The organism is Saccharopolyspora antiqui (genome assembly GCF_052246905.1).
GTDB lineage: Bacteria > Actinomycetota > Actinomycetes > Mycobacteriales > Pseudonocardiaceae > Saccharopolyspora.
This window is the reverse complement of sequence record NZ_JBQQBO010000008.1, coordinates 227,501-282,609: the sequence shown is the minus strand read 5'-3', so window position 1 is coordinate 282,609 and position 55,109 is coordinate 227,501. Positions and strand designations below refer to the sequence as shown.

At 69.5% G+C, this 55,109-nt stretch carries 57 protein-coding genes (1 of these 57 cut by a window edge); 25 read left to right on the top strand and 32 right to left on the bottom strand.

The annotated features are described in order from the left end of the window. Nucleotides 1-76: 76 nt before the first annotated feature. The 3 genes from ACTWQN_RS16250 to ACTWQN_RS16240 all read right to left on the bottom strand — a co-directional run bounded on the left by ACTWQN_RS16250 (nucleotide 77) and on the right by ACTWQN_RS16240 (nucleotide 3,058). A complete protein-coding gene (locus ACTWQN_RS16250; RefSeq protein WP_443204307.1) occupies nucleotides 77-799 on the bottom strand; it encodes an SDR family NAD(P)-dependent oxidoreductase in 723 nt (240 codons plus the stop codon). 6 nt (nucleotides 800-805) lie between these two features. Then, complete coding sequence (locus ACTWQN_RS16245) at nucleotides 806-2,080, bottom strand: MFS transporter (protein WP_443204306.1); 1,275 nt, start codon at nucleotides 2,078-2,080, stop codon at nucleotides 806-808. 192 nt (nucleotides 2,081-2,272) lie between these two features. Next, a complete protein-coding gene (locus tag ACTWQN_RS16240) occupies nucleotides 2,273-3,058 on the bottom strand; it encodes a hypothetical protein (RefSeq protein WP_443204305.1) in 786 nt (261 codons plus the stop codon). Nucleotides 3,059-3,449: 391 nt separating this feature from the next. Here ACTWQN_RS16240 and ACTWQN_RS16235 point away from each other — a divergent pair, with 391 nt between their 5' ends. Beyond that, nucleotides 3,450-4,433 carry an MsnO8 family LLM class oxidoreductase gene (locus tag ACTWQN_RS16235; protein WP_443204321.1) on the top strand — a complete coding sequence of 328 codons (984 nt, stop codon included), beginning with the start codon at nucleotides 3,450-3,452 and terminating at the stop codon, nucleotides 4,431-4,433. Nucleotides 4,434-4,530: 97 nt separating this feature from the next. On the opposite strand, the gene ACTWQN_RS16230 is transcribed toward ACTWQN_RS16235, so the two are convergent. From ACTWQN_RS16230 to ACTWQN_RS16175, 12 genes are all read right to left on the bottom strand, one after another. Then, nucleotides 4,531-6,522, bottom strand: a complete 1,992-nt coding sequence (locus ACTWQN_RS16230; protein WP_443204304.1) for an APC family permease — start codon at nucleotides 6,520-6,522, stop codon at nucleotides 4,531-4,533. Between the two features lie 150 nt (nucleotides 6,523-6,672). Then, entirely contained in the window at nucleotides 6,673-7,431 is a 759-nt protein-coding gene (gene ehuA, locus ACTWQN_RS16225) for an ectoine/hydroxyectoine ABC transporter ATP-binding protein EhuA (RefSeq protein WP_443204303.1), read from the bottom strand. A 13-nt stretch (nucleotides 7,432-7,444) separates the two neighbouring features. Beyond that, nucleotides 7,445-8,101 (bottom strand): ectoine/hydroxyectoine ABC transporter permease subunit EhuD, encoded by a 657-nt coding sequence (ehuD, locus tag ACTWQN_RS16220; protein WP_443204302.1) that lies wholly within the window; start codon nucleotides 8,099-8,101, stop codon nucleotides 7,445-7,447. Then, nucleotides 8,098-8,802 carry an ectoine/hydroxyectoine ABC transporter permease subunit EhuC gene (gene ehuC, locus ACTWQN_RS16215; RefSeq protein ID WP_443204301.1) on the bottom strand — a complete coding sequence of 235 codons (705 nt, stop codon included), beginning with the start codon at nucleotides 8,800-8,802 and terminating at the stop codon, nucleotides 8,098-8,100. Before ehuC ends, ehuD begins: the two co-directional genes overlap by 4 nt. Nucleotides 8,803-8,826: 24 nt before the next feature. Beyond that, nucleotides 8,827-9,711 (bottom strand): ectoine/hydroxyectoine ABC transporter substrate-binding protein EhuB, encoded by an 885-nt coding sequence (ehuB, locus tag ACTWQN_RS16210; protein WP_443204300.1) that lies wholly within the window; start codon nucleotides 9,709-9,711, stop codon nucleotides 8,827-8,829. A gap of 300 nt (nucleotides 9,712-10,011) precedes the next feature. After that, entirely contained in the window at nucleotides 10,012-11,103 is a 1,092-nt protein-coding gene (locus ACTWQN_RS16205) for an acetate/propionate family kinase (RefSeq protein ID WP_443204299.1), read from the bottom strand. After that, nucleotides 11,091-13,547: a phosphoketolase family protein gene (locus ACTWQN_RS16200; protein WP_443204298.1), complete on the bottom strand. Its 2,457-nt coding sequence runs from the start codon at nucleotides 13,545-13,547 to the stop codon at nucleotides 11,091-11,093. The genes ACTWQN_RS16205 and ACTWQN_RS16200 overlap by 13 nt, the downstream gene beginning before the upstream one ends. 206 nt (nucleotides 13,548-13,753) lie before the next feature. After that, on the bottom strand, nucleotides 13,754-14,803 hold the full coding sequence (locus tag ACTWQN_RS16195) for a Gfo/Idh/MocA family protein (protein ID WP_443204297.1): 1,050 nt from the start codon (nucleotides 14,801-14,803) through the stop codon (nucleotides 13,754-13,756). An 84-nt stretch (nucleotides 14,804-14,887) separates the two neighbouring features. Beyond that, on the bottom strand, nucleotides 14,888-15,583 hold the full coding sequence (locus tag ACTWQN_RS16190; protein ID WP_443204296.1) for a response regulator: 696 nt from the start codon (nucleotides 15,581-15,583) through the stop codon (nucleotides 14,888-14,890). Between the two features lie 40 nt (nucleotides 15,584-15,623). Continuing rightward, nucleotides 15,624-16,865, bottom strand: a complete 1,242-nt coding sequence (locus tag ACTWQN_RS16185) for a sensor histidine kinase (protein WP_443204295.1) — start codon at nucleotides 16,863-16,865, stop codon at nucleotides 15,624-15,626. Nucleotides 16,866-17,108: 243 nt separating this feature from the next. Next, nucleotides 17,109-17,738: an MBL fold metallo-hydrolase gene (locus tag ACTWQN_RS16180; RefSeq protein WP_443204294.1), complete on the bottom strand. Its 630-nt coding sequence runs from the start codon at nucleotides 17,736-17,738 to the stop codon at nucleotides 17,109-17,111. Further along, entirely contained in the window at nucleotides 17,735-18,817 is a 1,083-nt protein-coding gene (locus ACTWQN_RS16175; protein WP_443204293.1) for an S-(hydroxymethyl)mycothiol dehydrogenase, read from the bottom strand. Before ACTWQN_RS16175 ends, ACTWQN_RS16180 begins: the two co-directional genes overlap by 4 nt. 136 nt (nucleotides 18,818-18,953) lie before the next feature. Here ACTWQN_RS16175 and ACTWQN_RS16170 point away from each other — a divergent pair, with 136 nt between their 5' ends. Continuing rightward, nucleotides 18,954-19,760, top strand: coding sequence for an SAM-dependent methyltransferase (locus tag ACTWQN_RS16170; RefSeq protein ID WP_443204292.1), 807 nt, complete (start codon nucleotides 18,954-18,956; stop codon nucleotides 19,758-19,760). A 6-nt stretch (nucleotides 19,761-19,766) separates the two neighbouring features. Here ACTWQN_RS16170 and ACTWQN_RS16165 read toward each other — a convergent pair whose 3' ends face one another. Continuing rightward, nucleotides 19,767-20,936 (bottom strand): MFS transporter, encoded by a 1,170-nt coding sequence (locus ACTWQN_RS16165; RefSeq protein ID WP_443204291.1) that lies wholly within the window; start codon nucleotides 20,934-20,936, stop codon nucleotides 19,767-19,769. Nucleotides 20,937-21,082: 146 nt separating this feature from the next. Here ACTWQN_RS16165 and ACTWQN_RS16160 point away from each other — a divergent pair, with 146 nt between their 5' ends. Continuing rightward, nucleotides 21,083-22,582: an amidase gene (locus ACTWQN_RS16160; RefSeq protein ID WP_443204290.1), complete on the top strand. Its 1,500-nt coding sequence runs from the start codon at nucleotides 21,083-21,085 to the stop codon at nucleotides 22,580-22,582. 149 nt (nucleotides 22,583-22,731) lie between these two features. Here ACTWQN_RS16160 and ACTWQN_RS16155 read toward each other — a convergent pair whose 3' ends face one another. After that, entirely contained in the window at nucleotides 22,732-23,925 is a 1,194-nt protein-coding gene (locus ACTWQN_RS16155; protein ID WP_443204320.1) for an acyl-CoA dehydrogenase family protein, read from the bottom strand. Further along, nucleotides 23,925-25,103 carry a CaiB/BaiF CoA transferase family protein gene (locus tag ACTWQN_RS16150; protein WP_443204289.1) on the bottom strand — a complete coding sequence of 393 codons (1,179 nt, stop codon included), beginning with the start codon at nucleotides 25,101-25,103 and terminating at the stop codon, nucleotides 23,925-23,927. The genes ACTWQN_RS16155 and ACTWQN_RS16150 overlap by 1 nt, the downstream gene beginning before the upstream one ends. Nucleotides 25,104-25,257: 154 nt before the next feature. Between ACTWQN_RS16150 and ACTWQN_RS16145 the strand changes: the two genes are divergently transcribed. After that, nucleotides 25,258-25,905 (top strand): GntR family transcriptional regulator, encoded by a 648-nt coding sequence (locus ACTWQN_RS16145; RefSeq protein WP_443204288.1) that lies wholly within the window; start codon nucleotides 25,258-25,260, stop codon nucleotides 25,903-25,905. 6 nt (nucleotides 25,906-25,911) lie between these two features. On the opposite strand, the gene ACTWQN_RS16140 is transcribed toward ACTWQN_RS16145, so the two are convergent. Further along, nucleotides 25,912-26,490: a TetR/AcrR family transcriptional regulator gene (locus ACTWQN_RS16140; protein ID WP_443204287.1), complete on the bottom strand. Its 579-nt coding sequence runs from the start codon at nucleotides 26,488-26,490 to the stop codon at nucleotides 25,912-25,914. A 110-nt stretch (nucleotides 26,491-26,600) separates the two neighbouring features. Here ACTWQN_RS16140 and ACTWQN_RS16135 point away from each other — a divergent pair, with 110 nt between their 5' ends. Beyond that, nucleotides 26,601-27,647: an alcohol dehydrogenase family protein gene (locus ACTWQN_RS16135; RefSeq protein WP_443204286.1), complete on the top strand. Its 1,047-nt coding sequence runs from the start codon at nucleotides 26,601-26,603 to the stop codon at nucleotides 27,645-27,647. After that, a complete protein-coding gene (locus ACTWQN_RS16130) occupies nucleotides 27,644-28,492 on the top strand; it encodes an alpha/beta fold hydrolase (RefSeq protein WP_443204285.1) in 849 nt (282 codons plus the stop codon). The genes ACTWQN_RS16135 and ACTWQN_RS16130 overlap by 4 nt, the downstream gene beginning before the upstream one ends. 67 nt (nucleotides 28,493-28,559) lie before the next feature. On the opposite strand, the gene ACTWQN_RS16125 is transcribed toward ACTWQN_RS16130, so the two are convergent. Next, complete coding sequence (locus ACTWQN_RS16125) at nucleotides 28,560-29,411, bottom strand: 3-hydroxybutyryl-CoA dehydrogenase (RefSeq protein ID WP_443204284.1); 852 nt, start codon at nucleotides 29,409-29,411, stop codon at nucleotides 28,560-28,562. Between the two features lie 269 nt (nucleotides 29,412-29,680). Beyond that, on the bottom strand, nucleotides 29,681-30,481 hold the full coding sequence (locus ACTWQN_RS16120) for an Fpg/Nei family DNA glycosylase (RefSeq protein WP_443204283.1): 801 nt from the start codon (nucleotides 30,479-30,481) through the stop codon (nucleotides 29,681-29,683). Nucleotides 30,482-30,555: 74 nt separating this feature from the next. Here ACTWQN_RS16120 and ACTWQN_RS16115 point away from each other — a divergent pair, with 74 nt between their 5' ends. Beyond that, complete coding sequence (locus tag ACTWQN_RS16115) at nucleotides 30,556-30,909, top strand: hypothetical protein (RefSeq protein WP_443204282.1); 354 nt, start codon at nucleotides 30,556-30,558, stop codon at nucleotides 30,907-30,909. Nucleotides 30,910-31,018: 109 nt separating this feature from the next. Here ACTWQN_RS16115 and ACTWQN_RS16110 read toward each other — a convergent pair whose 3' ends face one another. Beyond that, nucleotides 31,019-31,957, bottom strand: a complete 939-nt coding sequence (locus ACTWQN_RS16110; protein ID WP_443204281.1) for a serine hydrolase — start codon at nucleotides 31,955-31,957, stop codon at nucleotides 31,019-31,021. 132 nt (nucleotides 31,958-32,089) lie between these two features. Here ACTWQN_RS16110 and ACTWQN_RS16105 point away from each other — a divergent pair, with 132 nt between their 5' ends. Further along, nucleotides 32,090-32,542 (top strand): peroxiredoxin, encoded by a 453-nt coding sequence (locus ACTWQN_RS16105; protein ID WP_443204280.1) that lies wholly within the window; start codon nucleotides 32,090-32,092, stop codon nucleotides 32,540-32,542. 89 nt (nucleotides 32,543-32,631) lie between these two features. On the opposite strand, the gene ACTWQN_RS16100 is transcribed toward ACTWQN_RS16105, so the two are convergent. From ACTWQN_RS16100 to ACTWQN_RS16090, 3 genes are read right to left on the bottom strand one after another with little or no spacing between them, the layout of a single operon-like run. Continuing rightward, nucleotides 32,632-33,636, bottom strand: a complete 1,005-nt coding sequence (locus ACTWQN_RS16100; protein ID WP_443204279.1) for a substrate-binding domain-containing protein — start codon at nucleotides 33,634-33,636, stop codon at nucleotides 32,632-32,634. Between the two features lie 30 nt (nucleotides 33,637-33,666). Then, entirely contained in the window at nucleotides 33,667-34,677 is a 1,011-nt protein-coding gene (locus ACTWQN_RS16095) for an ABC transporter permease (RefSeq protein ID WP_443204278.1), read from the bottom strand. Next, complete coding sequence (locus ACTWQN_RS16090; protein ID WP_443204277.1) at nucleotides 34,670-36,178, bottom strand: sugar ABC transporter ATP-binding protein; 1,509 nt, start codon at nucleotides 36,176-36,178, stop codon at nucleotides 34,670-34,672. Before ACTWQN_RS16090 ends, ACTWQN_RS16095 begins: the two co-directional genes overlap by 8 nt. Nucleotides 36,179-36,404: 226 nt before the next feature. Between ACTWQN_RS16090 and ACTWQN_RS16085 the strand changes: the two genes are divergently transcribed. Beyond that, nucleotides 36,405-38,015 (top strand): serine/threonine-protein kinase, encoded by a 1,611-nt coding sequence (locus ACTWQN_RS16085; RefSeq protein WP_443204276.1) that lies wholly within the window; start codon nucleotides 36,405-36,407, stop codon nucleotides 38,013-38,015. Nucleotides 38,016-38,075: 60 nt separating this feature from the next. On the opposite strand, the gene ACTWQN_RS16080 is transcribed toward ACTWQN_RS16085, so the two are convergent. Then, entirely contained in the window at nucleotides 38,076-39,131 is a 1,056-nt protein-coding gene (locus ACTWQN_RS16080) for a lactonase family protein (RefSeq protein ID WP_443204275.1), read from the bottom strand. A gap of 179 nt (nucleotides 39,132-39,310) precedes the next feature. Between ACTWQN_RS16080 and rocD the strand changes: the two genes are divergently transcribed. Beyond that, nucleotides 39,311-40,543 (top strand): ornithine--oxo-acid transaminase, encoded by a 1,233-nt coding sequence (gene rocD / locus ACTWQN_RS16075; protein ID WP_443204274.1) that lies wholly within the window; start codon nucleotides 39,311-39,313, stop codon nucleotides 40,541-40,543. 33 nt (nucleotides 40,544-40,576) lie between these two features. Here rocD and zapE read toward each other — a convergent pair whose 3' ends face one another. Next, entirely contained in the window at nucleotides 40,577-41,599 is a 1,023-nt protein-coding gene (gene zapE, locus ACTWQN_RS16070) for a cell division protein ZapE (RefSeq protein WP_443204273.1), read from the bottom strand. A 105-nt stretch (nucleotides 41,600-41,704) separates the two neighbouring features. Between zapE and ACTWQN_RS16065 the strand changes: the two genes are divergently transcribed. From ACTWQN_RS16065 to ACTWQN_RS16020, 10 genes are all read left to right on the top strand, one after another. Beyond that, entirely contained in the window at nucleotides 41,705-42,457 is a 753-nt protein-coding gene (locus tag ACTWQN_RS16065) for a pyrimidine reductase family protein (RefSeq protein WP_443204272.1), read from the top strand. Between the two features lie 402 nt (nucleotides 42,458-42,859). After that, complete coding sequence (locus ACTWQN_RS16060) at nucleotides 42,860-43,303, top strand: Asp23/Gls24 family envelope stress response protein (protein ID WP_443204319.1); 444 nt, start codon at nucleotides 42,860-42,862, stop codon at nucleotides 43,301-43,303. A 31-nt stretch (nucleotides 43,304-43,334) separates the two neighbouring features. Beyond that, the gene (locus ACTWQN_RS16055) at nucleotides 43,335-43,637 is read left to right on the top strand and encodes a hypothetical protein (RefSeq protein ID WP_443204271.1); all 303 of its coding nucleotides are present in this window, start codon (nucleotides 43,335-43,337) and stop codon (nucleotides 43,635-43,637) included. Continuing rightward, a complete protein-coding gene (locus ACTWQN_RS16050; RefSeq protein WP_443204270.1) occupies nucleotides 43,634-43,909 on the top strand; it encodes a hypothetical protein in 276 nt (91 codons plus the stop codon). The genes ACTWQN_RS16055 and ACTWQN_RS16050 overlap by 4 nt, the downstream gene beginning before the upstream one ends. A gap of 77 nt (nucleotides 43,910-43,986) precedes the next feature. Continuing rightward, complete coding sequence (locus ACTWQN_RS16045) at nucleotides 43,987-44,172, top strand: hypothetical protein (RefSeq protein WP_443204269.1); 186 nt, start codon at nucleotides 43,987-43,989, stop codon at nucleotides 44,170-44,172. Next, nucleotides 44,169-44,561, top strand: coding sequence for an Asp23/Gls24 family envelope stress response protein (locus ACTWQN_RS16040; RefSeq protein ID WP_443204268.1), 393 nt, complete (start codon nucleotides 44,169-44,171; stop codon nucleotides 44,559-44,561). Before ACTWQN_RS16045 ends, ACTWQN_RS16040 begins: the two co-directional genes overlap by 4 nt. A gap of 3 nt (nucleotides 44,562-44,564) precedes the next feature. Continuing rightward, on the top strand, nucleotides 44,565-45,101 hold the full coding sequence (locus ACTWQN_RS16035; protein WP_443204267.1) for a DUF6286 domain-containing protein: 537 nt from the start codon (nucleotides 44,565-44,567) through the stop codon (nucleotides 45,099-45,101). Beyond that, nucleotides 45,098-45,712 carry an alkaline shock response membrane anchor protein AmaP gene (amaP, locus tag ACTWQN_RS16030; protein ID WP_443204266.1) on the top strand — a complete coding sequence of 205 codons (615 nt, stop codon included), beginning with the start codon at nucleotides 45,098-45,100 and terminating at the stop codon, nucleotides 45,710-45,712. Before ACTWQN_RS16035 ends, amaP begins: the two co-directional genes overlap by 4 nt. 61 nt (nucleotides 45,713-45,773) lie before the next feature. Continuing rightward, complete coding sequence (locus tag ACTWQN_RS16025; RefSeq protein ID WP_443204265.1) at nucleotides 45,774-46,886, top strand: ATP-dependent DNA ligase; 1,113 nt, start codon at nucleotides 45,774-45,776, stop codon at nucleotides 46,884-46,886. Between the two features lie 11 nt (nucleotides 46,887-46,897). Next, complete coding sequence (locus ACTWQN_RS16020) at nucleotides 46,898-47,806, top strand: 2-dehydropantoate 2-reductase (RefSeq protein ID WP_443204264.1); 909 nt, start codon at nucleotides 46,898-46,900, stop codon at nucleotides 47,804-47,806. Between the two features lie 71 nt (nucleotides 47,807-47,877). Here the strand turns inward: ACTWQN_RS16020 and ACTWQN_RS16015 are convergent, their stop codons facing one another. Further along, a complete protein-coding gene (locus ACTWQN_RS16015; protein ID WP_443204263.1) occupies nucleotides 47,878-48,810 on the bottom strand; it encodes an EamA family transporter in 933 nt (310 codons plus the stop codon). Nucleotides 48,811-48,975: 165 nt separating this feature from the next. On the opposite strand from ACTWQN_RS16015, the gene ACTWQN_RS16010 reads away from it, so the two are divergent. Both ACTWQN_RS16010 and ACTWQN_RS16005 read left to right on the top strand, forming a co-directional pair. After that, nucleotides 48,976-50,532, top strand: coding sequence for an alpha/beta hydrolase (locus tag ACTWQN_RS16010; protein ID WP_443204262.1), 1,557 nt, complete (start codon nucleotides 48,976-48,978; stop codon nucleotides 50,530-50,532). 345 nt (nucleotides 50,533-50,877) lie between these two features. Then, nucleotides 50,878-51,420, top strand: coding sequence for an AAA family ATPase (locus tag ACTWQN_RS16005; protein WP_443204261.1), 543 nt, complete (start codon nucleotides 50,878-50,880; stop codon nucleotides 51,418-51,420). 4 nt (nucleotides 51,421-51,424) lie between these two features. On the opposite strand, the gene ACTWQN_RS16000 is transcribed toward ACTWQN_RS16005, so the two are convergent. Further along, nucleotides 51,425-52,198 carry a DUF4389 domain-containing protein gene (locus ACTWQN_RS16000; protein WP_443204260.1) on the bottom strand — a complete coding sequence of 258 codons (774 nt, stop codon included), beginning with the start codon at nucleotides 52,196-52,198 and terminating at the stop codon, nucleotides 51,425-51,427. A 199-nt stretch (nucleotides 52,199-52,397) separates the two neighbouring features. On the opposite strand from ACTWQN_RS16000, the gene ACTWQN_RS15995 reads away from it, so the two are divergent. The 3 genes from ACTWQN_RS15995 to ACTWQN_RS15985 all read left to right on the top strand — a co-directional run bounded on the left by ACTWQN_RS15995 (nucleotide 52,398) and on the right by ACTWQN_RS15985 (nucleotide 53,927). After that, the gene (locus ACTWQN_RS15995; RefSeq protein ID WP_443204259.1) at nucleotides 52,398-52,694 is read left to right on the top strand and encodes a hypothetical protein; all 297 of its coding nucleotides are present in this window, start codon (nucleotides 52,398-52,400) and stop codon (nucleotides 52,692-52,694) included. A 142-nt stretch (nucleotides 52,695-52,836) separates the two neighbouring features. Continuing rightward, nucleotides 52,837-53,256 carry a peptide-methionine (R)-S-oxide reductase MsrB gene (gene msrB / locus ACTWQN_RS15990; RefSeq protein WP_443204258.1) on the top strand — a complete coding sequence of 140 codons (420 nt, stop codon included), beginning with the start codon at nucleotides 52,837-52,839 and terminating at the stop codon, nucleotides 53,254-53,256. A gap of 281 nt (nucleotides 53,257-53,537) precedes the next feature. Next, a complete protein-coding gene (locus tag ACTWQN_RS15985; protein WP_443204257.1) occupies nucleotides 53,538-53,927 on the top strand; it encodes a hypothetical protein in 390 nt (129 codons plus the stop codon). 27 nt (nucleotides 53,928-53,954) lie between these two features. On the opposite strand, the gene ACTWQN_RS15980 is transcribed toward ACTWQN_RS15985, so the two are convergent. The 3 genes in view from ACTWQN_RS15980 to hemG are tightly spaced (at most 17 nt apart) and all read right to left on the bottom strand, a layout consistent with a single transcriptional unit that may run on beyond the window. Continuing rightward, nucleotides 53,955-54,146 (bottom strand): FitA-like ribbon-helix-helix domain-containing protein, encoded by a 192-nt coding sequence (locus tag ACTWQN_RS15980; protein ID WP_443204256.1) that lies wholly within the window; start codon nucleotides 54,144-54,146, stop codon nucleotides 53,955-53,957. A gap of 17 nt (nucleotides 54,147-54,163) precedes the next feature. After that, a complete protein-coding gene (hemQ, locus tag ACTWQN_RS15975; RefSeq protein WP_443204255.1) occupies nucleotides 54,164-54,859 on the bottom strand; it encodes a hydrogen peroxide-dependent heme synthase in 696 nt (231 codons plus the stop codon). A 4-nt stretch (nucleotides 54,860-54,863) separates the two neighbouring features. Continuing rightward, nucleotides 54,864-55,109, bottom strand: partial view of a protoporphyrinogen oxidase gene (gene hemG / locus ACTWQN_RS15970; protein ID WP_443204254.1) — the end only. The gene runs 1,191 nt beyond the window's last position; 246 of the gene's 1,437 nt are visible here — the last part of the coding sequence; its start codon lies off the right edge, out of view; it ends in the stop codon at nucleotides 54,864-54,866.

The following is a 55,109-nucleotide window of genomic DNA, read 5'->3' as shown; positions in this document are numbered from 1 at the left end:
GGGGGGCGGATTGCGCCCGAAACCGCCACGTTCGCCATCCACACCGCCGCGCAAAAACGAGTCCAGGCACAGGCTTTCAGACGGCAAGGTAGCCGCCGTCCACCGGGAGCACCGTCCCGGTGATGAATTCCGCCTCCTCGGAGGCCAGGAACAGCACCGCGCGCGCCACGTCCTGCGGTGTTCCCCACCGGCCCAGCGGGGTGCGGCCGAGGATGCGCGCGACGGCTTCCGGATCGGACTGCAGTTCTTCGGTGAGCGGGGTGCGGATCCAGCCGGGCGCGACCGCGTTGACCCGGATCCGGTCGGCCGCATAACCGGCCGCCAGCGACTTGGTCAACTGCACCACGCCACCCTTGCTGGCCGAATAGCCGGGCACCAGCGGACCGCCGAAGTAGCTGAGCATCGAGGCGGTGTTGACGATGCACCCGCCGGAACGGGCGAGCAGCTCGCGGGCCGCCGCGCAGGCCCGCATGGTGCCGGTGAGGTTGACGTCCACGACCCGCGCGAACGTCTCCGGCTCCAACTCCTCGCCCCGGCGGATGATGCCCGCGCAGTTCACCAGCACATCCAGCCGATCCAAACCGTCCACTATGGTCCGCAGACTGCCGGGGCGGGTCACGTCGGACTCGAACACCTCGATCGCTTCGTCGAGCTCCGCCGCCACCGCGCCCACCCCGGTGACCCGGACCTCGCCGCCGTGCTGGACGAAGGCGTTCGCGACCGCGGCACCGATTCCGCTGGTGCCGCCGACCACGAGCACCGACTTGCCGCCGAAGGCATCGGCGCGCAGGCTGGACAACTTCGATCAGTCCTTTCCGGAGTGCGCCGCAGCGAATTCCGCGGTGGATTCGGAAAACCCGACTGGCTTGCGAACCAGGAACGCGTAGCTGAGCGCGGCGACGATGGCGATGCCGCTGGCGGCGAGCAGGGCGATCACGAACGATCCGGTCTCGTCCACGATGATCCCGGTGATCAGCGGGGCGAACGCGCCGCCGAAGTAGCCGCCGAAGTTCTGCAGGCTGCCCAGCGATGCGGTGATGCGCTCGCTGCCCACCGTGGTCGCCAGCGACCAGGCGCCGGAACTGGCTGAGTTCATGAAGAACTGCGACGCCGAGATCGACACCAGCGCCAGCGTGGTGCTCGGGGTGAGCGCCACCGGAATGGTGCACAGACCGCCGATCAGCAACCCGGCGCAGATCGGCACCTTCCGCGCGAGCATGGTGGAAACCCCGCGGCGCACCAGCAGGTCGCCGACGGCGCCACCGGCCAGCATGCCGAGGGTGCCGGCCAGGTACGGCACGATCAGCGCGATCCCGGTGTCGGCCACGCTCAGGCCGCGCTCGCTTTCCAGGTACGCGGGCAGCCAGGTCAGGTACAGGTAGATCGAGTAGATCACCCCGGAGAAGCCGAGGATCATGCCCCACGTGGTGCGATGCCGCAGCAGACCGAGCCATTCCCGCAGCGACACCGGGTTCGTAGCGGGCTCCGGTTCTGCGGAGACCTGCTGCCGGTCGCGGTAGACGACGAACCACACCAGTGCGAGCACGACCCCGGCGACGCCTGCGACGATGAACATCGCGCGCCAGCCGTAGCTGAGCATCAGCCAGGTCAGCAGCGGTGGGGCGATGGCCGGGGCGAGGGTGGACGCGGCGTTGAACAGTCCGATCGGGGCGCCGCGGGATTCGCGCGGGAACCAGTTGGACACCACCTTGGCACCGCCGGGGAACGCGGGTGCTTCGCCCAGGCCGAGGAACAACCGGCCGAAGAGCATCTGCTTGAAGTTCGCCGCGATCCCGCAGAAGGCCTGCGCGGTCGACCACAGCAGCAGGCCACCGCCGAGCACCTTGCGCGGCCCGAAGCGGTCGAGCAGACCACCGGCGGGCAACTGGGCGAAGGCGTACGCCCAGGAGAACACCGACAGCAGCAGGCCCATCTCGGTCGGCCCGATGCCGAACTCGTCTTGGACGCTGTGGTTCGCGATGGCGAGCGTACTGCGGTCGATGTAGTTGACGATGCCGATGAGCAGCAGTAGGACGAGCAGCACGATCCGCATCGTGCGGATGCTGCGTGGTGGACTCATATCGGTTCCTCGGTGGGCTCGCGTGTTGACGACGTTGTCCACAAGCCAACGTGTGCGGACGATCGGAGCCGGGCCGGAATCATCCGCGAACGAGATCGTCCGGCGGCTCCTGGCGTAGACCATAAGTAGGCGTTTTCCCCAGGTGAAGCCCACTTTTCACATAACTCCCATCCGCCAGGCGGATGGTGGTGCTCAGCGCTCCCGCGTTTCCTCGCGGCGCAGCCGCTGCGCCAGCGCATCGCGTTCGCGCTGGGCGCGTTCTTGGCGCTGGCGCGCCGTTTTCGCGTCGCGGCGGAACTCGCGCAGCTCGTCCTCCGCCTGCGAGAGCTCGTCGCGCAGTTCCGCGCAGCGCTGCTCCGCCTCGTGCCGCGAGCGCTCGGCGAGCTCGACCGAGTCGGCGGCTTCGCCGAGTTGCTCGTCGGCGTGCCGCAATTGCTCGCGGAGCTCGCGCAGTCGTGCGCTGGGCTTGGGCCGCGTCGCGGTGCGGCGGATGGCTGCCGCGGCCAGTTCGTCGAGGCCGAATCCGCTGTACTGCAGGGGTTTGGCGAGCGTTGCGGCCTGTACCGCGCGGCCTGCTTCGGGGTCGGAGAGCGCCGCGGTCAGGGTTTGTTCGACCTGTTGGCGGGTGGATTCGGTGAGGGGGTGGCCGTGCCGCTCGGCGAGTTCGGCGGCGCGGTCGGTGAGCTGGCGCAGCAGCCGGGTTCGTTCGACGGCCAGGGCACGCAGGTCGTCGCCGCGCAGGTCGCGCTGCGCCGAGCGCAGCCGTTCGCCGAGTTCCAGGAGCGCGTTGAGGTGTTCCTGAGCCGCGAGCAGGTTCACCGCCCAGGCCGCGGCGGTCGGCTTGCGCAGTTTCTTGAGCTGATCGGCGAGTTCTTCATCACCGCGTTGCCTGGCCGCCGCCGCCCGCCGGTCGCGGGCCGCGGTGAATTCGGCCGGATCGGAGGTGTACAGCTCGCGGGCCAAGTCGTCCAACTCCACCAGATCAACGTCCCACGCCAACACAACCAACGCGACGCCGAACACGCACCCCCCGAACGCACCACCACCGGTTCACCACGATGGAGACGAGGTGAAGGGCACCTTTCGCCAACTAACTTGGTAAAAGGTGCCCTTCACCCACCACTCGATCAGTGAGCACACACGCCAAGCGAAGCCGCGACCGTGCGGGCTCACCTGGACAGGTAATGAGTGAAGGGCACCTTTGACCGGCATAGTCGGTCAAAGGTGCCCTTCACTCCTCATCCGATCGGGTGCTGCGGGCCGTGACGGATGTGTGGTTCCGCATTGTGGAATTGGTGGCGTGTGGTTCGCCTCATCGGGCGTGGTTGTGGAATCTCGCGGTCGGGTGGGTGTTGAGGTGGGTGTGACCTTGCGCCTTTCCGTGCTGGACCGCTCGCACACCTGGCAGGGGCAGAGTCCGCAGCGGGCCCTGCGGGAGACCGTTCGCTTCGCCCAACAGGTCGAGGCCCTCGGCTACCACCGGTTCTGGGTGGCCGAGCACCACAGCGTGCCCGGCGTGGCCGGTGCGGCGCCGACCGTGCTGGCCACCGCCATCGCCGCCGCGACCACCCGCATCCGGGTCGGCACCGGCGGCGTCATGCTGCCCAACCACCAGCCGCTCGTGGTGGCCGAGCAGTTCGGGGTGCTCGGGTCGCTGTTCCCCGATCGCATCGACGTCGGGTTGGGGCGCTCGGTGGGGTTCACCAGCGGAATCCGCCGCGCGCTCGGTCGCGACAGGGACGCGGCCGAGCAGTTCGGGGACCAGCTGACCGAATTGCTCGGTTACCTGTCCGGACGACCGGGCAGGTTTCCCGGGGTGCACGCGGTCGCGGCCGAGGGACTGCGGCTGCCGGTGTTCCTGCTGGCCACCGGCGCCGGAGCCGACACAGCCGCGGAGTTCGGCCTGCCGCTGGTCATCGCGTCGGTCCACGGTGACGATCGAATGGTCCGCACCATCGACGGCTACCGCGAACGCTTCCGGCCCTCGGCGTGGGCGGCGTGGCCGTACGTGGTCCTGGCCCGGTCCGTCGCGGTCGCCGACACCGCTGAGCGGGCCCGGCGGCTGCTCGTCCCGGAGGCGTGGGCGACCACCTACTCCCGCACGCGCGGCGAATTCCCGCCGCTGGAGCCGCCGGAGCAGGTGTTGGCGCGGGAGATGTCAGACCGCGAGCGCACCCAGTTCGAGCGCGCGCTGCGGGGCCACGTGTTCGGCACCGCCGACGAGGTCACCATCGAGCTGAAGGAACTCACCGCCCGCACCGGGGCCGACGAGATCCTGGTGACCACCACCGCCTTCGACCCGGCGGACCGCCTCGACTCCTACCGCCGCCTCGCCGCTCTGCCCCTGTCCTGACCAGGCCGGGACCGTTGCGTCGGCCGGGCGGCGATTTCGCGCGAAATCGCCATCCACCACCCGAACCGGCGCCCGGCCGCCGTCGGCAACGCCGGTGTCAGTTCGGTGGGGCTATGCCGCGCCGGATGCGGCCCGGCGTGTGCTGGGTGCGGTCGACGTCCCGGCGGCGGCTGGAGTCCAGTTGCCAGGGGACGCTGACCACCATGACGCCGGGCTCGAAGCGCAGCCGCCAGGCCAGCCGCAGCGAACTCTGGTTGTGCAGCAGGTTCTCCCACCAGCGCCCGACGACGTACTCCGGGATGTACACCGAGACCAGATCGCGTGGGCTTTCGCGGCGGATCCGCTTGATGTAGTCGACGACCGGGCGGGTGATCTCGCGGTAGGGCGATTCGACGACCTTCAGCGGGACGTCGATGTCGTGCCGCTCCCATTCGCTGCGCAGCACGTGCGTGTCGGTGTCGTCGACGTTCACGGTCAGCCCGGTCAGCGTGTCCGGGCGGTTGGCCTTGGCGAACGCCAGCGCCCGCAACGTCGGTTTGTGCAATGTGGACACCAGCACCACCGCGTGCACCCGGCTGGGCAGGGTGAGCCCGCCCAGCGCCGGTTCGAGCTCCCGCCGGACTTCGCTGTAGTGCCGGTGGATGGCCCGCATCAGGAAGAACAGCGCGGGGATCGCGATCACCACCAGGTAGGCGCCGTGGGTGAACTTGGTCGCCAGCACCACGACCAGCACCGTCGCCGTCAGAGCCGCGCCGACCCCGTTGATCAGCCTGGACCGGTGGATCCGACGTCGCCCCTGGGCATCGGCGTGGCCGAGTTCTTGGTTCCAGTGCCGCACCATGCCGATCTGGCTCAGCGTGAACGAGGTGAACACCCCGACGATGTAGAGCTGGATCAGTCCGTTCACCGAGCCGCCGAACGCCGCGATGAGCGCGATCGCGACCAGCCCGAGCAGCACGATGCCGTTGGAGTGCGCCAGCCGGTCGCCGCGGGTGTGCAGCTGGCGCGGCAGGTACCGGCGCTGCGCGAGCAGCGAGCCGAGCATCGGGAAACCGTTGAAGGCGGTGTTCGCGGCCAGCAGCAGGATCAGCGTGGCACCGGCTTGCACGACGTAGAACAGCACGCTGTTCACGCCGAACACGGCGCCGGCGACCTGCGCGATGACGGTGCGCTGCCCGGCGGTGTGGCAGTCCGCGGGGAAGCCGATCAGATCGCAGGGGCTGTTCGCGACGCGGACCCCGGAGACCATCGCCAGCGCGGTCACCCCGCTGAACAGGCAGATCGCCAGCACCCCCATGATGATCATGGTGCGCCCGGCGTTGACGTCCTTCGGTCGCCGGAAGGCGGGCACCCCGTTGGAGATGGCCTCCACCCCGGTCAACGCGGTGCAGCCGGAGGCGAACGCGCGCAGCAGCAGGAAGACCAGGGCCAGCCCGGTGAGATCGAGCTCCTCAGGCCGGATGCCCCAGCCCGCGCTCTCCGCGATCGGTGGGTTCCCCGCCGCCGCCTGCACCAGCCCCACCACGGTGGTCAGCCCGATCGCCCCGACGAACAGGTAGGTCGGTACCGCGAACGCCCGGCCGGATTCGCGCGTGCCGCGCAGGTTCATCGCCATCAGCAGCAGCACGACGGCGAGCGCGATCCACACCCGCTCCGGGTACAGCTGCGGGATCGCCGAGACCAGGTTGTCGACGCCCGCCGCGACCGACACCGCCACCGTCATCACGTAGTCCACCATCAGCGCGGCGGCCACCACCAGGCTCGGGTTGCGGCCCAGGTTGCGCGCCACCACCTCGTAGGAGCCGCCACCGCTGGGATAGGCGTGCACGACCTGCCAGTACGACGCCACCACCACGGCGAGCAGCACCACGACCGCCAACGCCACCCACGGCGTCAGGTGCAGCACCGCCAGCCCGCCCAGCGACAGGATCAGCAGGATCTCCTGGGTCGCGTAGGTGACCGACGAGAGCGGGTCGCTGGCGAAGATCGGCAGGGCGAGCCGCTTCGGCAGCAACGTCTCCCCCAGCCGGTCGCTGCGGACCGGACGCCCCAGCACCAACCGCTTCAACACTTCCACCGCTGAAGCCACAACCCCAGGCTAGGCGGGTTCCGGCGGGCTCACCCGACGTCGCTGGCGCCCCACGGCGCGGCGTCCGCACTGCCTGCGGACCAACGACGCGTTGGTGTGACGCTCGACGGCGCTGCGGCACCACGCGAACCCCGCCGGGGCGGGTGTCCGCTACTTGCGTTCCAGGACGGCTTTGAGGAAGCGCTGGGTTCGCTCGTGCTGCGGGTCCCGGAAGATCGTCGACGGAGGTCCCGACTCAATCACGGCGCCGGAGTCGAACATCAGGACCCGGTCGGAGATCTCCTCGGCGAAGCGCATCTCGTGGGTGACCAGCAGCATCGTCATGGCGGTGGTGTGCGCGAGGTCCCGGATGACGCTGAGCACCTCGCCGATCAGCTCGGGGTCGAGGGCGGAGGTGACCTCGTCGAAGAGCATCACCTTCGGCCGCATCGCCAGGGCGCGGGCGATCGCGACGCGCTGCTGCTGGCCGCCGGAGAGCTGCCCCGGCTTGTGCCCGAGGTGCTTGTCCAGGCCGACCACCTGCAGCAGGTCGACGGCGCGTTGCTCCGCTTCCGCCCGGTTCATCCCCAGCACCTGGATCGGTGAGAGCGTCACGTTGTTCAGCACGGTCATGTGCGGGAACAGGTTGAAGTGCTGGAAGACCATGCCGATCTTGCGCCGCACCGCGGCCTGCTGCCGGGTGTCGGCCGCGGCCGGGCCGGTGCGGCAATCCCACAGCGGCTCGCCGTCGACCTCGATGAGTCCGCTGTCGGGCTGCTCCAACGTCATGAGCAGCCGCAGGATGGTGGTCTTGCCGGAGCCGCTCGGTCCGATGATGGAGACCTTCTCCCCCGCCGTGACGGTGAGATCGAGTTCGCGCAGCACGTGGTTGCTGCCGAAGGACTTCCCCACGCCGGAGAACGAGATCATCGGCTGGTCCTCATCATCTCGGGTGGGCAAGGCGCAGCTCCAATCGTTTGATCAGCTTCGCGGCGGGCAAGCTGACCGCCAGGAACAGCAGCCCGGCGATCGTCAGCGGTTCCAGGTAGCGGTAGCTGCTGGAGCCGATGGCGGTGGCGTGGCTGAGCAGTTCGAAGACCGTGATCGCGGACAGGATCGCGGAGTCCTTGAACATCTGCACCACGTAGTTGCCCAGCGCCGGGATGACGTCGCGAACCGCCTGCGGCAGCACCACGAATCGCCAGCGCTGCAAACTGGAAAGGCTCAGCGCGGTGGCTGCCTCCCACTGCCCGGCGGGCACGCTCTGGATGCCCGCGCGGTAGACCTCGGCGGTGTAGGTGCTGTAGTTGATGCCGATGACGAGGATTCCGGTGACCAGCGGCGAGAACTGCACGCCGAAGTTCGGCAGGACGTAGAAGGCGAAGTACGCCTGCACGAGCAACGGGGTGCCCCGGACGAACAGGATGAAGAAGCCGAAGAGCCGACTCAGCACCGGCACCGCGGAGAACCGCACCACGGCCAGCACCAGGCCGAGCACCAGTGCGATCGCCATGCCGACGAGCGTGACCTGAACCGTCACCCACAGTCCGTCCAAAAGGGACGGAATGATGCTGATCGCGAATGACCAGTCCCAGATCATGATCCGGCCACCCGCCCCGAACGCAACATCCGCCGCAGCAGGGTTTCCCGCAGTTCCGGCCGCGCGGGGTCCATCCGACGTTCGAGCCAGTTGGATCCCAGCGAAAGCACGTACGCCACCACGAAGTACAGCACCAGGATGGTGCCGAACACCGCCGCCGTGGCGCCGGTGGTGGCCCGCACCATCTGCGCCCGGAAGGTCAGGTCGGCCACGGTGACCAGGGAGACCAGCGAGGTGTTCTTCAGCAGGTCGACGAAGACGTTGCCGAACGGTGGGATCATCGCCGGGATCGCCTGCGGCAGGATGACGAACCGCATCCGCTGGTACGGCGTCAGGCTCAGCGCGATGGCGCCTTCGCGCTGACCGCGCGGCAGGGCGCCGATCGCGCCGCGCACGATCTCCGCGCCGTAGGCGCCTTCGTTGAGCCCGAGCGCCAGCACCGCGGCGGCGAACGGCACCAGCTGCACCCCGAAGAACGGCAGGGCGAAGAACAACCAGAACAGCTGGACCAGCATCGATGTGCCGCGGAATACTTCGATGAACACCCCGGCCGGCCAGCGCAGCCAGCGCCGCCGCGACATCCGGCACAGCCCCGCGGTGAAGGCCACCACGACGGTGACCACCATGCCGACCGCGGTGAGCGCGATCGTGATCAGCAGACCGTTCAGCAGCAGCGGCAGGAACGGCAGGATTTGCGACATGCTTGAGGACTCCGTCCGCCCGGCTCAGCCCGCCACGGCGCAGAGCTGGTCGCGGGTGACGCCTCTGGCCGCGTCCGCCGAAAAGCCCCACTTCGAAAGGATCTGGTCGAATTCGGGGCTCGCCTTCAGCGCGCGCAGCTGTTCGTCGTAGGCGTTGACCAGGTCGGTGTCGGTCTTGCGGAAACCGGCACCCGACCCGGTCTGCTGGACGTCCTGGATCGCCGGGGTGATGTCGATGCCGTCGGTCTTCAGCGAGTTCAGCGACAGCGTCGGCAGGAAGAACGCATCGGCCCGGCCCGCCTGCACCGCCTCGATTCCGCTGCGACCGTCGGGGATGTTGACGATCTGGGCCGCCGGTAGGTTCTCGGTCTTCAGCACGCCGTCTTCGAAACCGCCTGGCAGCACTGCGACTTTGACCGCCGGATCGGCCTTGACCGACGCGATGCCGGTCAGGTTCTTCGGGTTGCCCGCGGGTACCGCGAACGACTCGGTTGAGACGATTTCCGGTTCGGAGTACAGGATTTGGCTGCACCGCGACTGCTTCATGAACAGTCCGGCGGCGATGATGTCCCACCGGTTCGCGTTGAGACCGGGGATCATCGACTCGTACGGCGTGACCACGCCCTGGATCTCGGGAACGCCCATCCGCTTCAGCACCGCGGCGACCACGTCCGGTTCCGCCCCGGTCACCGTGCCATCCGGTTTGATCTGCGTGTACGGCGGTTCGTTGGCGATGGCGATGCGGGCGAAGCCCTGCTTCTTGATCTGGTCCAATGTGGATCCCGCAGGTTGCCCGCCGCCGGGTTGGGTGAAGCTGCATCCGGCGAGGCCACCCGCCACCGGCAAGGCCACCGCCGCCGCACCGCCACTGCGGAGCAACTGTCGTCGGGAGATTTCGGTCCTGCGCATCGGTTCTGCCTCCCTAGCGCACATCGCCCATTCGAGTGATGCATTGGGGAGAGACGCTAAGTCGCCCGGTTGAGCCTGTCAATGGAAAGATTGTTGACAATATGTAACTCCCGAATTGGCCCAACCGGCGGTACGAATCCTCGCAAGATGCCGAACCACCAGCGCAAACGCACCAAGTCGCGCGCCGCGGACCGACCGCCGCCCGGCCTGCGCAACCGTCACCCCTACTCCGATCCAGCGAAATCCCCCACCCGCATCGGTCACCGTCGGGTCGTGAGCGGCTCTTACCGGAGTTGCCGCTCACGAGGTCGTCGCCAGCGCCGCGCGGGTCTGACGAGCGATCTCCAGGTCTTCGCGGGCCCGCACCACTGCGGTGCGCACCGCCGCGCCGACGGCGCTGATGTCGGCGTCCCCCGACGCCGCCGCGTTGCGAGTCGGGTCCACCGCCACGCCGACGAACTCCAGGGCTTCGCAGACCGCCGCCCGCACCGGCGGCTGGTGCTCGCCGATGCCGCCGGTGAACACCAGCAGGTCCAGGCCGCCGAGCACCGCCACCATAGCCCCGGCGTGCCGCACCAGGCTGTGCCGGTACACGTCGAAGGCCACCGCCGCATCCGCGTCACCGCCGTCGCGGGCCGCCAGCACATCGCGCAGATCACCGGAGACCCCGGACAGTCCCGCCAGCCCGGAGCGCTTCGACAACACCTCGAACAGTTCCTGCGGCCCAACGCCTTTCGTGATCAGCAACCAGCCGAGCAGCCCCGGATCGACCGTGCCGCTGCGGGTGTTCATGACCAGGCCCTCCTCCGGCGTGAAACCCATCGTCGTGTCCACGCACCGGCCGTCGCGCACCGCCGCCATCGACGCCCCGGCGCCGAGGTGGCAGCACAGCGCCCGCCCCTGCCCCGGCGGCACACCCGCCAACTCGGCCCCGCGCACCACCGCGTAGGAATGCGACAGGCCGTGGAACCCGTACCGGCGCAACGACCACTTCCGGTTCCACTCCCGAGGCAGCGCGTAGGTGGCCGCCGCGGTCGGGAGCCGCGCGTGGAAAGCGGTGTCCACGCACACCACCGACGGCGTGTCCGGCGCGGCATCACGCGCCGCGCGCAGCCCGTCGATCGCGCGCGGCTGGTGCAGCGGGGCGAGCTCGGTCAGCGACGCGAGGTAGGCCAGCACCTCGTCGTCGACCACCCGCGCCGCGACGATCCGGGTGCCGCCGTGCACCACCCGGTGCCCGATGGCATCCGCGCCGTGCTCGTCGAGGAAACCGCGGATCGGCTCGGCCCCGCCCGCCCAGCGCTCCAGGGTCTCGTCGGCGACCGCCGCGTCATCGTCGAGCAGGCCGAGCTTCAGGCTGCTGGAGCCCGCGTTCACCGTCAGCACCCGCATTGCCCCGACCAGGTCCAGTCCCGGATCTCCGGCATGTCCTCGCCGTAGGTCGACACGTACTGCCGGTGCTCGATCAGCTTGGTCTTCAACGACTCCCGCGCGTAGGCCGCGCGCGGCCCCAACCGGGGCACCCGGTCGACGACCGCGATCGCCAGGTCGAATCGGTCGATCTGGTTGAGCACGCACATGTCGAACGGCGTGGTCGTGGTGCCCTCCTCCTTGTAGCCGCGGGCGTGGATGTTGGCGTGGTTGTGCCGCCGGTACGTCAGCCGGTGGATCAGCCAGGGATAGCCGTGGTAGTTGAAGATCACCGGGCGATCGCGGGTGAAGAGGCTGTCGAACTCGGCGTCGGACAAGCCGTGCGGGTGCTCGCGCTCGTCCTGCAACCGCATCAGGTCCACCACGTTGATCACCCGGATGCGCAGGTCGGGGAACTGCTGGCGGAGGATGTCGACGGCGGCCAGCGTCTCCATCGTCGGTACGTCCCCGGCGCAGGCCATCACCACGTCCGGATCGCCGTCCTGGTCGCTGCTGGCCCAGTCCCAGATCCCGATGCCCTTGGTGCAGTGCACGATCGCGGCGTCCATGTCCAGGTACTGCGGCGCGGGCTGCTTTCCGGCTACCACCACGTTGATGTAGTCGCGGCTGCGCAGGCAGTGATCGATCACCGACAGCAGCGTGTTCGCATCCGGCGGCAGGTAAACCCGCACCACCTCGGCCTTCTTGTTCATCACGTGGTCGATGAAACCCGGATCCTGGTGCGAAAAACCGTTGTGGTCCTGCCGCCAGACGTGCGAGGTCAGCAAGTAGTTCAGCGATGCGATCGGCTGGCGCCAGGCCAGTCGGTTGCTCACCTTCAGCCACTTGGCGTGCTGGTTGACCATCGAGTCCACGATGTGCGCGAACGCCTCGTAGCAGGAGAAGAACCCGTGCCGACCGGTGAGCAGGTAGCCCTCCAGCCAGCCCTGGCAGGTGTGCTCGGAGAGGACCTCCATCACCCGGCCGTCGGGGGCCAGCGCGTCGTCGCCCGGTTCGACCTCGGCGTTCCACGCCCGTGCCGTCGCCTCCAGGATCGCGCCCAGCCGGTTGGAGTTGTTCTCATCCGGTGCGAAGACCCGGAAGTTGCGTTCGTCGGCGTTGCGGCGCATCACATCGCGCAGGAACCCGCCGAGCACCCTGGTGGCCTCGCCGAGGGCGGCACCCGGTGCGTCCACCCGCACCGCGTACTCCCGGAAGTCCGGCATCCGCAGCGCGCGCAGCAGACGTCCGCCGTTGGCGTGCGGGTTGGCGCTCATCCGCCGGGTGCCGGAGGGGTTGTGGTCCTTGATCCGCTGCACCGGCGCGCCGCCGGTCTCGAACAGGGCCCCGGGTTCGTAGCTGCGCATCCAGGACTCCAGTTGGCGCAGGTGCTCCGGGTCGTTGCGCGGATCGGAGATCGGCACCTGGTGCGACCGCCAGGAGCCCTCCACCTGCTTGCCGTCGACCTCGACCGGCCCGGTCCAGCCCTTCGGGGTGCGCAGCACGATCATCGGCCACCGCGGGCGCTGCCCCGGTGCAGGCTGCCCCGGTCCAGGATGCGCCGTGCCATCCCGGCGGGCCCGGCGTTGAATAGCGGCGATCTCGTCCAGGCACCGATCCAGCGTCGCGGCGAACAGGTGGTGCATCGGCGCCGGATCCGAACCGGACACCAGGTACGGCTCGTAGCCGAATCCGCGCAGCATGCCCAGCAGTTCGTCCTCCGGGATGCGCGCCAGGACCGCCGGGTTGGCGATCTTGTAGCCGTTGAGGTGCAGGATCGGCAGCACCGCGCCGTCGGTGGCCGGGTTCAGGAACTTGTTGGCGTGCCAACTGGTGGCCAACGGCCCGGTTTCCGCCTCGCCGTCACCGACCACACAGGACACGATCAGGTCGGGATTGTCGAAAGCGGCACCGAAGGCGTGCGACAGCGAGTAGCCGAGTTCGCCGCCTTCGTGGATCGATCCCGGTGTTTCCGGCGCCACGTGGCTGGGGATCCCGCCGGGGAAGGAGAACTGCGTGACCAGGCGGCGCAGCCCGTCGTAATCCTGCGCCACGTCCGGGTAGATCTCGCTGTAGGTGCCTTCCAGCCACGCCGCCGCGACCAGGCCCGGCCCGCCGTGCCCCGGCCCGATCACGTACATCATGTCCAGATCCCGCATCCGAATCGCCCGGTTCAGGTGGGCGTAGACGAAGTTGAGGCCCGGCGTGGTGCCCCAGTGCCCGAGCAGTCGGGGCTTGACGTGCTCGGGGCGCAGCGGTTCCCGCAGCAGCGGGTTGTCCATCAGGTAGATCTGCCCGACGGACAGGTAGTTGGCGGCCCGCCACCACAGTTGCAGGCCGTCCAGTTCTCGCGCGCTCAGGTGCTCGGACACGGCGGGCGTAGTGGTCCACGTGGCCCCGGTGGCCGCACTGGTTTCGCTGGTCATCCCGGCTCCCTCAAGCTCGTCACCTAGCCATTCAGCGTGGTCGGCGACAGCCGGATCGCAACTCGGCGCAGCTGGCCAGCTCGGGACCTCGGCGGCCGTCGGTCCCGGGGCATCCGACGACGGCTCGTCGGTGGCGGCGCGTGCCTCCCAGTTGAGGACCACCCCGCCCGTCTTCTGAGCGTCCAAATCGGATCACTCGATGAGGTTTAGAGGAGGCGGTCGACGGTGATTTCGGCGGCGGAGCGGCTGGCCGCCGCGATGACGTCCAGCGCGGCGACGGCGTCGGCCGGGTCGACCGGCGGTGGGCAGCCGTCGCGCAGCGCGGTGACCACTCCGTCGTAGAACGCCAGGTAGTCGCCCGGTTCGCTGGGCACCCGGCGGACCTCGTCGCCGACGCCCAGCACGCCCCACTGCTCCGCCGGCTCTCGCCCCCAGGCCTCGTCGGGTGGGCGGTGTCCGGCTCGCAGCGCGGCTTCCTGCGGGTCGAGGCCGAACTTGGTGAACGTGGCGGCATCTCCGAGCACGCGGAAGCGCGGGCCCTGCCGCGCGGCGAGCTTGCTCATCCACAGGTGCGAGCGCACTCCGTTGGTGTGGGTGAGTGCGACGAACGAGTCGTCGTCGGCCCGCACGCCCGGCCGTCGGCAGTCGATCTCGGCGTAGACCGCCGCGACCGGTCCGAACAGCTGCACGGCCTGGTCGATCAGGTGACTGCCCAGGTCGTAGAGCACTCCCGCGACGTCTTCGGCGCCGCCGGAATCCCGCCAGGTCGGCTTCGGCGTCGGCGACCACCGCTCGAACCGCGATTCGAAGCGGTGCACCCGGCCCAGCTCACCGGCGTCCAGCAGCCTGCGCACCGTGCGCAGGTCGCCGTCCCACCGGCGGTTCTGGAAAACCGTCAGCATCAGGCCTTTGGCGGCGGCGTGCTCGATCAGCCGCCGACCCTCGATCGCCGTCGGCGTGAACGGCTTGTCCACCACGACCGGCACGCCCGCGTCCAGCGCGGCGGTGGCCAGCTCGGCGTGGGTGCGGTTCGGGGTCGCGATCACCACCAGGTCGAGTTCGCCCGCCAGCAGGGCGTCCACGTCGTCGAGCACGGCGGTGTCGGGATGGTCGGCGCGGACTTGCTGCTGACGCTCGGGATTCGCGGTGACGACCGCCGCCAACCGCATCGAGGGGTGGGCGGCGATCAGCGGCGCGTGGAAGACGGCACCGCCGACGCCGTAGCCGACGAGTCCGACTCGCAGTGCAGAGCTCATGTCCTAATTAGACTCCGTCGGGCGACCGGCACACATCTCGGCATCGCGAAATCGCCAGCCCGCGACGCGCGCCGGACCGACCGGCTAGGCCGAGGCGCGCCGCGACCGGCCGCCTGCCTGGCCGGGCGAGACCAGCCCGGTCTCATAGGCGGTGATCACCAGCTGGGTGCGCGAGTTGAGGTGCAGCTTCTGCATCACGTGGTAGAGGTGCGATTTGACGGTCAGCTCGGCCAACCCGAGGTTGCGGGCGATCTCGGCGTTCGAACCGCCGCGGGCGACCTCCAGCAGCACGTCCAGCTCCCGTTCGGTCAGCGCGCTGAGCTCGCTGCGCGCATCCCGGACGCCGAGCGCGGCGAAGCGCTGCAACAGCCGCTTGGTGACCCGCGGCGACAGCAGCGCATCGCCTTCGGCGACCGTGTGCACGGCCCTGACCAGTTCTTCCGGGGTGGCGTCCTTGAGCAGGAATCCGCTGGCACCGGCCCGCAACGCGGCGTAGACGTACTCGTCGAGGTCGTGCACGGTTAGCATGATCACCGCGGTCTCGCCGTCGGTCTCCGCGACGATCTCGCGGGCCGCCGCGATGCCGTCCTTGCCCGGCATGCGCACGTCCATCAGCACCACGTCGGGGCGACGGCGGCGCACCGCCGCCAGCGCCGCGTCGCCATCGGCGGCTTCGGCCAGCACCCGCAAACCCGGTTCGTTGGACAGCAGCGCGACCAGTCCCGCGCGGATCATCGCTTGGTCATCGGCTACCAGGACGGTCGTGTCGGAAGTTTCCACGCGGCCGGGCCTCCTTGATCCGGGTGGCCCGAATTTCGATTCAGGCCAGGTCCGAATTTTCCGCGCACGGTAGCACGGCTTCAAGGTGAAAACCGTTCATAATTGGGTGCGCCGTCAATGTTCCTCCCAGCAGCGCAACGCGTTCCCGCAGCCCGATCAGCCCGTGTCCCGACGGTTGGGAGACCGTTCGGCCTCCCACCGCGTCCACCCCGTTGATCCGATTGGTCACCTCGATCCGCAACGCGGCAGGTCCGTAGTCCAGCAGCACCCGCGCCCGCCCCGCGCCCGCGTGCTTGAGCACGTTGGTCATGGCCTCCTGCACGATCCGGTACGCCGTCATCTCGACCCCGGAACTGAGTTCGCGGACCTGACCCCGCCGGTCGAGCTTCCACTCCACGTGCGGACCGCGCACCGAAGCGACCAGCGCATCCACCCCGTCCAGGCTGGGCGTCGGCTGCCAGTCCATCGGGTCCCGGCCCGCCGTGCGGTGATCGCGCAGCGCGTTGAGCAGGTTGCGCATCTCCCCCAGCGCGCTCCTGGAACTCTGTTCGAGCTCCTGCAAGGTCTGCCGGGCGTGGTCCTGATCGCGGTCGATCAGCGCCCGCGCCACGCCCGCGCGCAACGCCACCACGGACAGGTTGTGCGACACGATGTCGTGGAACTCGCGGGCGATGCGGGCTCGCTCGATGGCCGCCGCGTCTGCGGCGAGCTGATCGCGCGCCTCGTCGAGCAGGGTCATGGTCTGTTCCAGCTGCGCGGCGCGTCGGCGGCCGATCTGCATCGCGCGCGCCCAGCCGACCACCATCACCAGGTTCACCACCGCGCCGGAGATCCGCAGCAGGCCCTCCACCGGCGACAGCTCGTAAACGATCATCTCGCTGACCGGGTACACCATCGCGATCGTCGCGGCGACCACCGCCGCCCTCAGCGAGCCGCGCACGCAGACCGAGTAGATCGCGACCAGGATCACCAGGTTCAGCCCACCGATGTCCAGCTTGAACACTGTGAGCCCGACGGTGACCGCCAGCTGCGCGAACAGCACCAGCCAGGGCGCCCGCCGCCGCAGCAGCAACAGCGCGGTGGCTGGCACGCTCACCAGCAGCGGCCACCACCAGGCGATCCACGGCGGATGCTCACCGATGGACAGGGCGAAGCCGTGCAGCACCGAAAGCACCACTACGAAGGAGAGATCGCCGAGCACCGCGCGGTGCACGGTGGCCCAAGCCAGCAAGCCCGTCCGCGACTGCGGGACAGCGGCACGACCAAGTGCGTGATCGACCATCGAACCTGCCTAGAGCGTGTCCCAACGGGCTTGTGCGGATCGGCCAGGAGCACCCACCCACGAACCGGCGCCGCGGACACCGGTTTCGGGGTGACCGATGTCCGCAGCGCGCCAACCACCCGTCACCGGCGCGTCGTCGACGACGGGCAGCGAAGATCATGTACCCGCCGCCGACGCACTTCATCCGGCGAAAGTCGTAGCGGCGAACCTACCTGTCGACCACCGACACCGGGCCGGAAAAGGTCAATATCCGCGCGCGACCCACTCGTCGAACTGGGGCCGAACCGCGCCGATCGTGGTGCTCTCGCCGTGCCCGGGCCGAACCTCGGTGGCTTCCGGCAGCGGCAGCAGCCGATCCCGGATCGACGTCACGATCACCCCGAAGTCCGAATAGGACCGGCCGGTCGCACCGGGCCCGCCGGCGAACAGCGTGTCGCCGGTGAACACCACGCCCAGCTCCGGCGAGTAGAGGCAGACCGCGCCCGGCGCGTGGCCGGGCGTGTGCAGCACCTGCAGTCCCGCGCCGCCGACCTCGACCACCTGGCCGTCGGCCAGTTCCTGGTCGGGCTTGCGGTCCGGGTGGGTCAGGTTCCACAGCACCATGTCCTCGGGGTGCAGGAGGATCGGCGCCCCGACCGCGTCGGCCAATTCCGGCGCCTTGCGCACGTGATCGTCGTGGGCGTGGGTGCACAGCACGGCCAGCACCCGGCGGTCCCCGACCAACCCGCGGATCGCGTCGACGTCGTGCGGCGCGTCGATGATCACGCACTCCCGGTCGTCACCGACCACCCACGCGTTGTTGTCCACCGCGAAGGTCTGGCCGTCCAGCGAGAACGTGCCGGATGTGGTCGCGTGATCGATGCGCGGCGTCATCCGAAGGTCACCACCGAACGCAGCACCTCGCCGCGGTGCATCTTCTCGAACGCCTGCTCCACCTGGTCCAGCGCGATCTCCTCGCTGACGAACTTCTCCAGCGGCAGCCGCCCCTGCTGGTAGAGCTCGATCAGCATCGGGAAGTCGCGTTCCGGCAGGCAGTCGCCGTACCAGCTGGACTTGACCGCACCGCCGCGGCCGAAGACGTCCAGCAGCGGCAGCTCCAGCTTCATCTCCGGGGTGGGCACCCCGACCAGCACCACGGTGCCCGCGAGATCGCGCGCGTAGAAGGCCTGCTTGAACGTCTCGGGGCGACCGACCGCATCCACCACCAGATCGGCGCCGAAGCCGTAGGTGAGCTCGCGGATCGCCTCGACGCTGTCGGTCTCGGAGGCGTTGACGGTGTGCGTGGCGCCGAACTGCCGCGCCCACTCCAGCTTCTTCGGGTCGGTGTCGACGGCGATGATCCGGCGGGCCCCGGCCATGCTCGCCCCGGCGATCGCACCGTCACCGACACCACCGCAGCCGAGCACCGCGACGGTGTCCCCCGGTCCGGCGCCGCCGGTGTTGACCGCGGCACCGATCCCGGCCATCACCCCGCAGCCCAGCAACCCGGCCACCGCCGGGCTCGCCGCGGGATCCACCTTCGTGCACTGCCCGGCGTGCACCAGCGTCTTCTCGGCGAAGGCGCCGATGCCCAGCGCGGGCGACAGCGGGGTGCCGTCGAGCGTCATCGGCTGCGCCGCGTTGTGCGTGTTGAAGCAGTACTGCGGCCGACCTCGTTTGCACGCCCGGCACGTGCCGCACACCGCGCGCCAGTTGAGGATCACGAAGTCGCCGGGCTGCACGTCGTGCACGCCCTCGCCGACCGCTTCGACCACACCCGCGGCTTCGTGGCCCAGCAGGAAGGGGTACTCATCGCTGATGCCGCCCTCGCGGTAGTGCAGGTCGGTGTGGCACACACCGCACGCCTGCACCTGCACCACGGCTTCACCTGGCCCCGGATCCGGGACGTTGATGGTCACCACTTCGACCGGTTTTCCCTTCCCGGTCGCCACCACCGCGCGGACGTCGGTCACGAGCACCTCCAACAGATCGTTAGTCGAGAACACCATCGTTATACGCGCGCCTCATCATCAGCAAGGGCGGCATGTCTCGAACACGGAGAGTCACCTTTCGACTACTGTACGATTCCGGTAGAGGGGGAGGACGAGCATGTTCGACACGCGCAATCCACCGGTCCGCGAAATGGACATCGACCGGCCCTGCGCCGCTCGGATCTACGACGCGTTCCTCGGCGGTGGCCACAACTTCGGCATCGAACGGGGCTTCGCGGAAAGTCTCGAACGCGCGCTGCCGGGCATCGCGGACGCCTACCAGGAGAACCGGGCGTTCCTCCGGCGGGTCGTGGAGTACCTGCTCGCGCATGGCGTCCGGCAGTTCCTCGACCTGGGTTCGGGCATTCCAACCATCGGGCAAGTGCACGAGGTGGCGGGGCGCCGGACCCGCGACTTCCGGGTGCTCTACGTGGACAACGAGCCGCTGACCGTCGCGCACAGCAAACCGCTGCTGGCCGATGAACCGCGGGCCGAGATCATCCACGCCGACTGCCGCGACCCGAAGTCGGTCCTGCACGCCCCGGAAGCCCTCGAACTGCTCGACTTCGACGAACCGGTGGGGCTGCTGATGGCGGCCGTGCTGCACTTCATCCCCGACTCCGACGAACCGCTCGCGCTGGTCGACACCTACCGGGACGCGCTGGCGCCCGGCAGTCACCTGGTGGTTTCACACCTGACCGGCAGCCACAACCCGGACGCCATGCGCATCCTGACGCAGCGCTACGCCGACACGGCCGACCCCCTGCACCCCAGGGATGCCGAGCGGATCGAGGAGCTGTTCGGCAATTTCGAAATCCTGCCGCCGGGCACGGTCTACCTGGCGAACTGGCGACCCGAACCCGGCCAACCCACCGCGCAGTGCCGCTACCGGCTGCTCTACGGCGGCGTGGCCCGCAAGCACTGACCGCCGTCAGCGGCGGACGAACAGCAGCAGGATGCCCGCGATGATCGCGGAGATTCCGGCGGCCAGCCAGGCGCCCGCCAGGCCCGCGTGCTCGGCGAAAACACCGAACAGCAGCGGCCCGAGGCTGCCGCCCAGGTAGATGCCGGTCTGGGTGAACGAGGTGGCGCTGGCGACCCGGTCCGGGGCGATCTTGGCGACCGCGAAGTTCAGCAGCCCCGGCCAGGCCCAGCCCGCGCCGAACCCGACCGACACCCCGATCAGGAACACCACCGGCGAGTCCACCGCCATCAACCCGAACCCGATCGAACCGATCAGCAGCATCGCGGTGATCACCCGCACCAGGTTCGGGTTCTTGCGGTCGGCGAGCACACCCGCGCACAACCGGATCGTCAAACCCGACGCCGAGCCCAGCGACAGCACCAACCCGGCCGCCGACGGGCTGAACCCGACCTCGACAGCAGTGGTGGTGACGAAGGCGCCCAGCGCGTTGGCCGCCGCCGAACCCAGGCCGCCGGAGATCGCCAGCAACAGCAACGCACTCCGGCCCGCGTTGCGACCGCTGGACTCGGTGCGGCTGGCCGTGGACCGTTCGGCTTCGGGCAGCCGAGGCACCGCGACGGCGGCGACCAGACCCACCAGCCCGGCGATCACGAACACCCAGCGCCAGCCGATGGTCAGCGCCACCGCGGGTACCGCGACGCCCGCCAGCAGGGTCGCGGCCGGGATCGAGGACTGCTTGACGCCGAAGCCCATGCCCCGGCGGTCCGCCGGGATGCCTTGCGCGATGAGCAGGTTCGATGCGGGCTGAGCCAGCGAGTTCGGCAGTCCGGCCACCCACAGCAGGCCCAGCAACCAGGGCGCGTTGGGCGCGGCGGCCAGGCCGAACAGGCACAGCGCGCTGCCCAGCGCGCCGAGTCGCATGCCCAGCCGGGCGCCGATGCGCTCGACCAGCCAGCCCATCGCGCGGGACGACGCCGACGCGACGCCGAAGAAACCGGCCGCCGCCACGCCCAGCAGCGCAGCACCGAAGCCGAGGTTCTGCTGCAACTGCACGCCGAGTCCGCCGACGAGGAAAACCGGGAACACCCCGACCGTGACAACCGCGGCAACCGACGACAGCACCCGCGGAACCCCGATGGTCCGCGGACGTTGCCCGGCGACAGCCACTGCGGGCATCCGCCCCTCCGATCGGTGTGGTGGTCTTACCAGCGTGGGAACCCGCGGAGTTTTTAGCAACGCTAACGTGACGTACGCCTCTGCCCTGCTCGGCACAACTCCCCGGCTGTAGTACTGCGGGTTGACTCCAAGGCCACCGAGGAGCAATGGTCAACGAAGTTGATCGACAACAGGAGGACAGCGTGGCCGTGGCACCGGGTGCCGGACTTCCCGCATCGCAGATCCCCGACCTGGTGCTGCTGGACGCCGTGGAGCTGTCCTGGCTGATCCGCCGCCGAGAGGTGTCCTGCGTCGAAGTGCTGGAGACCTACCTCGCGCACATCGACCGGTTCAACCCGGCGGTGAACGCGATCGTCTCCCGCGCCGACGAGGCCAAGCTCATCGACCAGGCCCAGCAGCGCGACCGGGAACTCGACCGCGGCGACCACGTGGGCTGGATGCACGGCTTCCCGATCGCGGTGAAGGACCTCGCCGACGCCGACGGGTTCCCCACCACCAAGGGCTCGCCGATCTTCGCCGAGACGATCGCGACGACCGACGAACTGCACGTGCGTCGGATGCGGGAGGCCGGTGCGATCATCATCGGCAAGACCAACGTCCCCGAGTTCGGCCTCGGCTCGCACACCTTCAACTCGGTGTTCGGCACCACGCTCAACGCCTACGACACCACCCGCAGCGCGGGCGGCAGCAGCGGCGGTGCCGCGGCCGCGCTCGCCCTCCGGATGCTGCCGGTCGCCGACGGCAGCGACTTCATGGGATCGCTGCGCAATCCCGCCGCCTGGGGCAACATCGTCTCGCTGCGGCCGAGTTTCGGGCGCATCCCGTCCGAGGGCTTCATCAGCGGACCTTCCGTGGCCGGCCCGATGGGGCGGACGGTGCGCGACGCGGCGATGCTGCTGTCCACCATGGCCGGTCCGGATGCGGGCGCACCGCTGAGCATCGAGCAGGACCCGGAGTTGTTCACCGGCAGCCTGGAGCGCGGCTTCGAGGGCACCCGGATCGGTTGGATCGGCGACTTCGACGGATACCTGGCGACCGAGCCGGGCGTGCTGGCGCGGTGCGCCGATTCCTTCGCATCCTTCGCCGAGATCGGCTGCTCGGTCGAGCCGGTGGCGCAGCGGCTGCCCGTCGAGCAGGCGTGGGAGACCTTCCTGCTGTGGCGGTCCTGGACGGTTGGGCGCAACTACGCCGACCTGCACGCCGACCCGGCGACCCGCGCGCTGCTCAAACCCGAGCTGATCTTCGAGATCGAGGGCTACCAGCGGCTCACCGCGGCGGACATCTCGCGCGCCCTCGACGGCCGCGACGCGTGGTACGCCGCGGTGTCCCGGCTGTTCGACGACTACGACTTCCTGCTGGCGCCGAGCGCGCAGGTGTTCCCGTTCGACGCGGACCAGCGCTGGCCGCGGCAGATCGACGGCCATCCGATGGACACCTACCACCGGTGGATGGAGACGGTCGCCCCCTGGACCCTGTCCGGACTCCCGATCGCCAACCTACCGGTCGGTTTCAACGACGCGGGACTACCGATGGGCGTCCAGCTGATCGGCCCGAACCACGCGGAATGGCCGCTGCTGCAACTGGCGCACGCCTACGAACGCGCCACCGACTGGACCCACCGGGTCCTCCCACCCCTGCTGCGCTGAAAACGGCGAGAGCCCCGATCGCCCGAGAGGTCGCGCGGATCGGCGCGGATGCCGCTTGGGTCGTGAGCGGTTGTTCCGGCAAGAACCGGGATTTCCACTCACGATCACCGAGCCGGGCCAACGGGACTCTCGCCTTGGGGCGGGGTGAATCAGCTGCGGAAGGCTGATAGGCCGGTCAGGGCCTGGCCGATGGTGAGGGCGTGCATTTCGCTGGTGCCCTCGTAGGTCAGCACCGACTCCAGGTTCGTCATGTGCCGGATCACCGGATATTCCAGCGAAATCCCGTTGGCGCCCAGGATGGTGCGGGCGGTGCGGGCGACCTCCAGCGCCCCGCGCACGTTGTCGAGCTTGCCGAAGCTCACCTGCTGCGGGATGAGCTGACCGGCGTCCTTGCGCTTGCCGAGGTGCAGCGCCAGCAACCGTCCATTTTGGACCCGGACCGCCATGTCGGCGAGCTTGCTCTGGGTCAGCTGGAAACCACCGATCGGCCGACCGAACTGCTCACGGGTCTTCGCGTAGTCCAACGCCGCCTCCAGGCAGCTGCGCGCGGCGCCGACCGCACCCCACACGATGCCGTAGCGCGCCTCGTTGAGGCAGGACAGCGGCCCGCGCAGCCCGGTGACCTCCGGTAGCACCGCATCGGCGGGCAGCCGGACGTCGTCGAGCACCAGCTCGCTGGTCACCGAGGCCCGCAGCGACAGCTTGTGCTTGATCTCCGGCGCCGAGAAGCCCGGCGTGCTGGTCGGGACGACGAAACCCCGCACCCCTTCGTCGGTCTGCGCCCAAACCACCGCGACCGACGCGACCGATCCGTTGGTGATCCACATCTTGCGCCCATTAAGCACCCAGTCGGAGCCGTCGCGGCGCGCGGCGGTGCGCATCGAGGCCGGGTCGGAGCCGTGGTCGGGCTCGGTCAGCCCGAAGCAGCCGATCGCCTCACCCGCGGCCAGCTGCGGCAGCCAGTGCTGCTTCTGCTCTTCCGAACCCCAGCGCCAGATGGCGAACATCGCCAGCGATCCCTGCACCGAGACCAGCGAACGCAGCCCGGAATCGCACGCCTCCAGTTCCTCGCAAGCGATCCCGTAGTCCACAGCGGACAGTCCGGCGCAGCCGTAGCCCGCCAGGTGCATGCCGAGCACGCCGAGCTTGCCCAGCTCCCGGGCCAGTTCCCGGGCCTGCGGGAACTCGCCGCGTTCGAACCACTCCGCGACATGCGGCTGCACGTGGTCCCGGCACAGCGCGCGCACGCTGTCGCGGATCGCGAGCTGCTCCGGGCTGAATTCGGCGTCGATCCCCAGTGGATCACGCGGGTCGAACGCGGGTCGTTTCGCACTGGCACCCATCACGAATTCCTCCTTGCCACGATGGGGGAAAGCTGTCGCTCGGCATCCTCCAGCCAGGCGAGGACCTCCTTGGTGTGCTCACCGAGCCTGGGCGGCGGTGTCACCTCGGCGCTGCCGTGCCCGGAGAAGTCGATGGGCGTGCGCACCTGCATGGCCGCGCCGTCGCCGGGATCGACCATCGGCCGCAGGCCCAGCGACTCGGCGTAGTGCACCGCCCGAGAGAGGTCGTTGACCTGGCCGCACGCGATGCCGATGCCCTGCAGGCGCTGCTGCCAGTCCGCCGCGGTCCGCGCGCCGAGCACGTTCTCCAACTGCCGCACCAGTTCTTCGCGGTTGGCGACCCGCTGGGCGTTCGTCGCGAACCGCGGATCGTCGGCCAACGTGACCAGCCCGAGCGCCTCACCGAGCTTGCGGAACTGCCCGTCGTTGCCGATCGCGACGGCCAGGAAGGCGTCCTCGCAGCGCAGTGCCTCGTACGGCGCGATGCTCGGATGCCGGTTGCCCATCCGCTGCGGCGCGATACCGGTGGTCAGCAGGCTGCTCATCTGGTTGACCAGCGACGCCAACAGGCTGGACAGCAGGTTCACCTCGACGTGCTGCCCGAAACCGGTGAGTTCGCGGTGCCGCAGCGCGGCCATGATGCCCAGCGCCGCATCCTTGCCGGTGAGCACGTCCACCACGGCGACCCCGACCTTCATCGGCGGACCGTCCGGCTCACCGGTGATGCTCATCAGCCCGCCGAGCGCCTGCACTACGAAGTCGTAGCCGGGCAGGTGGGCGCCGTCCTTGCTGCCGAACCCGGAGATCGACGTGTAGATCAGCCGCGGGTTGATCTCCCGCGCGCTCTCGTAGTCCAGGCCGTAGCGGGCCAGCGAGCCGTGCTTGAAGTTCTCCACCAGGACGTCGGCCCGGCGGATCAGCTCGCGGGCCGACTCCTGGTCCTGCGGATCACCGAGGTCGAGGGTGATGCTGCGTTTGCCCCGGTTGACCGACTCGAAGTAGGAGGAGCTGTGCTCGGTCCACGGCGGACCCCAGGAGCGCGTGTCGTCCCCGCTCCCGGGCCGTTCCACCTTGATCACAGTCGCACCGAGATCGGCCAACAGCATGGTCGCGTAGGGACCCGCCAGCACCCGGCTGAAGTCCGCGACGACCACGCCGTCCATCGGCAGCGTCTGCATGCACCCAACCCTCCTGCCCCAGCGAGTCGGCGCAGCTGAGCAGCCCAGCGCTCGACCAGCCAGTGGCTTGCGTCACCCTGAAGTTGGATCCAATATACAGTTGTTCGGGCAACGGTCAAGACGCCGGAGAACCGCGAGCACTGGAGAGCCGGGCATGCGAAGACCACCCACCACCCAGGAATTCGTCCTCGACGAACTCCGCAAGTCCATCGTGTCCGGCGAGCTGGCGCCGGGCCAGCCGATCCGGCAGGACACCATCGCCGGGCGCCTGGGCGTGAGCCGTGTTCCGCTGCGCGAGGCGTTGAAGACGCTGGAGGCCGAGGGACAGGTGATCTACCAGCCGCATCGCGGCTACTCGGTGGCCGAGCTGTCGCTGAGCGATCTGCTGGAGGTCTACCGGATGCGCGAGCTGCTGGAGTCGGAGGCCGCCAGGGTGGCCATCGGGCGGTTCACCGACGCCGACCTGACCCGCATCACCGAGGCCCAGCTCGACGTCGAGAAGGCCGCCGACGGCGGTGATCTGGTCGCCATGATCGCGGCCAACCGGCGCTTCCACTTCGCGCTGCTGGAGCCGTCCGGGATGCCGCGCCTGCTGCGCATCTTGCGCACGCTCTGGGACGCCACCGACGCCTATCGCGCGGTGTACTACAACTCGGACGCCAACCGCGAGCGCGTTCGCCGCGAACACGACGCGATCGTCGCCGCCGCGGCGGATCACCGGGCCGAGGAGCTGGTCCGACTGCTCGACGAGCACCGGCGACACGCCGTGGACGCACTACGCGGCACCATCACGTCCGAATAGGACTGATCAGACCGCGAGCAGGGCGGCTGCGGTGTTGCGCGCCTGCTGCGCGGCGCCGGTGATGTCGGCCGAGGCCGCCACCGTCGCGCCCTCGTAGAGCAGCAGGGCGCTGTCGGCGAAGTCCGCCGCGTTGCCGACCCCCGCCGCTGCGGCGAGCTGTTCGAAGTACTCGCGCATCCACCGCTTCTGCCCGATGATCACCGCACGGGCGGGGTGCTCCGACTCCGGTATTTCCGCCAGGGCGTTGACGAATCCGCAGCCCCGGAAGTCCTCGCGGTCCATCCACGCTTCGAGCGCGTCGAAGACGGCCAGCAGTTCCTCCCGCGGCGAGGTCGCGTGCTCGGCGATCCACCGCAGCAGCCACACCCGCCAGCGCTGGTCCCGTTCGGTCAGGTACGCGGTGACGAGCTGGTCCTTCGAACCGAAGCACGCGTAAAGGGTCTTCTTCGTCACTCCTGCCTCGGCGGCGATCGCCTCGACGCCCACGGCGTGGATGCCCTGCCGGTAGAACAGGTCGGCCGCCACGTCGAGCACCCGCCGCCCGGCGGGTGTCAGCCTCTCCAACAGCTCTGCGGTTCGTCCCATGCATCGAGTATACCGACCGGTGGGTTGACACGATCCAAACTGCGTGTTTCCGTGGTAATCATACCGGTCGGTATACATAAGATCAGAGACCCAGAACGGAGCGGTTCCCAATGCGTGCAGTGCTGCTCACCGGCTTCGGCGGACCGGAGAAGCTGGAGTACCGGGAAGACGTGCCCGAGCCGCAGGCCGGGCCCGACGAAGTCCGGATCCGGGTCGCCGCGACGGCGATCAACAACACCGACATCTGGACCCGCGAGGGCGCCTACGGCTCCCCCGAGGACCCGGCGGCGAGCGCGGGCTGGCGGCGGGAGCCGCTGGAATTCCCCCGCATCCAGGGCGCCGACGTGGTCGGCCGCATCGACCAGGTCGGCGCGGGCGTGCCCGAATCCCGGCTCGGCGAGCGGGTGATCGTCGACCCGATGCTCTACACCGGCGGCGAACGCGAACTGGTCGACACGGAGTACCTGGGCAGCGAACGAGATGGCGGCTTCGCCGAGTTCACCACCGTGCCTGCGCGCAACGCCCACCCGATCGACAGCCCGCTCAGCGATGCGGAGTTGGCGACCTTCCCCACCGCCTACGCGACCGCCATGCGCATGCTGAACCGGGCAGCGGTCCGCGACGGCGAGACCGTCGTGGTCACCGGCGCATCCGGCGGGGTCGGCTCCGCGCTGATCCAGCTCGCGGCGCTGCGCGGGGCCCGGGTCGTGGCGGTCACCAGCGCGGCGAAGCGCGAGCGCGCGCTGCAACTGGGTGCGCATGCGACGGTGGACCGCCGCTGCGACGACCTGGCCGCGGCGGTGCGAGCGCTGGTCGGCCCCGTCGACGTCGTGGCCGACGTCGTAGCTGGTCCGAGTTTCCCGGCGCTGTTGCGGATGTTGGGTCCGCTGGGTCGCTACGTCGTCGCGGGTGGGATCGCCGGTCCGCTGGTGGAGGCGGATCTGCGCACGATCTACCTCCGACAGCTGCGGCTGGTCGGTTCGTCCTTCGGCTCCCACGACGACTTCGCCCAACTCCTGCTGCACATCGCGCGCGGCGAGCTGGCGCCGCTGCTGGCCGAAACACATCCGCTGCACGAACTTCCCGAGGCGCAGAAGACATTCGTCGCCAAGGACTTCTTCGGCAAGATCGTCATCACCGTGGAGGACAGCGCATGATTCTGGACCGGGGAATGATCCTGGACCGGGACATGATCGTCGACGGAGTTCGGCTGGCCTACCGGCAAACCACCGGACGCACCGGCGAAACGCTCGTGCTCCTGCACGGAACGCCGTCGCACTCCTACATCTGGCGTGCGGTGATCCCCGCCCTCGAAGCCGCCGGGCACGGCGTGCTGGCCTACGACCTGCTCGGCTACGGTGCCTCCGAACGCCCGCTGAACCGCGACACGTCGGTCACCGCCCAAGCCGATCTGCTGGAAGAAGTGCTGGCACAGCGGGAAATCGCGCGCTGCACGCTGATCGCGCACGACATCGGCGGGGCGGTGGCGCAGATCTTCGCCACCCGACACCCGAACCGGCTCGAACGCCTGATGCTGATCGACTCGGTCAGCTACGACTCCTGGCCCTCGGCCACCTGGCAGCAGATCATCCGCGACCACCTCGACGACTACAGCGCCATGCCGCAACCCGATTTCGAGGCGATGCTGACCCGCCAACTGACCATGACGGTCACCGATCCGACCCGGATGTCCGGCGAAACCCTCGAAGCCTACTTGGCGCCGCACCGGACGGCCCTGGGACGAGCCTCGTTCTTCGAACACCAAGTCCGCCACTACGACTCAACACCAACGCAACGAACAGCACCGCTGCTGAAAACCCTGACCGTGCCAACCCGAATCGTCTGGGGCGCCGAAGACCGCTGGCAACCGGTCAGCTACGCGAAACGCCTAGCCGCCGACATCCCCGCAGCCCACCTGACCATCATCCCCAACGCGGGCCACTTCCCCATGGAAGACAACCCAACCCGGATCATCACCGAAATCCAAACCCTGATCGGATGAAGAGTGAAGGGCACCTTCGACCGGCTTACTCGGTCAAAGGTGCCCTTCACTCAGCACTCGAACGCGCTCAGTAGGTGTAGAAGCCTTTGCCGGATTTCTTGCCCTTCATGTCTGCGTCGAGCATTCGCTGCAGCAGTGGTGGGGCGGCGTAGGTCGGTTCGGCGTACTCGGCGTACATCGAGTCCGCGATGGCCTTCAGGGTGTCCAGGCCGATCAGGTCGGACAGCCGCAGCGGACCCATCGGGTGGGCGCAGCCAAGGACCATGCCGTTGTCGATGTCCTCGGCGGTGGCGAAGCCGCCCTCCAGCATCCGGATCGCCGACAGCAAGTACGGCACCAGCAGCGCGTTGACGATGAAACCCGACCGGTCCTTCGCCAGGATGGTCTGCTTGCCCAGCTGCTCGGTGGCGAACGCCCCGGCCCGCTGCACCGTCTCCTCAGCGGTCAGCAGCGACGGCACCAGCTCGACGAGCCCCAACACCGGGACCGGGTTGAAGAAGTGCACGCCGAGCACCTGCTTCGGGCGCTTGGTGGCACCGGCGAGCTTGGCGATCGGGATGGATGAGGTGTTCGACGCCAGGATCGCGTCCGGATCGGTCACCAGCTTGTCCAGTTCGGCGAACAGCTTGAGCTTCAGCCCTTCGTCCTCGGCGATCGCCTCGATGACCATCTCCCGGTCGTCGAGGTCGGCCAGCGTCGTGGTGAAGTGCAGCCGGGACTGCGCCTCGTCTCGATCGGCCTCGCTGATCTTGCCGTCCTGCACCGCGCGGTTGAGCGATTTCCACAGCTTGCTGCGACCGGCCCGGGCAGCCTTGTCGTCGACCTCGCACACGATCACGTCGATCCCGCCTCGGGCGCTGACCTCGGCGATGCCGCCCCCCATCTGCCCGCCGCCGACGACTCCCAAGCGTTCGATCATCGTCACCACACCGAACCTTTCCGCTTCCGGCTACGCCACCGCGTGATCATCCGGCCAGATCATGCCAAAAACAGCGGTTACCGACCGGTAGACAGTGTGCCAGGACACGTCGATCACGCGGCAGAGCGCAAACGGGTCACCACGGTGGGGAGCCGGGCCGAACACCCCAGGGCCCGGCTCCACCCGGCCAGATCCTCCGATCCAGCCCTGACCCCCGAAGTTCGTTCAGATTACCGCACGATCCGTGCACGACCGCATGCGCTCCGCAGTCAGTCCGGCTGGCAGGTCGGGCACCACAGGGTGCTGCGCCCACCGACTCTGCTCCGGCGCAGCGCCGTCGAACACCGAGGACAGCGCCGGTCCGGTTCGTCGCGGTGTCCGGTCAGCCAGGACGCCCCGTCCGGAATCCGGCCCGCGCGAACGGCCGTCCGCAACATCGTGCGCATCTCCCGGTGCAGTTGACCGAGTTCCTCGGAGGTCAGCTCCGTGGTGGCCCGGTTCGGCTGAATCCGGGCCCGCCAGAGGATTTCGTCGGTGCTGATGTTGCCGAGTCCAGCTAGGACGGACTGATCCATCAGGGCTGGTTTGAGGCGACGGCGGGTGCGGGTGAGCCGTTCACCGAACTCGGCGGCCTCGATCCGCTCCGCATCCGGGCCGAGTTCGGCCAGCAGGCCGTCCACTTCCGCCAGCTCCCGCGCGAGGTGGATGCCGGTCAGCTTCCGCATGTCCCGGTAGCGGAGTTCGCCGATGGTGAAGTCGAACACGACCCGGTCGTGCTGGTGCAGCTCGGCGTCGTGCGGACACCACTGGAGGTTGCCGGTCATCCCGAAGTGCAGCAGCACCCACGGCAGCGAAGCCGGGGCGTTCGCCGCGCCCGCGGTCGGGATCAGCAGCCACTTGCCGTGCCGTCGCGGCTCGGCGAAGTACCGGCGCCGCAACGCGCGTTGGAACGAATCGCTGGTAATACCGCGCAGCACTTGCGCGTCGTGCACGCGCACGTCGCGCACCTGGTGGTTCGTCGCCCGCTGCGCGACTCGGCGGAACCCTTCGACATCCGGTAGTTCGGGCATACCTCCCGGCTACCCGCCGACACGCCCGCTTACCGCCGGTGCCCGGCGTGGCGGGTGCTCGACAATCGTCAACCATGAGCGAGAGCGTTACGCCGTTGCGCCGCCGGATGGTCGCGCGCAACCCGGCCGAGGACCACCGGGTGGCCACGCCGTTGGAGCTGCTGTTCGACCTGTGCTTCGTCGCGGCGGTCTACCTGCTGACCATCGGTCCCCTGCACTCCCGGATGGCCGATGCGGGTGTTGCGACCGCGGCGACGACGGTCGTGGGCGCGGTGCTGCTGGTGCTGACGGCGCTGCTGGCGGATCTGCTCACCATCTCGGTCACCGTGCTGGTGATGGGAATCCTGATGGCCCTGCTGCTGTCCACCGGACTCGCCATCCAGCACGGCCGTCAATCCCGAGAGTCGATCGAGCCCGTCTCGTCCTGATACCCGGGCCGCCGCAGGTGCTCCGGGGTCTCACGAGGGCAGTTCCGAAGTGGATCCACGAGACGGCACCACGGGCGAAACGTGCTCAAGGCAGGCGTCGAAATCGGGGTCAGTGCATCGGGACCCGCGCTGCTTGGGCGGCGTCGGTGAGTTCCTGGCGGGCCTTGGCGTAGCCGAGGGAGCTGGGTTGGCTGGACAGCAGCGCCACCACGAAGCGCTGCGACTGCTGGTCGGTGATCCCGGCGCTGTGCAACGTGATCTTGCCCTGCTGGCAGCACATCCAGCCCGACTTGATCGCGCCCGACGGGAGCACCCGCAGTCCGAAGGCCTGGTTGAAGCCGTCAGTCGCCCGGACCGGTCCCGCGGCGAGGCTCGCCACGATGAAATCCCGGTCCTCGGCCGGTAACTCGGTCAGCACGTAGTCGTAGAGCCGGACGATGTCGCGTGCCGACACCAGGGTTTCGCCCCACCGCGAGGTGTTCCGCGGTGCTCGGGTGTCCTCCAGTCCGGCCTGGCCCGCGACCCTGGAGATCGCGCCCGGACCGTCGAAGGTGCTCCACAGCGCGTTCATGGCCTCGTCGTCGCTCGGCCCGAGCGCCCGGCTGATCCAGTCCCGGACCTTGTCGGTCACCCGCAGCCCGGTGTGCGCGCGCTGCAACACGTCCACCGCGACGATGAGTTTGGACAACGAGGCCGAATACATCGGCCGGGACGCCTCGTGGCCGAGCGCGAGCTCACCGGTGGCCCGGTCGAGCACGGCGACACCGATGGTCGTCCTGCGGTGGTCCTCCGCCCAGTGCTCCACCGCGGTGACCATCGCGGTGGCCTGCCCGGTCGGTGCCGGATTCGGGACCGGTGCCGCCGCGGCCGACTGCGGTGCCGCGGTCGCCGTCTGCGCGGCCCCGGTCGAATCGGTTCGCACCGTCACGGCAGCTGGTTGCGCGCAACCGGTCAGCACCACCGAGGCGGCGACACCCACCAGCGCGAGTCGCCCAGCCGCCGCACACCGACGTGGCGGCTGGCCCGACTCCGCTTTCCGGTCGAACACCCCCACCCCGTTCGCCGCACCCGTCGGCCCCTCTTCGACCGCTGCTACCCGCGAATGGTTGCGACCAAACCGGTACCGGACACCACGATGGTGTGCATACCCTTTGGGTCCCGAGTCCTTGGAGGAGCCAGCATGCGAGAAGGCGACACGGTGGCGGACTTCGTGCTGCCGGACCAGCACGGCACCGAGCGCAAGCTGTCCGAGCTGCTCTCCGGCGGTCCGGTGGTGCTGTTCTTCTACCCCGCGGCGATGACCAGCGGGTGCACCGCGGAAGCCTGCCACTTCCGCGACCTGGCCGCGGAGTTCGCGGAGGTCGGGGCCCAGCCGGTCGGCATCAGTGCGGATCCGGTGGCCAAGCAGCGGAAGTTCGCCGATGCGCACGACTTCTCCTTCCCGCTGTTGTCCGACTTCGAAGGCATGGTCGCACGCCAGTTCGGTGTGAAGCGGCGTTTTGGTCCCATTCCCGTCAAACGACACACGTTCGTCATCGACCAACAACGACGGCTACTCGCGGTGATCCGCAACGAGTTCCGGATGGCCGCGCACGCGGACACCGCACTCGACGCGCTCCGCCAGACCTCATGAGCGCAGCGCCAACCCGCACGATCGGGGAAAGGTGAAGGGCACCTTCCACCAAGTAAATTGGTAAAAGGTGCCCTTCACCTGTCGCGGAGTTACGCGGGTGGGTTTTCGCAGGTTGGGTTCAGGAGTTTTTGCACTTCCGGGCTGTCCACATTGTCCCTGGTGATCAGCAGGGAGCCGGTGTCGGTGTTGGGCAGCGGCTCGGCCGAGCCGCGGATCTTGGTCACCGCCGCGTTGACCGAGGCGAAGCCCATCTTGAACGGGTTCTGCGCGATCAACCCGGTGATCACCCCGTCGCGCAACGCCTGAATCTCACCCTCCGAGGTGTCCCAGCCGATGACCTTCACCTGACCGACCTTTCCCGCCTGCCGCACCGCCTCGGCCGCACCGAGCACGCTGGGCTCGTTGGCCGCGTAGATGCCGTTGAGGTCCGGGTTCGCGGTCAGGATGTCCTGGGTGACCTGCAGGGCCCGGTTGTAGTCGCTGCCGCTGGACTGCTGCGCGACCAGCTGCAACCCGGGGTGCTTGGCCATCCCCCGCTTGAAGCCCTCGGCGCGGGTCTCGTTGGTGCTGGTGCCGGGCTGGAACTCGATGAAGGCCACCTTGCCCTGGCCGCCGAGCTGCTGCGCGAGCACATCGGTGGCCTGTTCGGCCGCGACGACGTTGTTCGTCGCGAACACCGGCACGTCCGGCGGCTGCGGGTTGGTGCCGGAGTCCATGTTGACCACCGTGGTGCCCTGGGCCTGCGCGGACTTGGTGACGTCGGCCAGCGCCCTGGCATCCGTGGCGGCGTACACCAGGCCGCTGATGTCGCCCTGCGACAGCAGGTTCTGCAGCAGGCTCTGCTGACCGCTGACGTCGCTTTCGGCGTGCACCCCGTCCCAGTGGACGGTCACATCCTGCTGCCTGGATCCGGCGCATTCGGCGCCGACCCGCACCTGCTCCCAGAAGTCGAACCCGATCGCCTTCGGCACCACGGCGAGCCTGATCGGCCCGCCCTGCTGGCCGCCGCCGCCGGTCTGCTCGCGCACCCCGACGCTGCACCCGGCAACGGCCACCGAAAGCAGCACGCACGTAGCGGTAAGTAACTTCTTCATCGCCGAGCTCCCTTGCTCATCGCGGGTTTGCTATCCGGCGTCGCCGCCGAGCTTGCGCCGTTGGTAGCGGTCCCACCAGACCGCCAGCCAGATGATCACGCCGATCAGCACGTTCTGGTAGAAGTCGTTGATGTTCAGCTGAACCGCGCCGTTGCGGATGACCGCGACCAGGAAGGCCCCGATCAGCGAGCCCCACACGGTGCCCCGACCACCGAAGAGGCTCGCGCCGCCGATGACCACCGCGGCGATCACGTCCAGTTCCAGGCCTTCGCCGAAGTTCGGCTGTCCGGAGTAGATCCGGGACGACGCGATCATGCCGCCGAGTCCGGCCAGCGCCCCGGAGAGCACGTACACCGAGGTGGTGTAGCGCCGAACCGGCACGCCGGAGAGCCGCGCGGCCTCCATGTTGGACCCCATCACGTACGCGTAGCGGCCGAGTCGGGTTCGGGTCAGCACCACGTGCCCGATCACCGCGACGATGATGATCAGCAGCACCGGGATCGGCACCGCGCCGATGACGCCCTGGCCGAGCAGCCGGAACGACTCCGGCGCGCCGAACACCGCGACCGCACCGGTGGCGATGAGCACCAGGCCGCGGGCGACGCTGAGCATCCCGAGCGTGGCGATGAACGGCGGCAGGCCGACCACCGACACCAGCAGCCCGTTGACCAGCCCCGCCACCGCACCGATCACGATGCCGCCGAGGATGCCGATCAGCGGGTTGAAGCCGAACTGGGCCATCAGCAGCACGCCGAGCACGCCGGAGAGCGCCGCCACCGAACCCACCGACAGGTCGATGCCGCCGGTGATGATCACCAGCGTCACGCCGACCGCCATCACCGCGTTCACCGAGGTCTGCGAGCCCAGGTTGAACAGGTTGTCCGCGGTGAGGAACGACGGCGCGATGATCGACAGCACGATGAAGACGACGATCAGCGCACCGGCCGCGGCGACCTGCGAAACCGCCCCGGAAAGCCGGTCCCCCAGCCTGCCCAGCAGGCCGCGGTCCCCATTGGACGGTGCCTTGATCTGCTCAGTCATTGTTGCCCTTCGCTCCGGTGGCGAGCGCGACGACGCGTTCCTCGGAGAACTCCGCGCGCCGGACCTCGCCGGTGATCCGACCACCGCGCATGACCAGGATCCGATCGCACATGTTCAGCAGTTCCGGCAGGTAGCTGGAGATGAACACCACCGCTTTGCCCCGCGCGGCAAGGGAATCCATCTGCTGGAACATCTCCGACTTGGCCCCGACGTCCATGCCGCGGCCGGGTTCGTCGAAGAACAGCACCTCGGCGCCGGTTTCCAGCCATCGCGCCAGGACGACCTTCTGCTGGTTGCCGCCGGAGAGCGTGCGCACCGGCCGCCCCACCCAGGGCACCCGGATCCGCAGGCTGTCGCGCTCCCGCTCGGCGACGCGCCGCTCGGTGGCGAGGTCGATCAGCCCGGCGCGCATCGGCAGCTTGGCCATCGTGATGTTCTTGTCCACCCCCAGTTGCAGGGCAAGTCCATCGGTTTTCCGGCTCTCGGTGAGGTATCCGATGCCAGCCGCGATCGCATCGGAGGGTCCTCGGATGCGCAATCGCTTGCCGTCCAAGGTGATCGTGCCCGCATCCGGCAGTTCCGCGCCGAACACCGCGCGCGCCAGCTCGGTGCGCCCGGCTCCCACCAGCCCGGCCAGCCCGACGATTTCACCCGCGCGGACCTCGAAGGACACGTCGCGCACCGCGTCGGCACGGCTGATCCCGTCGACCCGCAGCCGCACCGCGCCGGGCTCGCTGTGCGTTCGGGGGTAGAGGTTGGCGACGTCGCGGCCGACCATCAGCTGCACCAGTCGCGCCTCGTCGAGTTCGGTCACGGGCCGGGTGGCGACCACCGCGCCGTCGCGCATCACGGTCACCCGATCGCCGATCTCGAAGATCTCGTCCAGCCGGTGCGAGATGTAGAGCACCGCGATGCCCTTGGCGGTCAGCTCGCGGACGATGCCGAACAGCTCCGCGGTCTCCCGCTCGGTCAGGCTTGCCGTGGGCTCGTCCAGGATGAGCACTTTCGCCTGCACCGCCAGGGCTTTCGCGATTTCCAGGCGCTGCTGCTCCGCAGTGGACAGCAGCGCCACCCGCCGTCCCGGATCGATGTCCAGGCCGACGTGGGCGAGCAGTTCTCGCGCGGCGCGGCGCTCCTCGGCCCGGGAGATCCACCCGCCGCGGCCGGGTTCGTGCCCGATGAACAGGTTTTCGGCCACCGAGAGATCCGGTGCCAGCGCGAACTCCTGGTGCACCATCGAGATGCCGAGCCGACGGGCCGCGCCCGGCCCCTGGTAGCTGACCGGGACGCCGTCCAGCTCGATGGTTCCGCTGCTGGGCTGTTCGATCTGGGCGATCAGCTTCATCAGCGTCGACTTGCCGGCCCCGTTCTCCCCGGCGAACACGTGCACCTCGCCGGGCGGGACGGCGAGCGTCACGTCGGCGACCGCGAGGACACCGGGAAACCGCTTGCCGACGCCGTGCAGCGCCACGGCGGGACGGGTCTGATCGGTGGACGTCACGCAGTGCCTCCCCTCGATCCGCGGTGATCGTTCCCTCCAGCTGGCAGTGCGCCGGATCATACCCACATCACCCATTCGGAGAAAGGGTTGGAACGAAGCCAAGTATTCGATTACCGGCAGCTAGGCCGCCGGTCGGCTCCGGCGAACCGGCACACGCGGATCCGGCGGGTCCGTAAGCTCGGTGGGGATCACAACCGCGATCTTCGAGACAGGAGGCTGAGGATCTGTGCAGCCGTTGTTGGGCAGCGACCCGAGCCGGATCGGTGACTACCGGTTGCTCGCCCGGCTGGGCCGTGGCGCGATGGGCGGTGTCTACCTCGGTCGCTCGCGCGGCGGCCGGGTGGTGGCGGTCAAGGTCATCCGTCCCGATCTCGCCGAGGATGCGGAGTTCCGGGAGCGGTTCCGCCGCGAGGCGCTGGCGGCCCGATCGGTGGGCGGGTTCTGGACCGCTGCGGTGGTGCACGCCGACCCGGACGCCGAGCAGCCGTGGCTGGCGACCGAGTACGTGCCCGGTCCGACGCTGCACCAGGCGGTGGTGGACCACGGCCCGCTGCCGGAGGCCACGGTGCGCAGCCTGGCCGCCGGACTCGCCGAGGCACTGATCGCGATCCACCGCGCCAACCTGGTGCACCGGGACCTGAAACCGGCCAACGTGCTGCTCGGCCCCGACGGCCCGCGGGTCATCGACTTCGGCATCTCCCGCGCGATGACCGGCAAATCCCTGACCGCGACCGGAATGTTCCTGGGCACTCCCGGTTTCTTCTCCCCGGAGCAGACCCTCGGCACCGAGATCGGCCCGCCCAGCGATGTCTTCTCGCTCGGCGCGATGCTGGTTTTCGCCGCCACCGGTACCGGGCCGTTCGGCGAGGAGAGCACGGCGGCCCTGCTGTACCGGGTGGCGCACGCCGAGCCGGATCTGTTGCGGGTGCCCGCCGGGCTTCGCCCGCTGCTGGCGGCCTGCCTGGCGAAGAACCCGGCGGCCCGGCCCACGCCCAGCGCGATGCTGGACCAGCTCGGCGAGTCCAGCCCGCAGGGCAGCCAGTGGTTGCCGCCCGCCATCACCGATGTGATCGCCCAGCACGCCACGCAGTTGCAGCAGACGGCCAACGCGGCGCTGCCCGACACCCCGCCGCCGCAACCGGTGGCGGCGCAGCCGAAGCCCGTGACCCGCGCCTACACCCAGGCGCAGCCCGCACCAGCGGCTCCGCCCGCGCAGCCCGCACCTCCCGTGCCGGTGCGCGACAAGATCGTTCCCGCGCGGCCGAAGCAGACCGCGCAGCAGGCACTGGCCTTGCCGCGGGTGCGCAAGGACAGCCCCGGCCCGGTGTTCGCCACCGGTGGGCGGGTCCGCGCGGCGCTGTCGGCGCTCGCCTGCCTGCTGATCGTCTTCGGCGTCAACCGGTTGTACGAGAACTACGACCTCGGGTCTCGCGTGTCGACGGAACTGGTCGGCGTCTTCCGGCTGGGCACGCTGCTGTTGATCATCAGCGCGATCTGGTCGATCGGACGGATGCTGCTGCCGAGCCTGCAACTGAAGATCAACAGCGATGGGCTGCTGGTGTCGCGGATGGGGCTGTCCCGGGAGATCCCGTGGAGTCAGATCCAGCGGATCGGCGTGGTCGGCACCGGCAAGCGGACATCGCTGGCGGTGTGGCTCGCCGACGGCACGACGCCCGGCTCCCGCTTCTGGCACCGAGCCCGCAGCTACCACGGCGGAGCCCGGATCTTCCCGATCGGCGCGACCGGCGGCTGGCTCACCCGCCGCCAGGAGGCCAAGCGGGTCAGAACGGCCCTCGCCCAGTACGCCACCGGCCGCTACGACGCCCGAATCCTGTAGCGGCTGGGAACTCGGGGCGATTTCGCGCGAAATCGCCAACCAAGGACAGGGCTGGAACCGTCAGGTCACGGGCAGGATGCAGACCGGGGTCGGGGTCGGGACCGGATCGCGCAGCGGGGTCAGGACGCCGTCGTCGGCGATGCCGAAGGCCTGCACGTCGTTGCTGCGCTGCCCGGCCGCGAACAACACCCGACCGTCCGGTGACAGCGCGATGTGCCGAGGTTCGGCCACCCCTGCCGGGCGGATGTCGACCAACCGGAACGCGCCGTCGCTGGAATCCACCCGGAACACCGCGATGCTGTCGTGCCCCCGGTTCGAGCCGAACACGAACCGGCCGTCCGGCGTCACCACGATCTCGGCGGCCAGGTTCGGTTGCCCGTAGTCCGGCGGCAGCGTCGAAAGCGTCCGGCCCGGCTCCAGCGCGCCGGATTCCGGGTCGTAGCCGAACTCGGTGATCGACGACCCCAGCTCGTTGATCAGGTAGGCGCGTGCACCGTCCGGGTGGAACGCCAGATGCCGCGGCCCGGCACCGGCGCGCAGCGGAACCTCGTGCTTGAGCGCCAGATGACCGCTGTCCACATCGAATTCGTAGACGTACACCGAGTCGGTACCCAGATCCACCGCCAGCACGTACCGGCCAGTCGGGTCCGGCAGCACCTGGTGCGCGTGCGGTCCTTCCTGGCGCTGCGGGTTCGGCCCGTTGCCGCTGTGCTGCACCACGTGGCACGGCTCGCGGAGCACGCCGCCCGCGTCGATCCGGTGCACCACCACGTTCCCGGACGAGTAATTCGCGGTCAGCAAGTACTTCCCGGACTGGTGCACGCTGAGGTGGCACGGCGCCGACCCCAGCGTCGGCTGCGAATTGATCTCCTTGAGCGTTCCGTCGGCGTGCACCGAAAAGGCGACGACCCGCCCCGCCCGCAGCTCGCTGACCGCGAACAGCGTCGCCCCATCGGGTGCCATTGCGAGGAAGGAGGGATCGAGGGCCTCGGCGACGCTCTCGGTGCAGCGCAGCGTCCCGTCGGCGTCGGCGATGGCGAGCCGGATCCCATCGGCCGCCGACTCCGTTCCCGTGTACGCGCCCAGATACACCCGGTACCCACCGTTTTCCGGCATCCGTGCCTCGCCTTCCCAGTCCGCTCGGTTGTCGCCACCTACATGATGTCAAGAGGCGGCAAATCTTCCCCGACGAGACAACGAAGCTCCGCTCATGCTGCTGAGCACGCAATGAATCGACACTGGAAGCAACAGCTCGCGGCTGAAATCTGCGCAGTCGGCGACATAACCTTATGGCCATGACCGTCGTCCCGTCACATCTCGAAGCCTCGTCCCGAGCTACCTCGTACCGCGCCCTCGACGAGCGGTACAGCGCGCACAACTACCACCCGCTGCCGGTCGTGATCGCCGAGGCGTCCGGTTCCTGGATGACCGATGTGGACGGACGGCGCTACCTGGATTTCCTGGCCGGGTATTCGGCGCTCAACTTCGGGCACCGCCACCCGGACCTGATCGCCGCGGCCACCGAACAGCTCGGCCGCGTAACGCTCACCAGCCGGGCGTTCCACCACGACCAGTTCGGCCCGTTCTGCCGCGAGCTGGCCGAACTCACCGGCACCGACCGGGTGCTGCCGATGAACTCCGGCGCGGAAGCCGTCGAGTCGGCCATCAAGATCGCCCGCAAATGGGCGTACCAGGTCAAGGGCGTGCCGGAGAACCAGGCCGAGATCATCGTGGCCGGGTCCAACTTCCACGGCCGAACGACGACCATCATCTCGTTCTCCACCGACCCGGTCGCGCACGACGAATTCGGCCCCTACACGCCGGGCTTCGCAATCACCGGCTACGGCGACGCCGACGCGGTCGAGGCCGCGATCACCGAACGCACCGCGGCGATCCTGGTCGAGCCCATCCAGGGCGAGGCGGGTGTCATCGTGCCGCCCGCCGACTACCTGCCCCGGCTTCGTCGGCTCTGCGATGACCACGGCGCGCTGCTGATCGCCGACGAGATCCAGTCCGGCCTAGCGCGCACCGGCGAGCTGCTGGCCAGCGAGCACGACGGCGTCCGAGCCGACCTCTACACCCTCGGCAAGGCGTTGGGTGGCGGGATCCTGCCGGTGTCCGCCGTGGTCGGCCGCGACGACGTCATCGGCGTGCTGCGCCCCGGCCAACACGGCTCGACCTTCGGCGGGAATCCGCTGGCGTGCGCGGTGGGGCGAGCCGTGGTGCGCCTGCTGCGCACCGGCGAGTTCCAGGAGCGCTCCCGAGAACTCGGCGCACACCTGCACTTGCGACTGCGGGAACTCGTGGGCCGGGGAGCGGTCGAGGTGCGCGGGCGCGGTCTGTGGGCCGGGGTGGAGCTGGCCGCGGGAGGGCCGACCGGCCGCGAGGTCAGCGAGGCGCTGGCCGAGCGCGGCGTGCTGTGCAAGGAAACGCAGGACACGACGCTGCGCATCGCTCCCCCGCTGGTGATCACCCGCGACGAACTCGACACCGGCCTCGACGCCATCGCCGCAGTGCTCACCCGGTAGGCCGATTTCGCGCGAAATCGCCAGGTCTCGCGCTCAGGACTTGGCGAGGTCGCGGGAGAGCGCGGTGAGGCGGCTGATCGCGCGCAGGTACTTCTTCCGGTAGCCACCGTGCAGCATCTCGTCGGTGAACATCGCCGACAGCGGCTCGCCGGAGGCCCGCACCGGGATCGCCCGGTCGTAGAGCCGGTCGGCCAGCGCGACCAGCCGCAGCGCGACGTCCTGGTCCGGCGCCGCGTGCACACCGCTGAGGTGCACCGCGGTGATCCCGTCGACCAGGCGGCCGTACTTCGAGGCGTGCAGCCCGGCCAGGAACTCGCACAGCTCGTCGAAGTCGTCGAGCGTCGAGCCATCGGTGGCTTGCGCGAGCCGCGTCAGCTCGTCGTCGGCCAGCGGCGGCGGCGCGTCGGGCATGCCCCGGTGCCGGTAGTCCGGCCCGTCCACGCGCACGACGCTGAACCGCGCGGACATCGCGTGGATCTCGCGCAGGAAGTCCGCCGCGGCGAAGCGGCCTTCGCCGAGCTTGTCGGGCAGCGTGTTGGAGGTGGCCGCGATGTGCACGCCCGCGTCGGTGAGCTTCGCGATCAGCTGGGTGACCAGCATCGTGTCGCCGGGATCGTCCAGTTCGAACTCGTCGATCGCCAACAGCCGCTGCGCGGAGAGGCGCTGGACCGTCGCGGCGAAGCCGAGCGCCCCCACCAGGTTGGTCAGCTCGACGAACGTGCCGTAGGACTTCGGCCCGTTGGTGGCGTGCCACGTCGACGCCAGCAGGTGCGTCTTGCCGACGCCGAAACCACCGTCGAGGTAGAGGCCGCGCTTGCCGTCACCGGACTTCTTGCGGCCGAACACCCCGCGCAGCCACGACCTGTCCCCGTCGGCGTTGATCCGCTCGGCGAACGCCGCGCACTCCCGCACCGCCTGCTCCTGGGTGGGCTCATCCGGGTTGGGGAGGTAGGTGTCGAAACGCACCGCGTCGAACCGGGGCGGTGGCGTCATCGCCTGGACCAGCTCGTCCGGGGTGACCTGGGGACGGCGGCCTACCAGGCGGGGCGAACTCATGCGCCGACTCTATAACCGGACATCGGTCTCGCCGGGCGTGCGGTCGCGTGCTCCTGCTCACCCGCCGATCCGGCCAGGCCGCGGTGCCCGTGGTGGGATTGGCGCGTGGTGGACAGGCTTTGGCCGCTGGACGGCGCGCCGCAGGTGGACGACCAGCTGGAGGAGTACTACGCGTACCCGGCGGCGCTGCAACGGCCATGGGTGCGGGTGAACTTCATCGCCAGCCTCGACGGTGCGGTGACCGTCGAAGGCAAATCACGCGGCCTTTCCGCACCGGTCGACCAGCGGGTGCTGGGGCTGATCCGGGACCTCTCCGACGTGGTGCTGGTCGGCGTCCGCACCGCGATCATCGAGGGCTATCGCGGCATCAAGCGCACCGAGGTCCGGGCGGCCCGGCGCCAGCGGCTGGGTCGGTCCGAGGTGCCGCCGATCGCGCTGGTCACCAACAAGGCGTCGCTGCCGCTGGACTCGCCGCTGCTCACCGACACCCTGGTCCCGCCGATCGTGCTGACCGCCGAAGCGGCGCCGCTGTCCCGCCGCACCGAACTCGCGGACGCGGGCGCCGAAGTCGTCGTCGCCGGTGACGAGAAGGTGGATCTGCGGGCGGCGCTGGACGCGCTGGACGCGCGGGGGCTGCGCCGCATCGGTTGCGAAGGCGGTCCGACGCTGTTCGGCAATCTCGTCGACGCCGATCTCGTCGACGAACTGTGCCTGACCCTGTCACCACTGCTGACCAGCGGAGATGCCGGTCGGATCGGAGCCGGGGCCGGTGGCGCACCGCCGCGGCGCATGCGGTTGCAGGCCGTGCTGCACGCGGAATCGCTGCTCCTGCTGCGTTACGCGAGAATGCGCGAGTGACAGTTGGGGCCGGTGCGAACTCGTTCACCGGCGCATCGGTGATGTCGGCGCGGCGCGGCTGGGCTCGACGATCCGATTCCGGGAGTTGGCCGCGGCTGCCCCAGCTGTCCATGGCGCGATTTCGGGTCGCCAAGCACCGGATTGCCACACAATGAGTGATGTGGCGCACAGCCGTGAACGACCGCGCCGAGCCGTACCGGCATCGGCGAAACCGGGAAGGAGCTGGAGTTGATGGCCCAGAACAGCGGGGCCCAAGGCAGTGGAGCCCAATCCAGTGGAACGCAGGGCACCGGTACACCGGGTACTGGCACACCGGGTACTGGCACATCGGGAACTGGCACACCGGAAACTGGGGCCCCGAACGCACGATCGACCGCCGAACGCAGCGCGGAGCACCGGCGCATCCCGGAAAGCCGCGCCGCGAGCGCACCCGCCCGACTGGCCGACGAGACGTCCATGGGCAAGACCACCATCGCCGCATCCGTGGTGCAGAAGATCGCTGGCATCGCCGCCCGCGAGATCGCCGGGGTGTACGCGATGGGCGGCGGTGTCTCCCGCGCCTTCGGCGCGATCCGGGACCGGATCCCCGGCGGTGGCGGAACTTCCTCCACCTCCGGGGTGCAGGTGGAGGTCGGCGAGAAGCAGGCCGCGGTGGACCTCGACATCGTCGTCGAGTACGGAGCGTCGATCGCGGACCTCGCACGGGCGGTGCGGCGCAACGTGATCACCGCGGTCGAGCGGATGACCGGGCTGGAAGTCATCGAGGTCAACATCGCGGTCAACGACATCCACCTGCCCAGCGACGACGAGGACACCACGCAGCCCGCCACCTCCCGCGTCGAATGACCACCAGCGCCGTTTGGAGGACGACCCCGACATGCCGGAGCACGTTTCCGCCAGCGAACTGGCCGACCGGGTGCTCGCCCACCCCTCGGTGGTGCGGCTGCACGGTGGGCAGTTCGGCGAGATCGCGTCCTACCTGCCCGGCCGCAAGGTCGTCGGGGTGCGACTGCCCGACGAAGGTGCGGTGGAGGTCGCGGTGGTGCTGCGCCTGGACCGGTCGCTGCCCGAGGTGGTCGCCGAACTGCGCAGCCGACTCGCCGAGGTGCTCGGAGCGGTCCCGGTGGACATCACCGTCGCCGACGTGATCACCGCCGAGGAGTCACCGGAGGGCGCATGATGGTCCTCGTGCAGCACGATCCGGCCAGCACCCGCGCGGCCATCCGCGCGTTCGTCCGGGCCAACCACCCGGACGTCGGAGGTGATCCGGCGGTCTTCGCCGCCGGGCTCGACCAGCTGCGGGCGGCCCAGCTGCGGTCGGCGCAGCGCAGGCTGCTGGACCGCTACGACGCCCCGATCGTGGTGGTGGATCGACCGAGCGGGATCCGCGGAGTGCTGCACCGCATCCGCGCCTGGCGGGCGCGGCGCAACCGCCGCCCGCGCGTCAGGTGAGAATCCGAGTTCCACCGGGCGGCCCCCAAGACGATCCGCACCGTCCGCCCGAGTTTCCTGGCAGAAGGGTTTGCCCCATGAACGCGACACAGACCGGTTTGCTCGCCGGACTCATCCTCGGCACCGCCGGCGCGATCGGCGGTTTCACCGGCTTCCTGATCGCGCTGCTGGTCGGCGCGGTGGGCCTGGTGATCGGCCGGGTCCTGGACGGCGAGCTGGAGATCGGCGACATCCTGGGCCGGGGCAGGGGTCGGGACCGATGACCGCGGCCGCCGACAACGTCGAGGTCACCGACGTCGAACGCGACGATCCCGGCGAGCGGGGTCGGTTGCAGATCAGCCGCACCGTGCTGCGCAAGATCGCCGAGCACGCCGCCGACCAGGACCCCGGCAGCGCTCGGACGCGCCGCCGCATCGCCGGGGTCGGTCTCGGCGAGCAGGGCGCGAGCGCGCAGCTGTCCGGACCGGACGACGCCCTGCGGGTCCGGCTGGACCTCGCACTGCGCTACCCGGCGCCGCTGCGCGAAACCGTGGCATCGGTGCGGAAACGGGTTGGCGAGGAGCTGCGGCGCATCGCCGACTACCGGGTCCGGGCCATCGACGTGACCGTGTCCGCCCTGATCCCGGCGGACGCGCCTGCTCGGGTGGAGTGAGCCATGCGCCTGTTGGTACGCCTGATCACCACGCTGCTCGGCCTGGCCATCGCGGCGGCCGGGGTGCTGCTGGCGATCGAAGTGGTCTGGGCCCTGCTGCGGCCGGGCACCGACGGCCTGATCGTCGGCTGGCGCAACGTCTACTCCGGACTCGGCGTGCTGTCCTGGGACGACCCGCCGGTCCGCGCGACCGCGGCCGTGGTCGCCGTGGTGGGCCTGCTCCTGCTGCTGATCGCGCGCACCGCGGGCCGCACGGACATCCGGCTGCACGATCCGGCACCGGAGGTCACCGTGACCACTGATCCGCGCTCGCTGGCCCGCCTGGTCGGGCACCAGGTCCGCGGCCAGGACGGCGTCGCGGCAGCGTCGGTGACCGCGAGCGCGCGGCAGGTCCAGGTGAAGGCCACCGCGCAGTTGAAGGAACCCGGTGATCTGCGCGCCCGGCTGGTCGACACCGCCGAGCACGCGGTCCGCGACCTGCCGCTGCGCACCACGCCGAAGGTGCTGGTGTCGGTGGCCGCACCCAAGGAGCCGCAATGACCGAGACCAAGCGGGAGATCAAGCCGAGCACCACGCCGGTCTGCCGCGATCTGGGTTTCGAGCGCGGCGTGGTCGTCGTGCTCGGGGTGCTCGCGCTGCTCGGCGGCATCGTCGTGCTCGCGGTCGGCAGCGGATGGCTGGGTGTCTTCCGGGCGCAGCGACCGCTGGCGGATCCGATCTTCGTGCAGTGGCTGCGGGACTACTCGCCGGTGGCGATCCCGGTCGCGATCGTGCTCGGCATCGTGCTGTTCGGGCTGGGTCTGTGGTGGGTCGTCCGCGCGTTGCAGCCGGAGGCCCGACCGGACGTGCGGCTGGAGCGCGGCGGGGCGGGAGACCTGTCGGTGACGGCCGCGGCGCTGGCCGAAGCCGTGCGCACCGATGCCGAGCGGGTCACCGGCGTCAACCGGGCGCGGGTGCGGATGGCGGGCAGCCAGCAGCGCCCGTCGCTGCGCCTGACGCTGTCGTTGCGGGAAGGCACCAATGTGCGCCACGTTTGGGAAGAACTGGACGAGAAGGTGCTCTCCCGCGCTCGCCAGTCGCTCGGCACGGACACCTTGCCCACGGCCATCCGCCTGCAACTGGATCGCGTACCGCGACAACGCGTCCACTGACCTGGCGCGCGCGTTCGGGTGGTCATCCCGCAGGGCGACGCGCCCCGATCGAGGAGGATTCGTGCTGCCACTGCAACCACCGGTGAAGCCGATGCTGGCCAGCCCGGTCGATGGCATCGCCCGGACGGGAGGCCTGCTGTTCGAGCCGAAGTGGGACGGCTTCCGGTGCTTGGTGTTCGTGGATCCGCAGGTCGCGCAGCCGGTGCTGCTGCAGTCCCGCACCGGTCGCCCGCTGGACCGCTACTTCCCGGAAGTCCTGCGGACCATCGCCGAGCACCTCGACCGACCGGCCGTGCTGGACGGTGAGCTCGTGGTGATCCGCCGCGACGCCGCCGGGGACCGGCTGGACTGGGATGCGCTGGGCGAGCGCATCCACCCGGCCGCCAGCCGGGTCCGGCTGCTCGCCGAGCAGACACCGGCCACCTTCATCGCCTTCGACCTCCTCGCGCTGGACGACCGCGACCTCACCAGCGCCGCGCAGACCGAGCGGCGCGAACTGCTGGCCGGTCTTGGCCTGGACCACAGTGGACTGCGCACCACACCGGTCACCGACGACCCGGACACCGCGACGGCGTGGTTCGAGGTGTTCGAGGGCGCCGGACTGGACGGCGTGATCGCCAAACCCGCCGACGGCCACTACGTGCCGGGCAAGCGAACCATGTTCAAGATCAAGCATTCGCGCACCGCGGACTGCGTGGTCGCCGGGCTGCGCTGGCACGCCAAGACCGAACCCGGCACCGCCGTCGGCTCCCTGCAGCTCGGGCTCTACGACGAGCGGGACGTGCTGCACCACGTCGGCGTCGTCGGCGCCTTCCCGGCCGCCCAGCGGCGCGCGCTCGCCACCGAACTCGCCGAGCTGATCACCGATGGCGAACACCCGTGGCTGGGCCCGGCGGCCGCGGACGGGCGGCGGCTGCCCGGTTCGGTCAACCGCTGGAGCAGCACCGAGCAGCCGTGGGTGCCGCTGCGCCCGCAGCGGGCCGTCGAGGTCTCCTACGACCACACCGAGGGCGCCCATCCGAGCCGATTCCGGCACACCACGCAGTTCGTCCGGTGGCGTCCGGACCGCGAACCCGAATCGTGCCGATATGACCAGTTGGACGAGCCGACGCGTTACGACCTCGACGCAGTGCTGTTCGGTGACGTAAACCGGGGCGTACGCGTCGACGAGTAGGCTCCGCATTCGTGGCGCAGCAACGTATCGCGGTGATCGGTTCGGGCGGTATCGGCGGGGTTCTCGCGGAGGCGATGCACTCCGCGGGGCACCTCGTGACGATGTGCGTGCGGACCCCGTTCGACCGGTTGACGCTGGAAACCCCCGAAGGCACCGCGGAAATCCCGGTTTCGGTGGTCACCGATCCGGGCTCGCTCGGCGAGGTCGACTGGATCCTGCTGACCACCAAGGTCCAGGACGTCGCGAGCACGGCGGGCTGGCTGCAGAAACTGGACAACGGGCATGCCCCGGTCGTGGTGGTGCAGAACGGGGTCGAGCACCGCGAATCGGTGGCCGGGATGGGGTTGCAGGCGCCGGTGCTGCCCGCGTTGATCTACGTGCCAGCCGAGCGGGTGCGGCACGGACACGTGGTGCGCCGGGGCACCGCCACCATGCAGGTCGAGGCCGGGGCGCTCGGCACCCGGTTCGTCGAGCTGCTCTCCGGTGCCAACCTGAAGGTCCGGACCACGGACGACTTCCACACCGCAGCGTGGCGGAAGATGCTGACGAACCTCGCGCCGAACCCGATCACCGCGCTGACCCTGCGGCGCCTGGACGTGCTCCGCGAGCCGGACATCCAGGAACTCAGCAAGGGCGTGCTCGCCGAGGCCGTCGAGGTCGCGCGCGCCGAGGGCGCCCAGTTGACCCAGCACGACGCCGAACAGGTGCTCGCCGACTACGTCGAGAAGTTCCCGCCGACCAACGGCACGTCGATGCTCTACGACCGCCTGGCGGGCCTGACCACCGAGCACGACCACATCACCGGCCCGCTGGTACGGGCGGCGGAGGCGCACAACATCCCGGTCCCGCTCAACAGGACCCTCCTGGCCCTGATGCGCGCCCTCCACCCCACACCCCTGCCCGCCGCCCCATTGGGGTGAAGGGTGAGGGGCACCCGTGACCAAGTAACTGGGTCACGGGTGCCCCTCACCCCGCCGTCTCATCGCGCGGGTCAGTTCGCGCCGGTGTCCGTTGGGCCGGGTTTGGTGGTGCCCACCGAGCCGACCGAGGCAATGACGACGCAGGCGATGGCCACCCACTGCCAGGCGCCCAGCGCCTCGCCCAGCAACAGCAGTCCGGCCAGCGCCGCGACCGCGGGCTCCAGGCTCATCAGCACGCCGAACACCCTCGGCGGCATCCGGCGCAACGCCTCCAGCTCCAGCGAGTACGGCACCACCGACGACATCAGGGCCACCACGAATCCGGCGATGAGCACCGCCGGATGCAGCAGCGCCGTCCCGGCCTCGGCGATGCCCAACGGCGCCGCCACCAGCGCCCCGAAGGCCATGCCCAGCGCCAGCCCGGACCCGCCGCTGGTCCGGCTGCCCAGCTTGGCGCTGATCAGGATGTAACTCGCCCACAACGCACCGGCCGCCAGCGCGAAGGCGACGCCGACCCAGTCCAGTCCGCCCTCGACGCGCGCCAGCAGCACCACCCCGGCGCCCGCCAGCACCGCCCACACCACGTCGAGCTTGCGGCGCGAGCCGATCACCGCCACCGCCAGCGGCCCGAGGAACTCGATGGTGACCGCCGCACCGAGCGGAATGCGCTCGAACGACAGGTAGATGCAGACGTTCATGGCGGCCAGCACCGCGCCGTAACTGGCCACCACCGCCAGCGTCTTGCGATCCATCCGCAGCGACGGACGCCAGACCGCGAGCAGGATCAGCGCCGCGAACAGAAGGCGCAGCGCGACCACTCCGGTGGCCCCGGCCATGGTGAACAGCTGCTTGGCGAAGGCGGCGCCGACCTGCAGGCTGATCACGCCCATCAGCACGAGCATCGGCGGTGGGATGGCCCCGAATGCCCACGCGGAGACGTTCTCCACGTTGAACGGTCGCCTGTTCGACGATGCCCCCGAGCCGATCCGCGCGACTTGCACCATGCTCCTTCGCCTCCGCTCGCGGCCAGCTGACCGCCCAAGGCGGCACGTTATCTCGCCAGCTGACGTGGCCACACCGAATTGTCAGGCCCCTCACCGGGGTCTCACCTGGATCATGCGATGCTGGCCGGGTCCAGCGACTACCGCGCTTCCCGACGAGGAGTACCCGTGCCGCGCACCACTCACCGGGTCGGGGCCGCGTTACTGCCGTTGCTGCTGGTGGTCGCCGCGTGCTCGGCCGGACCTTCGGAGCGGCCCGCAGTCGCCTACCACGATGGTCAGCAGCAGATCGTCCCCGCACCGCAGCCGCCGAAACCAGCGCCCGTCCCGCCCCTGGGTTCGCCCGGCGTTGACACGCTGAACTGGGAGGACTGCACCGAGCAGACCCGTGCCGAACTCGGCAGCCTGCCATCGGGCATGACCTTCTCGTGCGCCCGGCTGCTCAGCACCCTGGACTCCCCGGAATCCCCGACGCGCGGCACCGCCCGCAACGAGCTGATCAGGGCAGGCTCCGGCGGGATACCGCTGGTGGTGCTGGGCGACATCGGCGGGGAGCCGGGCACGATCTTCGCCGCTCGACTGGCGACCCAGCTGCCGCCCGAGCTGCTGAACACCTTCGACATCATCGGGATGGACCGGCGCGGCACCGGCGAGTCCGATCCGGCCGACTGCGTGCCGCCCGCGCAGCGCGAGTCGATCGTGGGCTTCGACCCGCGCGCCACCGACCGCGCCGAGCTGGACCGGCTGCTGGACTCGGTGCTGGACGCCAGCCAGGAATGCCTGCTCAACCTCGACGAGCGGCTGCAGGCCTACGACACCTGGCGGACCGCGTCGGACCTGGAGGAACTGCGCCTGCAGCTGGACGTTCCGAAGCTGCACGCGATCGGGCGCGGGGAGGCGGCGCGGCTGTTGACGACCTTCGCTGAACGCTTCCCCACTTCGGTGGGCCGGATGGTGCTCGACGGGGCGCCCGATCCGACCCGCGACACCATCGGCCAGGCGGAATCGCAGGCGCAGAGCGCGGAGCAGACCTTCGACGTGTTCGCCGCGGACTGCGTCCGCCGCGGGTGCCCGCTCGGCCCCGATCCGCGCAAGGTGGTCAGCGACCTAGTCGAACGCACCCGCGCCACGCCGCTGCCCGCGCCGGGCACCACGGTCGGCGGCGGCCGGGTGGTGCAGGCGATGCTGCTGGGACTCGCCGACCGGAACTCCTGGCCAGGCCTCGCCGACGCGCTGGCGGCAGCCGATCGCGGTGACGGCGCCGCCCTCGCGACGATCAGCGCGCCGCTGGTCACCGCGCAGGGCGTCAACCCGCCGTGGCTGGACGGCGACATGATCACCAGCTGCAACGACACGACGCTGCGCGTGCCGCCGCAGCGCAGCAGCGACCTAGCAGTGGACTGGGTGAACCGATTCCCGCTGTTCGGGGGTGCCGCGGTGCAGCGGGTGGTCTGGTGCGGGTCGTGGCCGGTCCCCCAGCAGCCGCTACCCGCGCCGCGGCGCGTGGACGTGCCGCCTATCCCGGTGATCAGCACCGCGAACGATCCGCAGCTGCTGGGGATGGGCAGCGATCACATGGCCGAGCAGTTGCCGACCGGGGTGCTGCTGCGCTGGCAGGGTGCCGGGCACGGCGCCATCGGCAGGTCGCCGTGCATCACCGAAGCCGTCAGCCGATTCCTGGTGCAGGGCACCGTGCCGACCGATGGCATGGCCTGTCCGGGGTGATCCCGCAAACACCCCGGACAGGCCCTGCTGCTCAGCCGCAGCTGGAGCAGCAGCCACAGGAAGGACCGGTGCAGCTGCCGCAGCAGCTGCAGCCGCCCTGAGGTTGAGGAGCACGCTCGGCTTCGGTGCGGACCATGACGGCCTCCCGCTTCGTGGCGAATACCAGCAGTTGCGATGGTGCTCGTCGATGGAGCAATCGGGACACCGCTGGCCGAGGGAAACGGTGTCGTCCAACGTGCTGAACAGGGCACATGAACGCATTGCGATCTGTAACCGAATGCGAAATGTGCGCGACACTGGCGCCGATCGGGTGAGAAGATCAACTCCTCCGGACCAGGGAGAGGCATGTTCGACGGGCACAACAGGGCCATCCTGCTGATCACCGGCGTCCAGGCCGCGGGCAAGTCGACGATCGCGCAGGGCGTCGCCGAGCGGCTGCCGCGCTCGGTGCACCTGCGCGGCGACGTCTTCCGCCGCATGGTGGTCGGCGGCCGCGAGGAGATGTCCGCCGCGCCAACGGAGGAAGCGCTGCGCCAACTGCGGCTGCGCTACCGGCTGACCGCGCAGACCGCGGACGCGTACTTCGCCGAGGGGTTCACCGTCATCGCCCAGGACGTGGTGCTGGGCGAGCACTTGACCGAGCTGACCGGTCACATCCGCAGCCGTCCGTTGCTGGTCGTGGTGCTCGCCCCAGCTCCGGAGGCGATCGCGGCGCGCGAGGCAGGGCGCGGCAAGACCGCGTACGACGAGTGGGCGATCGCCGAGCTGGACGAGGTGCTGCGCAAGGAGACGCCGCGCCTGGGCCTGTGGTTGGACACCTCCGAGCAGACCCCGGAGCAGACCGTCGACGAGATCCTCCGCCGTGCCTGGCCGGAAGCCGTGGTGTGACCCGTCAGCGGCCGTAGTCGTACTGGTATTCGTACTCGTACCGGTGCTGGTTGGTCGACTGCACGACGCCGTTGGTGATCATGCCGATCGCCCCGAGCACGATGAACACGATCAGCAGGATCTGCCCGCCCTTGGACATCACCAACGGGCGGGTGCCGGGAGACTGCCGCGGCGGGTTCTCCGCCGCGCGCGCGTCGCCGAACAGCTTCTTCGGGTAGGCGCCGGTCAGCAGGTAGAGGTAGGCGTTCGTGCGGTAGCCGTAGCGCAGCGCAGCCGCGGAGGCGTCGAAGATCGGTCGCGGGTTGCGACCTGAGACCAGCACGATCAGCCAGATGAAGAACGCCAGCACGCACCAACCCTGGGCGACCACCGCGCTCACGATCGCCGCCGGGATCACCAGGATGATCCGGAAGAACACCGCCCACCGGTTGAGCTCGCCGGGCCGGATGTCGACCTGCACCGGGTAGTCCGGCTGGGAGATGAGGAACGGCGGGTACCGGTCCACGAGCAGCATGTTCGACGCGGCCACCCGCGTCTGGTAGCCGACGAACAGGGTCAGGAAGCCGGAGATCCAGTCCGGCAGCCGCCCCAGGAACAGCGCGGCGAACCAGCCGATGAACACCACCACACCGGCCGCGATGGACACCAACCAGAGCACGATGAAGTGCGGGATCAGCAACAGCAGGCGCAGCAGGACGGTCCAGCGCCGCTGCCGCTGCGGGGGCATGACCTCCAGCTCGGGCCGGAACGGGCCGCTGGTTTCCGGCTGGTCGCTCATCGGAGCCTCCCGGGGCCTGAGTGGATCGCGGCGACTGTATCCATCGGCACCGGGCCGAACCGGGTTTCGCCGGACGGCGCGCGGCCGTGGTCGATCAATCCGGTGACCCCGGGCGCCGCGTCGTCCCGCCGGGCGGTTTCGGGCAATCCGGTTGAGACCGACATCTTTCCCGGCGATCGGCAGGCGTTACGGTGGTGCGATGGAGCGAGGCGATCCGGACGAGACCGGCCGCTTGAGCGACGAACTGGACGGGCTCGACCCCGAGGACCCGGAGGTGCAGGCCTTCGCGGCGCACCGCGACCGGATGCAGCGGCCGAACTCCGAGGCCACCGTGGAGGGCATGCTGCGCGGCGTGGACGACTTCGCGCAGAGCGTGAACCGGGCGGACGGTCACCGCCGGTTGGTGGCCGTCGGCGTGGTCGTGCTGATCCTGCTCGGCGTGCTGTTCACGATCTGGAACGCGGTCGCGTTCATGTTCAGCACCTTCCTCGGCTGACTAGTCGCGCCGCCGGTTGCTCCCCGGTCCTCGCCGCCGAATGGAGATGGACGGCGTTGGTGCGAAGTCGGCTGCCGTGGCCTTCGACTCGATCTGAGACCTCATCTGTGCAGTTGATCTACGCACGGATTAGCTTGGAAGCATGGATCAGGTCGAAAGCACGCCGAAGGTCACCAAAACGGACCAGGAGTGGCGGGAACAGCTCAGCTCGAACGAGTACGCGGTGCTGCGCCAGGCCGCCACCGAACCCGCCTGGCAGGGCGAGTACGTCGACACCAAGACGGTCGGGGTCTACGAGTGCCGGGGCTGCGGAGCGGAACTGTTCCGCAGCGACACCAAGTTCGAGTCGCACTGCGGCTGGCCGTCGTTCTACGACCCGACCGACAGCGATGCGGTGATCCTCCGCGAGGACCGGTCGCTGGGCATGCTCCGCACCGAAGTGCTGTGCGCCACCTGCCACAGTCACCTCGGCCACGTCTTCGAGGGCGAGGGCTACGCCACCCCCACTGACCAGCGCTACTGCATCAACTCCATCGCAGTCCGCCTCACCCCAGCGCAGTGACGATCACCAGTTCGAGCGTATTTCTAGTGCGAACTTGACGGTTGCATCTAGACGTCGGTAGACGTAGCCTGCGTGAAGCAGCGCTAGCTCCTTAAGAAGATCGCGAAGGAAGCAAAGCGGCAGGGCGTCACCTGGGGCTTAGCACGCGAGGGCAAGCACTCGATCTACCAACTCGGGTCGACGATGATTCCCATCCCCAGGCACAGCGAGATCGATGACGATCTCGCTGTCAAGATCTACGAGGAGTGCCAACCTGAACTTGGCGAGAGATGGTGGAAGCAGTGACCACGTACCGCGTTGACGTGGAGCGGGGCAAGAAGTTCTGGCTGGTCTACATTCCAGTGCTCGATCGGTGGACCCAGGCTCGAAAGGTCACCGAGATCGGCGAGATGGCGCAAGACCTGATCGAGCTGATGACCGAGACGCGTGCCCAAGACATCGATCTTGACGTGCACATCAAACTTCCTGACGAAGTGCAAGAACGCTTGGCCCGAGCGAAGGAACTTCGCGAGCAGGCAGCCCAAGCACAGGGAAAGGCCGCCGAGGAACTTCGCGGGGCCGCGCGCAAGTTGCACGACATCGGCCTCTCCATGCGCGAGATCGGCGAGCTTCTCGGGGTCTCGTACCAGCGCGCTCACCAACTGGTGAGCGGCGGTAGACAGGTCGCCTGACTCCGCCTCATCCCAGCGCGGTGACGATCAGCTGGTTTCCCTGTTCGGCTCGGTGATCCGCTGCATTTCCCTGATCATCGCGGCCTTTCGAACATGGCGGGCGCGTTCGATCATCGCCTCGCGCAGGTACGCCTGGAGGGACTTTCCTTCCGCCCGCGCGGCCATGCGCAGCGTCTCGTAGTCCTCATCCGGGATGTCCCGAATCTGGATGGTCGCCACAGTTCTGCTGGCGCCGTTCAGGGCAGCCGGGTGACCAGGTCCGGGACGTCGACGCGGTGGCCGGTGTAGAACGGGGTCTCCTCGCGGACGTGCAGGCGGGCTTCGGTGCCGCGCAGGTGCCTCATCAGGTCCACGATCCGGTGCAGTTCGTCGGCCTCGAAGGCGAGGATCCACTCGTAGTCGCCGAGGGCGAACGACGCCACCGTGTTCGCCCGGACGTCCGGGTAGTCGCGGGCTTCCTTGCCGTGGTCGGCGAGCATGGTGCGGCGCTCGTCGTCGGGCAGCAGGTACCACTCGTAGGACCGGACGAACGGGTACACGCAGATGTACTTCCGCGGCTGCTCACCCGCCAGGAACGCCGGGATGTGGCTCTTGTTGAACTCCGCGGGGCGGTGCAGCGCCACGTTGCTCCACACCGGCTCGGACGCCTGCCCCAGCGGGGTCTCCCGGCGGAATCCGGTGTAGGCCGCCTGCACGTCCTCGATCCGCTCCGCGTGCCACCAGATCATGAAGTCGGCGTCGGCCCGCAGACCGGAGACGTCGTAGACGCCGCGGACCACGACACCGGAATCGGCCAGCGAGTCGAGGTACTCCTCGGTCTGCTGCGCTGCCTTGGCCCGGTCCTCGGGCAGGGTGCCCTGTTCGATCCGGAAGACCGACCACATGGTGTAGCGGATGGTGTCGTTGAGCTCGTTGTAGTTCAGCCGCGCCATGCGTTCATCGTCCCACCTGACGGGGGTGGGTCTGCAGGAGGTCCCGCGTGACGTCGGTCGCGGCGGCCGTGCCGGTCGCGATGCAGGCCGGGACGCCCACGCCGTGCAGCGCGGCGCCCGCGATGGCCAACCCCGGCACCTCGGCGACGGACCGCTCGACATCGGTGACCAGATCGAGGTGCCCGACGCCGTATTGCGGCAGGCCACCGCCCCAGCGCACCGCCACCGAGTCCACCGGTGCCGCCGAAAT

Coding starts and splice junctions, on each gene's coding strand:
- ACTWQN_RS16160 (WP_443204290.1), top strand. CDS start 21,083: ATGGTCAACGAAGTTGATCGACAACAGGAGGACAGCGTGGCCGTGGCA.
- ACTWQN_RS16035 (WP_443204267.1), top strand. CDS start 44,565: ATGCGCCTGTTGGTACGCCTGATCACCACGCTGCTCGGCCTGGCCATC.
- ACTWQN_RS16140 (WP_443204287.1), bottom strand. CDS start 26,490: ATGGGACGAACCGCAGAGCTGTTGGAGAGGCTGACACCCGCCGGGCGG.
- ACTWQN_RS16170 (WP_443204292.1), top strand. CDS start 18,954: ATGTTCGACACGCGCAATCCACCGGTCCGCGAAATGGACATCGACCGG.
- ACTWQN_RS16100 (WP_443204279.1), bottom strand. CDS start 33,636: ATGAAGAAGTTACTTACCGCTACGTGCGTGCTGCTTTCGGTGGCCGTT.
- ACTWQN_RS16200 (WP_443204298.1), bottom strand. CDS start 13,547: ATGACCAGCGAAACCAGTGCGGCCACCGGGGCCACGTGGACCACTACG.
- ACTWQN_RS16105 (WP_443204280.1), top strand. CDS start 32,090: ATGCGAGAAGGCGACACGGTGGCGGACTTCGTGCTGCCGGACCAGCAC.
- msrB (WP_443204258.1), top strand. CDS start 52,837: ATGGATCAGGTCGAAAGCACGCCGAAGGTCACCAAAACGGACCAGGAG.
- ACTWQN_RS16155 (WP_443204320.1), bottom strand. CDS start 23,925: ATGGGTGCCAGTGCGAAACGACCCGCGTTCGACCCGCGTGATCCACTG.
- ACTWQN_RS16040 (WP_443204268.1), top strand. CDS start 44,169: ATGACCGCGGCCGCCGACAACGTCGAGGTCACCGACGTCGAACGCGAC.
- ehuD (WP_443204302.1), bottom strand. CDS start 8,101: ATGATCTGGGACTGGTCATTCGCGATCAGCATCATTCCGTCCCTTTTG.
- zapE (WP_443204273.1), bottom strand. CDS start 41,599: ATGAGTTCGCCCCGCCTGGTAGGCCGCCGTCCCCAGGTCACCCCGGAC.
- ehuB (WP_443204300.1), bottom strand. CDS start 9,711: ATGCGCAGGACCGAAATCTCCCGACGACAGTTGCTCCGCAGTGGCGGT.
- hemQ (WP_443204255.1), bottom strand. CDS start 54,859: ATGGCGCGGCTGAACTACAACGAGCTCAACGACACCATCCGCTACACC.
- ACTWQN_RS16165 (WP_443204291.1), bottom strand. CDS start 20,936: ATGCCCGCAGTGGCTGTCGCCGGGCAACGTCCGCGGACCATCGGGGTT.
- ACTWQN_RS15995 (WP_443204259.1), top strand. CDS start 52,398: ATGGAGCGAGGCGATCCGGACGAGACCGGCCGCTTGAGCGACGAACTG.
- ACTWQN_RS16055 (WP_443204271.1), top strand. CDS start 43,335: ATGCCGGAGCACGTTTCCGCCAGCGAACTGGCCGACCGGGTGCTCGCC.
- ACTWQN_RS16115 (WP_443204282.1), top strand. CDS start 30,556: ATGAGCGAGAGCGTTACGCCGTTGCGCCGCCGGATGGTCGCGCGCAAC.
- ACTWQN_RS16120 (WP_443204283.1), bottom strand. CDS start 30,481: ATGCCCGAACTACCGGATGTCGAAGGGTTCCGCCGAGTCGCGCAGCGG.
- ACTWQN_RS16045 (WP_443204269.1), top strand. CDS start 43,987: ATGAACGCGACACAGACCGGTTTGCTCGCCGGACTCATCCTCGGCACC.
- ACTWQN_RS16135 (WP_443204286.1), top strand. CDS start 26,601: ATGCGTGCAGTGCTGCTCACCGGCTTCGGCGGACCGGAGAAGCTGGAG.
- ACTWQN_RS16195 (WP_443204297.1), bottom strand. CDS start 14,803: ATGAGCTCTGCACTGCGAGTCGGACTCGTCGGCTACGGCGTCGGCGGT.
- ACTWQN_RS16000 (WP_443204260.1), bottom strand. CDS start 52,198: ATGAGCGACCAGCCGGAAACCAGCGGCCCGTTCCGGCCCGAGCTGGAG.
- ehuC (WP_443204301.1), bottom strand. CDS start 8,802: ATGTCGCAAATCCTGCCGTTCCTGCCGCTGCTGCTGAACGGTCTGCTG.
- ACTWQN_RS16205 (WP_443204299.1), bottom strand. CDS start 11,103: ATGCGGGTGCTGACGGTGAACGCGGGCTCCAGCAGCCTGAAGCTCGGC.
- ehuA (WP_443204303.1), bottom strand. CDS start 7,431: ATGATCTCGTTCTCCGGCGTGGGGAAGTCCTTCGGCAGCAACCACGTG.
- ACTWQN_RS16150 (WP_443204289.1), bottom strand. CDS start 25,103: ATGCAGACGCTGCCGATGGACGGCGTGGTCGTCGCGGACTTCAGCCGG.
- ACTWQN_RS16015 (WP_443204263.1), bottom strand. CDS start 48,810: ATGGTGCAAGTCGCGCGGATCGGCTCGGGGGCATCGTCGAACAGGCGA.
- ACTWQN_RS16145 (WP_443204288.1), top strand. CDS start 25,258: ATGCGAAGACCACCCACCACCCAGGAATTCGTCCTCGACGAACTCCGC.
- rocD (WP_443204274.1), top strand. CDS start 39,311: ATGACCGTCGTCCCGTCACATCTCGAAGCCTCGTCCCGAGCTACCTCG.
- ACTWQN_RS16095 (WP_443204278.1), bottom strand. CDS start 34,677: ATGACTGAGCAGATCAAGGCACCGTCCAATGGGGACCGCGGCCTGCTG.
- ACTWQN_RS16185 (WP_443204295.1), bottom strand. CDS start 16,865: ATGGTCGATCACGCACTTGGTCGTGCCGCTGTCCCGCAGTCGCGGACG.
- ACTWQN_RS16125 (WP_443204284.1), bottom strand. CDS start 29,411: ATGATCGAACGCTTGGGAGTCGTCGGCGGCGGGCAGATGGGGGGCGGC.
- ACTWQN_RS16180 (WP_443204294.1), bottom strand. CDS start 17,738: ATGACGCCGCGCATCGATCACGCGACCACATCCGGCACGTTCTCGCTG.
- amaP (WP_443204266.1), top strand. CDS start 45,098: ATGACCGAGACCAAGCGGGAGATCAAGCCGAGCACCACGCCGGTCTGC.
- ACTWQN_RS16080 (WP_443204275.1), bottom strand. CDS start 39,131: ATGCCGGAAAACGGTGGGTACCGGGTGTATCTGGGCGCGTACACGGGA.
- ACTWQN_RS16005 (WP_443204261.1), top strand. CDS start 50,878: ATGTTCGACGGGCACAACAGGGCCATCCTGCTGATCACCGGCGTCCAG.
- ACTWQN_RS16130 (WP_443204285.1), top strand. CDS start 27,644: ATGATTCTGGACCGGGGAATGATCCTGGACCGGGACATGATCGTCGAC.
- ACTWQN_RS16050 (WP_443204270.1), top strand. CDS start 43,634: ATGATGGTCCTCGTGCAGCACGATCCGGCCAGCACCCGCGCGGCCATC.
- ACTWQN_RS16245 (WP_443204306.1), bottom strand. CDS start 2,080: ATGAGTCCACCACGCAGCATCCGCACGATGCGGATCGTGCTGCTCGTC.